36 protein-coding genes, 1 tRNA gene and 1 pseudogene are annotated in these 45,797 nt (G+C 62.4%); 16 read left to right on the forward strand and 22 right to left on the reverse strand.

What is annotated here, in order from left to right; all coding sequences use genetic code 11:
- Positions 1 to 451 (forward strand): NIL domain-containing protein (locus tag VA602_RS08695; protein ID WP_323453013.1); only part of this gene is annotated, 451 nt, incomplete at its 5' end.
- On the forward strand, positions 441 to 1,085 hold the full coding sequence (locus VA602_RS08700; protein ID WP_153772482.1) for a methionine ABC transporter permease: 645 nt from the start codon (positions 441 to 443) through the stop codon (positions 1,083 to 1,085). The genes VA602_RS08695 and VA602_RS08700, both read left to right, overlap by 11 nt.
- Positions 1,086 to 1,100: 15 nt before the next feature.
- Here VA602_RS08700 and dibA read toward each other — a convergent pair whose 3' ends face one another.
- A complete protein-coding gene (dibA, locus tag VA602_RS08705) occupies positions 1,101 to 2,996 on the reverse strand; it encodes a phosphodiesterase DibA (protein WP_323453014.1) in 1,896 nt (631 codons plus the stop codon).
- 252 nt (positions 2,997 to 3,248) lie between these two features.
- On the opposite strand from dibA, the gene desA reads away from it, so the two are divergent.
- Together desA and VA602_RS08715 are read left to right on the forward strand one after the other, a co-directional pair.
- Positions 3,249 to 4,433 carry a delta-9 fatty acid desaturase DesA gene (gene desA, locus VA602_RS08710; RefSeq protein WP_153772483.1) on the forward strand — a complete coding sequence of 395 codons (1,185 nt, stop codon included), beginning with the start codon at positions 3,249 to 3,251 and terminating at the stop codon, positions 4,431 to 4,433.
- Positions 4,434 to 4,573: 140 nt separating this feature from the next.
- Positions 4,574 to 5,563 carry a GGDEF domain-containing protein gene (locus VA602_RS08715; RefSeq protein ID WP_151925496.1) on the forward strand — a complete coding sequence of 330 codons (990 nt, stop codon included), beginning with the start codon at positions 4,574 to 4,576 and terminating at the stop codon, positions 5,561 to 5,563.
- 10 nt (positions 5,564 to 5,573) lie between these two features.
- Here VA602_RS08715 and VA602_RS08720 read toward each other — a convergent pair whose 3' ends face one another.
- Complete coding sequence (locus tag VA602_RS08720) at positions 5,574 to 6,899, reverse strand: response regulator (protein ID WP_323453015.1); 1,326 nt, start codon at positions 6,897 to 6,899, stop codon at positions 5,574 to 5,576.
- A 245-nt stretch (positions 6,900 to 7,144) separates the two neighbouring features.
- Here VA602_RS08720 and VA602_RS08725 point away from each other — a divergent pair, with 245 nt between their 5' ends.
- Entirely contained in the window at positions 7,145 to 11,896 is a 4,752-nt protein-coding gene (locus VA602_RS08725) for a dermonecrotic toxin domain-containing protein (RefSeq protein ID WP_323453016.1), read from the forward strand.
- 67 nt (positions 11,897 to 11,963) lie between these two features.
- On the opposite strand, the gene gabT is transcribed toward VA602_RS08725, so the two are convergent.
- From gabT to VA602_RS08745, 4 genes are all read right to left on the reverse strand, one after another.
- Positions 11,964 to 13,241: a 4-aminobutyrate--2-oxoglutarate transaminase gene (gene gabT / locus VA602_RS08730; RefSeq protein WP_063542182.1), complete on the reverse strand. Its 1,278-nt coding sequence runs from the start codon at positions 13,239 to 13,241 to the stop codon at positions 11,964 to 11,966.
- 179 nt (positions 13,242 to 13,420) lie between these two features.
- Positions 13,421 to 14,863 (reverse strand): NADP-dependent succinate-semialdehyde dehydrogenase, encoded by a 1,443-nt coding sequence (gene gabD / locus VA602_RS08735; protein ID WP_054891643.1) that lies wholly within the window; start codon positions 14,861 to 14,863, stop codon positions 13,421 to 13,423.
- A 331-nt stretch (positions 14,864 to 15,194) separates the two neighbouring features.
- Entirely contained in the window at positions 15,195 to 16,871 is a 1,677-nt protein-coding gene (locus tag VA602_RS08740; protein WP_323453017.1) for an aryl-sulfate sulfotransferase, read from the reverse strand.
- A 17-nt stretch (positions 16,872 to 16,888) separates the two neighbouring features.
- On the reverse strand, positions 16,889 to 19,228 hold the full coding sequence (locus tag VA602_RS08745; RefSeq protein ID WP_323453018.1) for a TonB-dependent receptor: 2,340 nt from the start codon (positions 19,226 to 19,228) through the stop codon (positions 16,889 to 16,891).
- Between the two features lie 192 nt (positions 19,229 to 19,420).
- Between VA602_RS08745 and VA602_RS08750 the strand changes: the two genes are divergently transcribed.
- Positions 19,421 to 20,335 carry a LysR family transcriptional regulator gene (locus tag VA602_RS08750; RefSeq protein ID WP_063542176.1) on the forward strand — a complete coding sequence of 305 codons (915 nt, stop codon included), beginning with the start codon at positions 19,421 to 19,423 and terminating at the stop codon, positions 20,333 to 20,335.
- 50 nt (positions 20,336 to 20,385) lie between these two features.
- Here VA602_RS08750 and VA602_RS08755 read toward each other — a convergent pair whose 3' ends face one another.
- Positions 20,386 to 21,291, reverse strand: a complete 906-nt coding sequence (locus tag VA602_RS08755) for a TauD/TfdA dioxygenase family protein (protein ID WP_323453019.1) — start codon at positions 21,289 to 21,291, stop codon at positions 20,386 to 20,388.
- A gap of 21 nt (positions 21,292 to 21,312) precedes the next feature.
- The gene (locus VA602_RS08760) at positions 21,313 to 22,353 is read right to left on the reverse strand and encodes an ABC transporter substrate-binding protein (protein WP_323453020.1); all 1,041 of its coding nucleotides are present in this window, start codon (positions 22,351 to 22,353) and stop codon (positions 21,313 to 21,315) included.
- Positions 22,354 to 22,651: 298 nt separating this feature from the next.
- Here VA602_RS08760 and VA602_RS08765 point away from each other — a divergent pair, with 298 nt between their 5' ends.
- Positions 22,652 to 24,232, forward strand: coding sequence for an ABC transporter permease (locus tag VA602_RS08765; RefSeq protein WP_323453021.1), 1,581 nt, complete (start codon positions 22,652 to 22,654; stop codon positions 24,230 to 24,232).
- Positions 24,229 to 25,092 carry an ABC transporter ATP-binding protein gene (locus tag VA602_RS08770; protein ID WP_323453022.1) on the forward strand — a complete coding sequence of 288 codons (864 nt, stop codon included), beginning with the start codon at positions 24,229 to 24,231 and terminating at the stop codon, positions 25,090 to 25,092. Before VA602_RS08765 ends, VA602_RS08770 begins: the two co-directional genes overlap by 4 nt.
- A gap of 88 nt (positions 25,093 to 25,180) precedes the next feature.
- Here VA602_RS08770 and VA602_RS08775 read toward each other — a convergent pair whose 3' ends face one another.
- The 8 genes from VA602_RS08775 to VA602_RS08810 form a co-directional block, all read right to left on the reverse strand.
- Positions 25,181 to 25,456, reverse strand: coding sequence for a DUF971 domain-containing protein (locus tag VA602_RS08775; RefSeq protein WP_112897109.1), 276 nt, complete (start codon positions 25,454 to 25,456; stop codon positions 25,181 to 25,183).
- A complete protein-coding gene (locus VA602_RS08780) occupies positions 25,456 to 26,421 on the reverse strand; it encodes a HEAT repeat domain-containing protein (protein ID WP_323453023.1) in 966 nt (321 codons plus the stop codon). Before VA602_RS08780 ends, VA602_RS08775 begins: the two co-directional genes overlap by 1 nt.
- Positions 26,418 to 27,275 carry an ABC transporter ATP-binding protein gene (locus tag VA602_RS08785; RefSeq protein WP_063542168.1) on the reverse strand — a complete coding sequence of 286 codons (858 nt, stop codon included), beginning with the start codon at positions 27,273 to 27,275 and terminating at the stop codon, positions 26,418 to 26,420. Before VA602_RS08785 ends, VA602_RS08780 begins: the two co-directional genes overlap by 4 nt.
- A complete protein-coding gene (locus tag VA602_RS08790) occupies positions 27,275 to 28,057 on the reverse strand; it encodes an ABC transporter permease (protein ID WP_065861707.1) in 783 nt (260 codons plus the stop codon). Before VA602_RS08790 ends, VA602_RS08785 begins: the two co-directional genes overlap by 1 nt.
- Before the next feature lie 24 nt (positions 28,058 to 28,081).
- Positions 28,082 to 29,488 carry an ABC transporter substrate-binding protein gene (locus tag VA602_RS08795; RefSeq protein WP_323453024.1) on the reverse strand — a complete coding sequence of 469 codons (1,407 nt, stop codon included), beginning with the start codon at positions 29,486 to 29,488 and terminating at the stop codon, positions 28,082 to 28,084.
- 120 nt (positions 29,489 to 29,608) lie between these two features.
- The gene (locus tag VA602_RS08800) at positions 29,609 to 29,854 is read right to left on the reverse strand and encodes a 4Fe-4S dicluster domain-containing protein (protein WP_008096634.1); all 246 of its coding nucleotides are present in this window, start codon (positions 29,852 to 29,854) and stop codon (positions 29,609 to 29,611) included.
- 147 nt (positions 29,855 to 30,001) lie between these two features.
- Positions 30,002 to 31,726: a fumarate reductase/succinate dehydrogenase flavoprotein subunit gene (locus VA602_RS08805; RefSeq protein WP_323453025.1), complete on the reverse strand. Its 1,725-nt coding sequence runs from the start codon at positions 31,724 to 31,726 to the stop codon at positions 30,002 to 30,004.
- Positions 31,723 to 32,472, reverse strand: a complete 750-nt coding sequence (locus tag VA602_RS08810) for a GntR family transcriptional regulator (RefSeq protein WP_054891630.1) — start codon at positions 32,470 to 32,472, stop codon at positions 31,723 to 31,725. Before VA602_RS08810 ends, VA602_RS08805 begins: the two co-directional genes overlap by 4 nt.
- Positions 32,473 to 33,178: 706 nt before the next feature.
- Between VA602_RS08810 and VA602_RS08815 the strand changes: the two genes are divergently transcribed.
- The 3 genes from VA602_RS08815 to VA602_RS08825 all read left to right on the forward strand — a co-directional run bounded on the left by VA602_RS08815 (position 33,179) and on the right by VA602_RS08825 (position 33,819).
- Positions 33,179 to 33,355: a hypothetical protein gene (locus tag VA602_RS08815; protein WP_407682503.1), complete on the forward strand. Its 177-nt coding sequence runs from the start codon at positions 33,179 to 33,181 to the stop codon at positions 33,353 to 33,355.
- A 10-nt stretch (positions 33,356 to 33,365) separates the two neighbouring features.
- Positions 33,366 to 33,611: a DUF3077 domain-containing protein gene (locus tag VA602_RS08820; RefSeq protein ID WP_153772492.1), complete on the forward strand. Its 246-nt coding sequence runs from the start codon at positions 33,366 to 33,368 to the stop codon at positions 33,609 to 33,611.
- A 131-nt stretch (positions 33,612 to 33,742) separates the two neighbouring features.
- Positions 33,743 to 33,819 (forward strand) — tRNA-Arg (locus VA602_RS08825).
- A 129-nt stretch (positions 33,820 to 33,948) separates the two neighbouring features.
- On the opposite strand, the gene VA602_RS26755 is transcribed toward VA602_RS08825, so the two are convergent.
- Entirely contained in the window at positions 33,949 to 34,296 is a 348-nt protein-coding gene (locus VA602_RS26755) for a DUF4224 domain-containing protein (RefSeq protein ID WP_407682504.1), read from the reverse strand.
- Positions 34,297 to 34,722: 426 nt separating this feature from the next.
- Here VA602_RS26755 and VA602_RS08830 point away from each other — a divergent pair, with 426 nt between their 5' ends.
- The 5 genes and pseudogenes from VA602_RS08830 to VA602_RS08850 all read left to right on the forward strand — a co-directional run bounded on the left by VA602_RS08830 (position 34,723) and on the right by VA602_RS08850 (position 42,073).
- Positions 34,723 to 35,442 carry a hypothetical protein gene (locus VA602_RS08830; RefSeq protein WP_323453026.1) on the forward strand — a complete coding sequence of 240 codons (720 nt, stop codon included), beginning with the start codon at positions 34,723 to 34,725 and terminating at the stop codon, positions 35,440 to 35,442.
- Between the two features lie 92 nt (positions 35,443 to 35,534).
- Positions 35,535 to 36,390, forward strand: a pseudogene (locus VA602_RS08835) (IS5 family transposase).
- 415 nt (positions 36,391 to 36,805) lie between these two features.
- Complete coding sequence (locus tag VA602_RS08840) at positions 36,806 to 39,457, forward strand: AAA family ATPase (protein WP_323453027.1); 2,652 nt, start codon at positions 36,806 to 36,808, stop codon at positions 39,455 to 39,457.
- A 291-nt stretch (positions 39,458 to 39,748) separates the two neighbouring features.
- On the forward strand, positions 39,749 to 41,479 hold the full coding sequence (locus tag VA602_RS08845) for a dipeptidase (RefSeq protein ID WP_323453028.1): 1,731 nt from the start codon (positions 39,749 to 39,751) through the stop codon (positions 41,477 to 41,479).
- A gap of 156 nt (positions 41,480 to 41,635) precedes the next feature.
- Positions 41,636 to 42,073 (forward strand): CBS domain-containing protein, encoded by a 438-nt coding sequence (locus VA602_RS08850; RefSeq protein ID WP_063542152.1) that lies wholly within the window; start codon positions 41,636 to 41,638, stop codon positions 42,071 to 42,073.
- Between the two features lie 8 nt (positions 42,074 to 42,081).
- Here VA602_RS08850 and VA602_RS08855 read toward each other — a convergent pair whose 3' ends face one another.
- The 5 genes from VA602_RS08855 to VA602_RS08875 form a co-directional block, all read right to left on the reverse strand.
- Positions 42,082 to 42,720, reverse strand: a complete 639-nt coding sequence (locus VA602_RS08855) for a hypothetical protein (protein ID WP_054891625.1) — start codon at positions 42,718 to 42,720, stop codon at positions 42,082 to 42,084.
- Between the two features lie 70 nt (positions 42,721 to 42,790).
- Positions 42,791 to 43,033, reverse strand: coding sequence for a DUF2789 domain-containing protein (locus tag VA602_RS08860; RefSeq protein ID WP_054891624.1), 243 nt, complete (start codon positions 43,031 to 43,033; stop codon positions 42,791 to 42,793).
- 134 nt (positions 43,034 to 43,167) lie between these two features.
- Positions 43,168 to 43,800 carry a LysE family transporter gene (locus VA602_RS08865; protein ID WP_054891623.1) on the reverse strand — a complete coding sequence of 211 codons (633 nt, stop codon included), beginning with the start codon at positions 43,798 to 43,800 and terminating at the stop codon, positions 43,168 to 43,170.
- A gap of 133 nt (positions 43,801 to 43,933) precedes the next feature.
- Positions 43,934 to 44,521 carry a mechanosensitive ion channel domain-containing protein gene (locus tag VA602_RS08870; protein WP_063542150.1) on the reverse strand — a complete coding sequence of 196 codons (588 nt, stop codon included), beginning with the start codon at positions 44,519 to 44,521 and terminating at the stop codon, positions 43,934 to 43,936.
- A partial coding sequence (locus VA602_RS08875; protein ID WP_323453029.1) for an ATP-binding cassette domain-containing protein occupies positions 44,521 to 45,797 on the reverse strand: 1,277 nt, incomplete at its 5' end. The genes VA602_RS08875 and VA602_RS08870, both read right to left, overlap by 1 nt.

A 45,797-nucleotide genomic window follows, 5' to 3' on the forward strand; every position in this document is an offset into this window, starting at 1 on the left:
CCTGACCATCGTGCTGATCACTCACGAGATGGCGGTGATCCGCGACATCTGCCAGCGCGTGGTGGTGCTCGAACGTGGCGAAGTAGTCGAGCAGGGCGAGGTCTGGCAGGTATTCGGCGCGCCGCGCCACGAAGTGACCCGCACCTTGCTCGCCCCCTTGCAGACCAAGCTGCCCGCAGCCTTGCAGGCCAGTTTGCGAGCTCAACCGGTCAGCCAGGACGCTGCCGTGGTGTTGCGCCTGCAACTGGTCGGCGAGCCGGAGCTGTCGGCATTGTTCATCGATCTCGGTGGGCGTGTGCGTCTGCTCCAGGGGGGTGTCGAGACCATTGGCGAGCACGCCTTGGGCCAACTCGTCCTGGCCGTGCGCGGCTCCGCGCTCGGGGCTCATCAACTGCTCGAACGCGCCCGGCGCTGGGCTGCCGATGTGGAGGTGCTGGGTTATGTGGACTGAACGCCTGCTGCAAGGCCTGATCGATACCCTGCTGATGGTGGGGGTGTCTTCGTTGATCGCGCTGCTGGTGGGGATTCCGATGGCGGTGCTGCTGGTCACCAGCGGCAAAGGGGGCATCTACGAAGCGCCGCTGCTCAACCGCGTGCTGGGCGCCTTCGTCAACCTGTTCCGCTCGATTCCCTTCCTGATCCTGATGGTGGCGTTGATCCCCTTTACCCGGCTGATCGTCGGAACCACCTATGGCGTCTGGGCGGCGGTGGTGCCATTGACCATCGCTGCCACGCCGTTCTTCGCCCGAATCGCCGAAGTCAGCCTGCGCGAGGTCGACCAAGGCCTGATCGAAGCGGCGCAGGCCATGGGCTGCCGACGCTGGCACATCATCTGGCATGTGCTGCTGCCTGAAGCGCTGCCAGGGATCGTCGGCGGTTTCACCATCACCCTGGTGACCATGATCAACTCCTCGGCCATGGCCGGCGCGATCGGTGCCGGCGGTCTGGGCGATATCGCCTACCGCTATGGGTACCAGCGCTTCGACAGCCAGATCATGCTGACGGTGATCGTCATGCTGGTGGCCTTGGTGGCGGTGATCCAGTTGGGCGGGGATCGGTTGGCCAAAGGCTTGAACAAGCGCTGAGCTGAAATCGAGTTCCTACGACCAGCGCAGGTTCTCGGCCGCCACGGGCCGTCCGAACCAGTAGCCCTGCCCCAGGTCGCACTGCTGCTCCAGCAGCAGTCGCGCCTGCTCGGCCTGCTCGATCCCCTCGGCATGCACCTGCATACCCATGCTGCGCGCCAGGGCGATGATCACCCGCACGATGGCGATGTCGTCTTCGTCATTGGGCAATCCGGCGACGAAGCCCTGGTCGATCTTCAGCTTCTGCACCGGCAGGCGCTTGAGCCGCAACAGTGACGAATAGCCGGTGCCGAAATCGTCGATCGCCAGGCGCAAGCCCAGTTCGCGCAGACGGTGTAACTGCTCCAGCGCCACCTCGGGGTCCTCCATCACCGCGCTCTCGGTCACTTCCAGCTCCAGCAGCGCCGGGTCCAGGCCGGTCTCGTCCAGCACCTCGGCCACTTGTCGATACAGGCCACGCTGGCCGAACAGGCGACTCGACAGGTTCACCGCGACGAAGTCCAGCACTCGCCCCTCGGCTTGCCACTGCACCATCTGCCGACAGGCGTGGCGCAGCACCCAGGCATCGATATCGACGATCAGCCCGGTGCGCTCGGCGATCGGGATGAACTCGCCCGGCGGCACCAGGCCGCGCTCGGGATGCTGCCAGCGCACCAGCGCCTCGACCCCGACCATGCTCCCGGTGAACAGGTCGTGCACCGGCTGGTAGAACACGCGCAGGTCTTCCTGGGCCAGGGCCCGGCGCAGTTCACCGGCGGTCTCGACGCGATGCTGGGCGTGGGCGGTAAGCTCTTCGGTGTACAGCGCATAGCAGGCGCGACCATTGCTCTTGGCCTTGAACAGCGCCGAGTCGGCATTGCGCAACAGTTGCTCGGCGCTCAGCGCGTCGCTGGGGAACAGGCTGATACCGATGCTCGCACCGATGAACAGGTGCTGCCCTTCGAACGCGAACGGCTGGCGAAGGCGTTCGAGGATGCCCTGTGCAGTGGTCGCCGCCTGGGCGACCTGCTGGCACCCCTCGAGCAGTACCGCGAACTCGTCGCCGCCCAGGCGCGCCAGGGTCACGCCGCTACCCAGCTGCTCCTGCAAACGCTCGCCCACCAGCTTGAGCAACTGGTCGCCAATGGTGTGCCCCAGGCTGTCGTTGATGCTCTGGAAGTGGTCGAGGTCGAGCAGCAGCAAGGCGCAGCCACGCTTGTTCGCCTGCGCCGCCGCCAACGCCTGCTCGGCACGGTCGCTGAACAGCAGGCGGTTGGGCAGGCCGGTCAAGGGGTCGTGATGGGCGAGGTAGGCCAGCTCTTGCTCGGAATGCTTGATCGCACTGATGTCGCTGAACACCGCAACGTAGTGGCTCAGCTCACCGCTGTCGTCGCGAATCGCGCAGATCGTCTGCCATTGCGGATAGATCTCGCCACTCTTGCGGCGATTCCAGATTTCCCCGCTCCACTCGCCTCTTTCGGCCAAGGTCGCGTAGATCTGCTGGTAGAAAGGCGCCCCATGGCGTCCCGACTTGAACTTGCTCGGGCGCTGGCCCAGCACTTCGTCCTGGTGATAACCGGTGATGCGCATGAAGGCGCGGTTCACATGCACGATCAGGCCGTTGCGATCGGTCACCAGCACGCCTTCCAAGGTGCTGTCGAAGACCGCTGCCGCCATGCGCAGGCGTTCGCGATCCTCGCTGCGCAGACGCGCACCCACGCCGATGAAGTTGAGCAGCCGGGCCCGTGACACGAAGATCAGCAAGGCGCTGAGCAGCACCCAGACCACCACGTTGATCTGCCGCCCGACGGTCAGCGCCAGGTCGTTGTCGGTCATGCCACGCAGCACCCACTCCGACAGCACCAGCCAGAGGAACGACAACACAACGTAGAGCGCAGCCATGCGCAAGGCGTCGCGAACAGAAACAGACATGTCGGGTGCATCAGTCCATGGGAAATGATGGCGCAGTATAAAGGTTGAAACATGCCGTGACTTTAAATCCCGGCTCATAAATAAGTCGCGGTTCCCGCCGCCTTTGCCCGTCCAGCCTGCCTTGGCGACACCCTCGCCGACGGCAAGGTGACCGGCGGTGACGATCACGGCGAAAGCACGACTGGTTTTATTTCCCCGTCAAGGGATAATGCGCCCGTTGTTTCCCCTGTTTTCCCGAGGGTCTTTCCAACTATGTGGTACAACGGTCTGCTCGACCTGTCGGCCTGGCAACTGGTCGCGGTCACCCTGCTGATGACCCACGTGACCATCGTCAGCGTCACGATCTACCTGCATCGCTACTCGGCGCACCGCTCCCTGGAGCTCAATGCCGGGCTCAAGCATTTCTTCCGCTTCTGGCTGTGGCTGACCACGGCGCAGAACACCCGTGAATGGACAGCGATCCATCGCAAGCACCACGCCAAGTGCGAAACCCCCGACGACCCGCACAGCCCGGTGTACAAGGGCCTGGGCACGGTCCTGCGCAAAGGTGCGGAGCTGTACCGGGAAGAGGCGCGCAACGAGGAAACCCTGCGCATCTACGGCAAGAACTGCCCGGATGACTGGATCGAACGCAACCTCTACTCGCGCTACAAAATGGGCGGCATCGCCCTGATGGCCGTGCTCGACCTGCTGCTGTTCGGCACCATCGGCATCACCATCTGGGCCATCCAGATGATGTGGATTCCGTTCTGGGCCGCCGGCGTGGTCAATGGCCTGGGCCATGCGGTCGGCTATCGCAACTTCGAGTGCCGCGACGCCGCCACCAACCTGGTGCCCTGGGGCATCATCATCGGCGGCGAAGAGCTGCACAACAACCACCACACCTACCCCAATTCGGCCAAGCTGTCGGTGCGCCGCTGGGAGTTCGACATGGGCTGGATGTGGATTCGCCTGCTGTGCCTGCTGCGCCTGGCCAAGGTGCAGCGCGTGGCGCCGATCGCCCACCGAGTCGAAGGCAAGGCCTCGTTGGACATGGACACCGCCATGGCAATCCTCAACAACCGCTTCCAGATCATGGCCCAGTACCGCAAGCTGGTGATCGGCCCGCTGGTCAAGCAGGAGCTGGAAAAGGTCGACACCTCGGTGCGCCACCACTTCCGCCGTGCCAAGCGCCTGCTGTCACGCGAGACCAGCCTGCTGCAGGATCGCCACCACGTACGCATCGAATCGATGCTGACGCACAGCCAGACGCTCAAGACCATCTACGAGAAGCGCCTGGCGCTGCAACAGATCTGGGCACGCACCAGCGCCAACGGCCACGACATGCTGGCGGCCATGAAAGACTGGGTGCACGAGGCCGAAGCCAGTGGTATCCAGTCGCTGCGCGACTTCGCCGCACAGCTCAAGACCTACTCCCTACGCCCTACCGGCGCCTGACTGCCGTTGATCGGCATGCCCCGCCCGAGGGCATGCCGACCGGAACTTCCCCCCCCTGCTCGACTCAAAATCGGCATATCGCCCGCGTGGCGGGCCGGGTCGTGGCCGCACGCACATTCGTCGAGATCCGATCCGTGCACATGGCCAAAGAACGTCACCCCTCGATCCAGACCGGTCCGCCCCGCCCCGAAGCTGCCCAGACCCTGCTCGCCCTGCTGCATGCCCAGGGTGAAGTGGCGCGCCTGAGCGAGCGCGAGCAGCTCTACAGCTCGCTGCTCGACAGCGTCAACGCCGTGCTCTGGGCCTTCGACTGGGAAACCCGCCAGGTGCTGTACGTCAGCCCCGCCTACGAGCGTATTTTTGGCCGCCCGGCCAGCCTGGTGATGGCCGACTACAACGAGTGGCGCGACGCAATCCACCCCGACGACCTCGACTACGCCGAGCGCAGCCTGGCCCAGGTACTGCTCCAGGGCACCGTCGAGGACCGCGAATACCGCATCATCAACGGCGCAGGCGAAGTGCGCTGGCTCAGCGACAAGTGCTACATCAACCAGCAGCGCGAAGGCGAGCGGGTGATCATCGTCGGCATTGCCGAGGACATCACCGAGAAGAAACAGCTCGAAGGCGAATTGCAGCGCCTTGCCACCACCGACGTCCTGACCCAGAGCAGCAATCGTCGGCACTTCTTCGAATGCGCCCAGCAAGCCTTCGACCGCGCCCGCGAAGACGGCACGCCAATGGCATTCCTGCTCCTGGACATCGACGACTTCAAGCACATCAACGACAGCTACGGGCATCCGGAAGGCGACCAGGTGCTACAGCGCATCGCCGACAGCGGCAAGGCAGTACTGCGCCGGGGCGATCTGTTCGGCCGTATTGGCGGCGAGGAATTCGCGGCGGTATTCCCAGGCTGCACGGCACAGGTCGCCGAGCAGATCGCCGAGCGCTTGCAGCGAGAAATCCAGCGCCTGAGCTTCACCTACGGCCAGCAGACCTACGGCGTGACCGTGAGCCAGGGGCTGACCGAGCTGAGCGATCAGGACACCGACCTGGACAACCTGTTCGGTCGCGCCGACGCGGCGATGTACCAGGCCAAGCGCCAGGGCAAGAACCAGATCGTGCGCGGATGAGCGGTAGCGCTCACGGTTTTTCCGTGGCGCTGTCTTCGTCGGTGTTCGGGGCCTGAGGCACCTCTTCCACAACCTCAGCTTCAACGCTCGCGGCTTCGACCTCAGGCGTCGTGATCACCACTGGCGGCGCGGGTGGCTCGCGCAGGCGATTGAGCTCAGGCAGGCCAAGCTTGAGCAGGCGTGCGGTCTTGCTGCTGGCGATCTTCTCGTTGCCCTGGGTTGGCAACGCCCGCGACAACTGGCCAGCCAGGTTCATCGCCAGAATCTCTCGCGAATACACGCCACCGCCCAGCTGGTAGATCGCAGCGATCAGCTCGCGGAGGTTCAGCGGCAGGCGCCAGCGGGTGCGCAGGGCCGAACCGAATGGCGCACCAAACTCATTGAGCGACAACTGCACCTGGTCTTCGTCCAGCTCGCCACCGGCCAGACGCCACTCCTGCAGGGTACGCAAAACGGCCAGGTCACCCAGGCAATGCAGCAGGCCCGCGCAGTAGCAGCGCTCCTGGTCCAGCTCGAGCATGCGTGCCAAGGTACGCGCGAATTCGGCGGTATGCAGCGAGATGTTCCAGAAGCGCGCGGCATGCTGCGCCAGCAGCGGATCGCTCAAGCGTGCGCTGCGCTTCAGCGTGAGGCCCAGGATCAGGTTCATGCTCTGGGTGCTGCCCAGCTTGTTCAGCGCCTGCAGCAGGGTCTGCACCGGCGCATCGCTATGCATGGCGGCACTGTTGGCCGCGGCGATGAGTACCCCGGTGATCTGCGGGTCATTGCGCACCTCCTCTTCCAGCACACGCAGGTTCAGGCCCTGCGGGTTGAGCGCGCGCTTGATCGCCACCTGTACATCGGCAAACAGCGGGCCGCCATCGGCAGTAGCGCGGCGCTGCTCGAGGTAGGCCGGCAAGCTGGCACCCGGCTGAAGGGGCGGCACGGGGCAGGCGATCTGCTCGCCGACTTCGAGCAACAGGTTTTCCAGGCGTTTGCGCAGGTTGTCCAGGTTCAGCGGTTTGCTCAGGTAGGCGGTGGGATGCAGCGGCAGCGCTTCTTTCACACTGGCGCTGTCAGTGCGTTCGCTCATGAGGATGAACGGCAGCCCAGGCTTGTCGCTCTTGGCGCGCACCTTGCGCAACAGGTCGAGGCCATCGACACCGGACAGCTCTCGGGCGGCGATGATCAGGTCGGGCTTGCTCGACAGCGCCGTCAGGGCCTGGGAACCATCGGCACAGACCTCCAGCCGGGCATCGCAGCGCACGCTGAGCAGCATCTCGCGAAGCATGTCGCGCACCCAGGGATCGCTCTCGGCGATCAGCACGCGGGGTGGGAGGGGGTCTGCAGCGCTCATGGGCAACTCCTGAATAATCCTGACACGCAGTCCATCGCGGCTTCCAAACACGTCCATCGGTTAACCATAGCGCCACCTGCCGCGAATTGGCACAAAAAAACCCGCGATGGCATGCAGTTCACAGTTTGTTCATCTTCGTCGCAGCATCCGAGCATGCATTAACTACCACCTCGCCCAGCGCCCGCCTGGCTCTAGTGATGCCCCCATCACAAAGCCGTACAACACGCACGGCCAGCGAGGAGCTCATGACGCTCAACCTTTCATCCACCACCCAACACGCCCTTTCGACCCTGCGCACCCGCATCGACCAACGCCTTGAGGAGCACCCCTCGCTTGAGCGCATGGGGCTGGTCAATCTGGACCAGGCACTGACAGACGCAGAAGCTGCGAGCATCGAGCTGACGATCAGGAGCACCCTGCACGCTTACTGGGAGTCGCTCGAAAAGCCCGCCATGACGAGGCGCCAGTGTCACATCGAAGATATCGAGGCCACGCTGCGCCAATTGCTCGATGTCCAGATCGCAGCCGGCAGGATCCACCCGACCTATGCCACCTGCCTGCCCGCTTCGCTCGATCAGAATGACCTGACCATCAGCACCCTGAGCCTCAAGCTCGAGGCAAGCCGCACAGCCACACTGCATGGCTGCCTGATGTTCAACCTGGACAGCGGCCCGACCCTCGTGTGGCTGGCAGGCCGGCAATGGGCCGCTTTCGCCACGCGCGACCTGGCAATCGCAGCGCTGACCGCGCTGGTGAACCAGCCGGTGGCCAGGGCCAGCATCACCGATACCCTGCCCCGCACGCAGCGCCTCGCGATGACCCAGCCATCGGCAGTGCAAACCTACGAACAGCGCCACTGGGTGATCAGGCCCGCACCGCGCAAGGCCTTTGCCGAGCTGCATCGACAACTGCGCAGCCTGCAACTGCACGATATCAAGCACGCCTTGCAGGCCGGGCTGGCGCCTGGTGAATCCCGTTCCGGGCGCGTCGAGGATGCCCTGCGCCTGCCGCTTGCCCTTGGGCCAGGCAGCGCGCTCGACGCCACCCTCGACGAAGCACTCAAGACACCGCCAAAAGCACCTGAATGGCTGCGATACGCGCCTGAGGACCAGGCCAGTCAATGCCTGAAGGCACTCCAGGAATACGACCACGCGCGTGCCGCCATGCTCAGTGCGCTGGGCGCCTGCGACAGTATAGAAAGCTTCGCCGCGACCCATCTGCGCAGCAGTATCGCCAACGACCTGGGCCTGGACCTGGACCCCGAGCAGATCATGCTGGTGACCAAGCGTACGCTGCCCGAAACCGCCGCCCCCTACGAGATCCGGCGCAGCCTTGTGCACCTGGCGTTGCAGGGCCTGCACGACGGCGACGACCAACCGGCCTCGGAATTCATTACCGCCACGCGCTTCGAGCAACAAGACCGGCCACTGCCTGAGGCGTACGCCACACTCACGCCCGCTTATGTCTGCAAGCTGATCGAAACACTGGCGCTGCACGGCAAGTTCGCCCCCGCTCAGAGAGCCGCACACAAGCAGGACAGCAGCCGGTCGCTGATGAACGCCGCCCTCTTGCAGCAGATCGCGGCCCAAGCCTGGTGCGCACGCCTGCAAGGCCAGATCACGCCCGATGACCAGCAGACGCTGGCAACCTTCGCCGCCGGAAGCGGCACGGGCTACGACAGGTTGTCCAGTGCCAACCTGCTCCTGGCGGACCAGTACCTGCTCAGCGATGCCCTGCTGGTGCGCCAGGAAGACGCCGAGGGAGGCCTGCAGCGTCTGCTGCTCTGCTGCCCGCAACATCCGCACAAGCCGGTGCTGGGTTTCGACAGCGAACGGCAGTTGCTCGTCGAGGTGGTGGGCTGGTTCGCAGAAGCGGACACCCAGGCCTACCTGCTGCAGAACGTGATAGCCCAGCAGCGCACCTCGTTCGCCGCCCTGATCAGTCAGATCGCCAACAAGCCATTCCCGCAGACACAGCAACAGCCCGCCAGCACCGAGGCGCAGGTCTGGGACACCTGGTACCTGGATATCCGCAGGCAGCGTCAGCAGATCCCTACCCCGGAAAAGCTCTACGAGCAGTTCATGACACTGGTGCGCTTCACGGGCCAGGAAGGGGTCAAAGCCCTGACCCAAAACCGCATCGAGGTTGCCGAGGCCAACACAGCCGCGCGCGCACCCGCCTGGTTGCAGGCGGCCAGTGCCTCCCAGCGTGGCCAGCTGACGCGCCTGGAAGACCAGATCCAGGCTGCAGAGCAGCAGTATGCCGAGGCCAAGCATGCGCAACTGCCGGATTTCGAGGCGTATGTCCACGCCCAGGCCCGTGACAAGCTCAAGCAGTTGCTCGGCAACCGTGACGACAGCATCGATCCGGACAGCGTGATCATCAAGTCACCCAGGGAGACCCTTACCTACACCCAATTGCTGCGCAACGGCTATGACGACAGCCTGGGCCTGTTCACGGCCACAGCCGATACCACGGCAACCCTCGAAGGCCCCGACGGGGTTGATCTTTCGGCGTTGACGCCGCAGTCGGTCACAGGCTCCGTACGCGGTCAGTGGGTATCCGACCGCTACGTCAGCCTGATCGAGGAGACCCTGCTCTCACCCATACACACCGGCTACGCCTGGCGTCGTCGGCAGAGCGTGTTGATCGTACAACTGCAGATGCAACTGGCGGCGCTGCGCAGCCTCCTGCAAGGGCATCTGGATGCCGACCAGTACGCCTGGCTGCTGGCGAGCATCCAGAGCATGCACCAGACTGCCGACACCCAGCGCAAGCGTCATGCGTTCTACCGATTGGTAGTGCGTATCGACAACGAGTTCCTGGCCGACGAGCCGATCGTCGGCAAGTTGTTCAACGCGCTGTACCGGATCATGGGCAAGACCCCGCCCTACCGCGAAGAAATCATCCACGGTTGCTACCTGCTCAAGTCGCCGACAGGGCACCCCTCGCAGACGTTGCTCTACACTCCCGCGGCTGCAGACGGCATCGACTTTCGGCCCTTCAGCAGCTTCGTCCAGTCGCTCAACACCCCAGGCATGATCGACTACTACAAGGACCGCAGTCGCAAGCAAGCCGGGCAACTGCTGGCCTTCCTGTTCAAGGACCTGCGCGAAGGCGGACCGAGCCCGGTGCCAAGCGTACCCGAAGCCCCCACGGACGACCTGCGCATCCTGTGCTACGACGATGGGCTGCGCCAACGCATCGTCGATGTGCGCGATGTCACCAAGGGTCGCGCCGATATGATCGCGAGCATCGTCTGGAACACGCTGGAAACGGTGGTCCAGATCGTGACGCTGCCCTTCCCGCCTGCTGCCTTCACAGTGGGCGCCGCACTTGCCCTGCGCGACTATATCGGCGCACTGAGCGCATTCATCAATCGCGATGCCGGCACCGCGAGCCTGTACCTGTTGTCTTCGCTGCTCAACGGCGCAGGCGCCTATGGTGACCTGGCGCACGGCATGAAAGGTTTTGGCAGCCTGCTGCGCAATGCCGAGCGGCTGCCCAGCCAACCACGGCGCTGGGCAGACACGAAAACGGCAGTGCTCGGCCTCACCGAGCGTGAGCTCAAGCCCGTCGAGCTGAAGGGCCAGTCGGTACTGCTCGCCCCCCCTTCTACCCAGGGGTTGGCGCGGATCGCCAGACGTAACGCGAGCGGTGAACTGATCGACACCGGACGTTACGCCAGGCACGACAAACTGGGTGACTGGATCCCGGTGGAGCACGCGGAAAACGCTGTAGTTCAGCCAGCCCCCGACAAGCACGCCGTCGCCATCTCGCTGGAGGGTGGCACACCGGCCAGTGGCACACACGCGCAAGGCATCACCCTGGTCAATGGCCGCCCCTACGTGCAGATCGACGACCAGGTGTTCCAGGTGCAATTCGATGCGCATACCGCGCAATGGTCGATCATCGACCCGGACAATCCCTTCGCCTTCTTCGGACGCCAGCCATTGGCGCGCCAGGCGGACGGTACCTGGAAGCGCGTCGACAGTGGTGGGTTGCGGGGAGGGAATCCTGGCGATAACAACCTGGTACCCCCGCCTGAAACCGTGACCCCACCTGTGGCGGGTGGCAACAACGTCGTGAGCCTGCCCAGCGCTCGCTCGAGCTTCTGGGATATCCACATGAAAGAGGACGCGGCACAAAGCGAACTGCTCTCGAACCAGGCCCAGGCCCGCCATCGCGCGCTGCTGGACGATACCGACATCGCCCGCCTGGAAGATGGCGAAGATGCGCCCATGGATGAGCATGACTTCGAGTACCTGCGAACCGATGAAGGCATCACCTACACCTACAAGGAAGACGAAGACTACGTAAACCGCCTCATCGGCAACTACACGGATGAAAGCTCGCAAATCAACAGCTACCTGCGCCGCGGGGTGCATGAGTTCCCGTTCTGCGACTCGGACACGTTCGTCGACAAGCTGGTGGACTCGCTGGAAACCCTGCCCAAGAGCAACACGGTCGCTCTCTACCGCGGAGGCAACGGATCGAGAAGCACCTCGGGCGAGCACTTTCGCAGCGGAAAACTGAAGAAAGGCGACGTACTGGTCAACTCGGACCTGACGTCCTTTACCGAAAATCCCTATGTAATACGCTCATTCGCCAGCGATGAACTCTCCTCGCCGGACATCGTGAAGGGCACATTCGACAACACATCGGTGGTTTTCGAGGTACCGGCGGGCCAATACGAGAGCGGGGTGCCCATAGCTCCCCTGTCATGGACAACAACAGAGGCGGAAACCCTGTTCCCGCCAGGGTGCCGTTTCGAGATCGAAGACATCGGCGAGGTGGTGGGTGACGACTTCCGCTTCGTCAATGTGAAGCTCAAGGAGATCCCGAGCACAGCGCCCGTGGTGCACCCGGTATACGATCTGCGCACCGGCAACCCGTTCAAGCGCGACGAGTACGCCGCCATGCTCAAGAACGACGACCTGGTCGAACGCTTCTTCCCTGCTGCCGACTGGACACCTCCCAGCCCTTCGAGCACCTGATCCTCAGGTTGAAAAAAAACGCCCAGGCAATGCCTGGGCGTTTTTTATCGGCTACGCGGATCGGCAATCAAGCCAATTCAGCGAAGCACTCTTCGATGATGGCCAGGCCTTTGTCCAGCAGGGCGTCTTCGGCGGTCAGCGGAACCAGGATCCGCAGAACGTTGCCGTAGGTGCCGCAGGACAGCAGGATCAGACCCTTGTCACGGGCCTTGGCGACCACTTGGGCCACGGCGGCAGCGTTCGGGGTGTGGGTGCCCTTCTCGAACACTTCCACGGCGATCATCGAGCCCAGACCACGGACGTCACCGATGATCGAGTGCTTCTTCTGGATTTCACGCAGGCCGGCGGTCAGGCGCTCGCCAACGGCCTTGCTGCGGTCCAGCAGCTTCTCTTCCTCGAACACCTGGATAACGGCCAGGGCCGCGGCGCAGGCGATCGGCGAACCGGCGTAGGTGCCGCCCAGGCCACCTGGAGCGATGGCGTCCATGTATTCGGCCTTGCCGCACACACCAGCCAGCGGGAAGCCGCCAGCGATGGACTTGGCGAAGGTGGTCAGGTCAGGCGCGACGCCCATCTGCTCCATGGCGAAGAAGGTGCCGGTACGGCCAGCGCCGGTCTGCACTTCGTCGGCGATCAGCAGGATGCCGTGCTGGTCGCACAGGGCGCGCAGGCGCTGCATCAGCTCTTTTGGCGCTGGCAGGAAGCCGCCTTCGCCTTGTACTGGCTCGAGGATGATCGCAGCGATGTCGCGCGGCTCGGCGTCGTTCTTGAAGATGCGCTCGACCGACGCGATGGCGTCATCGACGCTCACGCCGTGCAGCTCGCTCGGGAACAGGGCACGGAACACGCCGCCTGGCATCAGGCCCATGCCTGCGGAGTACGGCACGACCTTGCCGGTCAGGCCCAGGGTCATCATGGTGCGGCCGTGGTAGCCGCCGGTGAAGGCGATCACACCGGCACGGCCAGTGGCGGCACGGGCAATCTTCACGGCGTTTTCAACGGCTTCGGAGCCGGTGGAAACCAGCAGGGTCTTCTTGTCGAAGTTACCCGGAACCAGCTTGTTGATCTTCTCGCACAGCTCGACATAAGGCTCGTAGGCCAGCACCTGGAAGCAGGTGTGGCTGACCTTGGTCAGCTGCTCTTGAACGGCAGCGACCACTTTCGGGTGCAGGTGGCCGGTGTTCAGTACTGCGATGCCGCCAGCGAAGTCGATCAGTTCGCGGCCTTCAACGTCGATCACCGTGGAGTTCTTCGCCGACTCGACGAAGATCGGGTGGATCTGGCCGACGCCACGTGGGACGGCGGCGACACGGCGTTGCATCAAGGATTCGTTGGTCTTGCTCATAATGCCCTCATTCGCGCCGACTCTGACGGCGCTGTTATTCGGGGGTGGCTGGGTGTGCCTGCGAACAGTATTCGTTGATCGACTGTCACCGGCGCCCTGGCCACCAGGTACTGCATGTCAAAAAAACCAGCGAGACGTCGCTCTCGCGCCCCGCTGGCAGAGGTAAAGCCCTTAGCGCATCAGACGCTGATGCACAGGTATTTGATTTCGAGGTAGTCCTCGATGCCGTACTTGGAACCTTCGCGGCCCAGGCCCGAGGCCTTGATACCGCCGAACGGCGCGACTTCGTTGGAGATCAGGCCGGTGTTGATACCGACCATGCCGTATTCCAGGGCCTCGGCGACGCGGAACACGCGGCTCATGTCGCGGGCATAGAAGTACGAGGCCAGGCCGAACTCGGTGTCGTTGGACATGGCGATGACTTCGGCTTCATCCTTGAAGCGGAACAGCGGCGCCAGCGGGCCGAAGGTCTCTTCCTTGGCGACGGCGGCAGTCTTCGGTACGTCGACCAGGATGGTCGGCTCGAAGAAGTTGCCTTCGATCAGCTTGCCACCGGACAGCACCTTGGCGCCCTTGGAGACGGCGTCCTCGATGTGCTCCTGGACCTTGGCGACCGCCTTGTTGTCGATCAGCGGGCCAGTGGTGGTGCCTTCTTCCAGGCCGTTACCGATCTTCAGCTTGCCAACGGCAGCCTTGAGCTTCTCGGCGAACGCGTCGTAGACACCGTCCTGCACATAGATACGGTTGGCGCAGACGCAGGTCTGGCCGTTGTTGCGGTACTTGGAGATGATCGCGCCCTCGACCGCCTTGTCCAGGTCGGCGTCGTCGAACACGATGAACGGAGCGTTGCCGCCCAGCTCCAGGGAAACCTTCTTGATGTCCTTGGCGCACTCTTCCATCAGCTGGCGACCGATTTCGGTCGAGCCGGTGAAGGACAGCTTGCGTACCAGGGAGTTGCCAGTCAGCTCGCCGCCGACTTCGCCGGCGCTGCCGGTAACAACGCTCAGCACGCCAGCCGGGATACCGGCGCGGGTGGCCAGCTCGACCAGGGCCAGGGCGGAGTAAGGGGTCTGCGAAGCAGGCTTGAGCACCATGGTGCAGCCAGCAGCCAGGGCCGGGCCGGCTTTACGGGTGATCATCGCCGCCGGGAAGTTCCACGGGGTGATGGCCGCGGTGACACCGATCGGCTGCTTGATGACGATCAGGCGCTTGTCTGGCTGGTGACCCGGGATGGTGTCGCCGTAGACGCGCTTGGCTTCCTCGGCGAACCACTCGATGAACGAGGCGGCATAGGCGATTTCGCCCTTGGCTTCGGCCAGCGGCTTGCCCTGCTCGGTGGTCATCAGGCGAGCCAGGTCGTCCTGGTTCTCGATCATCAGCTCGAACCAGCGGCGCAGCTTGTTCGAACGCTCCTTGGCGGTCAGGGCACGCCAGGCCGGCAGGGCCTTGTCGGCGGCTTCGATGGCGCGGCGGGTTTCCGCAGCCCCCATCTTCGGCACGGTACCGATGACTTCGCCGGTGGCCGGGTTGGTCACCTTGATGGTCTGACCGCTGTCCGCATCCAGCCATTCACCGTTGATGAAGGCTTGCTGGCGGAACAACTGAGCGTCTTTGAGCTGCATGTCGGCTTCCCTTGACCGCGCCGCGCTGGCACGGAACGTCTTGTTGATTGTTGAAAGGCGCCCCTGGTGGGGCTGCCGTCAGGAATTCTGGCACCCAAACGAGCCAAGTGTTCAATATGGGCATCGAGCGTTTGAAATCTCAAACGAATGCTAAGCGGGTGCTGGGGTGTTGGACAATAGGCTGTTCGAAAAAAAGAACGAATGGTCTTTAGACAGCGCTGGCCCTATCGCGGGACAAGCCTACACCCACAGGTTGTGGGAGCGGGCTTGTCCCGCGATAGGGCCAGCAAAGATTAGACGATCGAGCTGACGAAAATGTGATGCCGCTCTATCAGAAGGCCTTGTCCAACTCGATCACCAGAGCCCGATACCCCACACTCCCCGGCTGACGGCTGTGCACCTTCAATTCCACCAGCACCTCCTGGGTCCCCCGGCGCACCTCATTGAGCACCGTAGTGGTGAGCTTCTCCGGCGTCAGGTAGCCCACCGAGGCGGAATAGATGAACTGGGTATCGGTCTCCGGACGGTAGGCCACCACCGAAGTGATCGGGCTATACCACTCGTCACCTCGCTCCTTGCCGTACTCCCACACCTGCTCGACCGTACCCTTCGCCTCATCGATGCGATACTCCACCGCGCGGCTGTAGTTGCCGCTGAGCTTGGTCGGGGCGAAATCGCGGCCCCAGCCGTTGTCGAACACGGTCAGCGTACCCTTGCCGGTGAGCCAGGCGGTGTGCTGCGTCCACGACCAGTCGAAGCCATCGCCGCCGACTGGCGTCAGCACCTTGGCCTTCAGCCGCGCGGGCCAGCCCTGGGGCGAGGCGAGGATCCACTTCACCTGCTTGTCACGCCCGATCTTCACCACCCCTTGGTGACGCGCTGAAACGATGATGCTGTCGTCATCGGCGTCGTAGTCGATGGCATTGACGTGCGCCCAGTTGCGCCCGGTGCCGACGCCGGGAGTATCGCCGAACGGCAGGTCGCCTTCGGCCAGCTCGTTGGCCAGGCGCTCGTCCTGCTTGTGCACGCCCGCCGGCAACTGGATCGCCGCCTTGCCGAGGGTTTCCAGCAGGTCGCCGCGGTAGGGGTCGAGGATCTGGTTGAGGTCCCAGAAGTCCAGGACATCCCCCGCCTCGTCAACCTCGATGATGTGGTCGCGGATCGAGCGCACGCGCTTGCCGTCCGGTCGCCGGTAGTCGCTGGTGCCCACCCGCAGCAGGTAGGTGCCCTGTGCCGTTTCGCGGATCTCGTGGGAGAAGTCGGCGAACTTGTCCGGCAGGTTGCGCTGCCAGATACGCCGCCCCAGCAGGTCGAACTTGGAGTAGGTCTGGCCCTGGCCCCAGATCAGCTTGCCGTCGCGGGTCTGCTGGAAGCCCATGGTCCCCCCCAGGCCATCGCGGCGGTTGGAGTCGTGGACCTGCTCGATATCCAGGTACCAGCGCACATCGCCATTGCTGTCGGCGATCCAGTTGTTGCCGACCTGATCCCACTCGGCAGCACCGCCCAGGCCGTTCCACTTGAAGGCACGGCCACCGGGGATCTCGCCCAGCAGGTGGTTGAACAGGTAGAGACGTTTCTCGAAGCCCGGCGCCACCTTGATCGGTTCGACCAGCGGCAGCGCCGCCGTCTGTTTCGCCACGACCGGCAGGCGCACGGCCGGGGCGTAGATTTCATAACGCTCACGCACGCGCTCGCCGTCGAGCTTGTAGCTGACCTCGACCTGGTTGACGTGGTCCGGGTAGAGCCCGAACACCGGGATACCGCCGTAAGTCCACAGCGAGCGGTCGGAAACGTCATAGGCGATGTCCACACCCCGCTCGCCACGGCCCAGCACACGCACATGGGCATTACCGATGGTGCGCCCACCGTCGCGGATGATCGCGGTCAGCGGCGCCAGGCGGTAAGGGTTGACGACGATGTCCCCGAGCAGCGCTTGGTCGTCGGTGGGCACTTTGGCGGTGATGCAGGCGCCCTCGGGCAGTGCGGGGGTTTCGGTCTTGGCGTTCATGGCAAAGCTCCTTGTCCTCAGAAGTCGTAGCGGGCGGTGGCGCCCACGGTGCGCGGCGTACCGAGCACGCCGGCATAGCCGCCGTTGGCGGAGTTCCACAGGCTGGTGAAATAGGTCTTGTCGCCGGCGTTCTTCACCCACAGCGACAGGTCGAGCACACCGTCACCCTGGTCCAGGCGCACGCCGGTGGAGAGGTTGACGATGGCGTAGCTGGGGATCTGGCCGTAGTCCGAGTCGTCGATGGTGCCCACTGCGCGAGAGCGGAAGGCGTAGCTGGCGGTGACATAGGGCTCGATGCGCTCGGCCAGTTGCCACTTGTACTGGGCGTTGAGATTGGCGATGTACTTGGAAGCACCGACCACCTGGTGGCCGGACAGGTCGCAAGTCGCGGCGGCGTTGACCAGACTGACCTCCGGCGGGCACGGGGCGTCCTTGTACTCGGTGTAGCGCACGTCGTTCCACGAGCCGTTGAAGTTCAAGGTCAGGCCGCGCAATGGCACGGCCGTGGCCTCGAATTCGAAACCACGCGAGCGCACGCTGCCGGCATTGGCCAGGTACTGCACGCGATTGACCTGGTCGTAGACGTTGGCCTGGTAGCCATGTACTTGCGCCCAGAACAGGTTGGCATTGAGTTGCAGGCGGTTGTCGAGCAGCGTGCTCTTGACCCCGAGCTCGGCGTTGTTGATCCGCTCGGTGCCGACCTGCAGCGAGTCGGTGCCCAGGCGCGGGGCGGCGCCGACGGTCAGGTTCACGCCACCCGACTTCTCGCCGTGCGAAAGGCTGGCGTAGCCAAGCACCTCGTCGCTGAAGCGGTAGCTCAGGCTCAGCAGCCCCGAGGGCGCGAAGCTGTACTGGCTGAGGTCGCCCGAATCGTAAGCGCCCACGCGGCCCTGGCGTGCCGTGGCTGCTGCACCGGTGACTGCGGCACCGCCAAAGGGATCGTCGCGGGTCACCCAGGCATTCTTCTCTTCATAGGTGCCACGCACGCCTGCGGTGAAGTCCAGGCGCTCGGTCAGGTGCCAGGTGCCCTGGGCGAACAACGCGTAGCTGTCGGTATCGATATGGCCGTTGCCCAGGGTGGTGACGTTGGCCAAGGCTCCGGCGGGGGTGGCGTTCCAGATGTCGGCCTGGGGGCCGTAATAGGTGAACGACTTGTTGTCCAGGTCCTGCTTGAAGTAGTAGGCCCCCAGCACGTAGTCGAAGAAGCCGCCGGTGGGCGAGGCCAGGCGCAGTTCCTGCGAGTACTGCTTGTCGCGCACCGACACGCCCGCGTTGTAGGCGGCGGGCACGTTGAGGCCGTCGTCGTTGCGTGGCGTGAAATCCCACCAGCGGTAGGCGGTGATCGAGGTCAGGGTGAAGTCGTTGGGCAGCGTCCAGTTGGCCTCCACCGAAGTGCCGCCCTGGAACACCTTGACCATCTGGTCGGCATCGAAGTTGACCTTGCGCTTCTTGCCCGACACCAAAGTGGCGCCAGCCTGGCTGGCCAGGCTTTCGTAGCGGTTGACGCCGTTGATGGTCGGGCCGGTGCTGTAGAGGCTGAGGATGCCGTTGTTGGAGTCCTCTTCGTTGTACTCGCCGATCCAGCGCAGGTTGAAGGTATCGCTGGGCTTGAACAGCAACTGGGTGCGAAAACCCTGGCGCTTGCCACCGTTGAGATCGTCGCCGTTGTAGAGGTTCTTCACATAGCCGTCGTCCTCGGTGCGGTAAGCGCTGATGCGCCCGGCGAGGGTGTCGGTGATCGGGCCGGAGAAACTGCCTTGCGTTTGCCAGTAGCCGTCCTCGCCCAGCGACGATTGCACGCTGCCCTCGCGCTGGAAGGTTGGCTTGCGTGTGGTGATGTTGAGTACCCCGGCCGTGGTGTTCTTGCCGAACAGCGTGCCCTGCGGGCCACGCAGCACTTCGAGCTGCTCGACGTCGAGCAGGTCGAACACGGCCATGCCGGGGCGCCCAAGATAGACGTTGTCCAGATACACCCCGACGCTGCCTTCGAGGCCATCGCTGGCCGGGTTGTTGCCCAGGCCGCGGATCGAGATGCTCGACTGGCGCGCATGGACGTAGGCGACATTGGTGCTGGGCACCAGCTGCTGCAGGTCCTGCACTCGGTAGATACGCTGGGTTTCCAGGGTTTCGCTGCCCAGCACGCTGATGGGCGTGGGCACGCTCTGCGAGGTTTCCTCGCGGCGCCGGGCATTGACCGTGACGGTGCCAAGCTTGGCGTCCTGTTCGACGGTGGGCGCAGCGTCGGCAGGCGCCGGCTCGGCGAGGACATGACCGGCGGTCGCCAACAGCACACCAGCGGCCAGGGGTTGCAGGGTGAACAGCGACGCACGCGTCGGCCAACGGAAAACTCGCGACATGCAGATGCTCCTTGAGGCATGGGCCCTGGCGAGCATTTCCGTTGACGGAACCGAATCGCAGTCAGAGGGGCTTATATTCTTTTAAGAGATATAAATATTTGCATTTCATATTTTGTGGAATAAGTAACTGCATTTATAAGGTTCACAACCCTTGTCAGCAATTGCATTTCACCGAAAGTTTTCATGTAGAAAATGCATATCGATCTCCGTCAGCTTCGCCACTTCATCGCCCTGGTCGAGCACCGCAGCTTCGTCGCCGCCGCCGCGGCCGTGAACCTGTCGCAATCGGCCTTCAGCCGCAGCATCCAGACGCTGGAGCACAACGTCGGCTGTCGCCTGGTCGACCGCGCCAGCAAGGAGCTGGCACCGACCCGCCAGGGCCAGTTGGTACTGGAGCATTCGCGGCGCCTGGTGCATGGCGCGCACAACCTGGTCAACGAGATCAACCAGTTCAATGGCGCGACGACCGGCATGGTGCGCTTCGGTTCGGGACCGGCGCCTGCCGGTGGGCTGGTGCCACGCGCGGTGGCACGCTTCGTGACCGAGTTTCCGGCCGCGCGCACCTGCTTCCAGGTGGATAACTGGCAGGCGTTGAACCGCAGACTGATGGCCGAGGAGATCGAGTTCTTCGTCGCTGACACCCGTCAGTTCGAAGCCGACCCGGACTACCGGGTGCACAAACTCACGCCGCAGCGCTGGTACTTCTGTTGCCGCGCCGGGCATCCGCTGACCGAGCGCAACGAGGTACGCGCGCGCGACCTGTTCGACTACCCCATGGCCACCACCTTGCGCCCGCCGAACATCCGCAAGGTGCTCAGCGAAATGAGCGGCCGCCAGGACTTCCTGCCCAACGTGGAGTGCGAGCATGGCTATGCGCTGCTCAACGTGGTGATGCAATCGGACACCATCGGCATCGCCTGCCGGGGCAACTTGCGGCCTTATCAGGACGAAGAGCGGCTGGTAGCGCTGGAGCTGGTGGACCTGACGGCGGAACAGGAAGAGGCTTGCCATACCCGCTACGGCATCGTCAGCCGGGTGGGCTATGGGTTGTCCCCATTGGCGCAGGGGTTGGTGCGGCAGTTGATTGCTTGTGATGGGGAAGGTTAGGGATCGGTCGTGGACTTGCCCGCAAACAAGCCCACACACCCGCTACAGGATCACCCCTTGCGCGTAGTCCGGCTCAACTGCCCATCCACCCCCACCGGCACTTCACCGGCCAAGGTCACCCGCCGCACGACCCGCGGCTGGGTGCCGTAGTCGTCCACCGCATAGTGCTGCGTCGCCCGGTTGTCCCAGATCGCCACGTCCCCCGCCTGCCAGCGCCAGCGCACGGTGTTCTCGAGGCGCGTCACATGCCCCTGCAGCAAGCTGAACAGGTGGTTCGAATCCGCCTGTGAATACCCCTTGATGCGCTTGACGAAGTGCCCCAACTGCAACACCCGTTCACCGCTGATCGGGTGCACGCGCACCAGCGGATGCTCGGTCTCGTACACGGTCGAGGTGAACACCTTGCGGTAGCGCTCCAGCCGCTCGGGGTCCACATCCGGCTTGGCGCCGGCATAGTCGTACTCGTTGCTGTGCACGGCCCAGAGCTTGTCGGCCAGCTCGCGCAGTGGTTCAGGCAGCTCTTGATAGGCGCTCGCGGTGTTGGCCCAGACCGTGTCGCCACCGGAGGCTGGCGCCACCACGCTGCGCAGGATCGACGCCTTGGGGTAGGCGTCGACGAAGGTCACGTCGGTGTGCCAGGAGTTGGCGCGCTGGCCCTCGGCACCGTCGAGCTGCAACAGGTAGCGGGTGCCATCGACCACCGGCACGGTGGGGTGGGCGATTGGCTCGCCGAGCCGCTTGGCGAAGGCTTCCTGGCCCTGGTCGTCGAGGTGGGTCTGGTTACGGAAGAAGATCACCTTGTACCGCACCAGCGCCGCCTGGAGGGCGTCGACGGTGGCAGTGTCCAGATCAGCGGACAGCTTCAGGTTGCGGATTTCGGCACCGATGCGGCCGGCGACCGGATGGATATCGAGTTCCAGGGCTTGTGGCGCGGCGGCCAATGCGGCGTTGCTCATGTCGTGCTCCTTACGATGGATTCAGCGGGCGGCCTGGACGGCCTGTTCCTGTTGCAGGGCGGTATCGATGAAACGGGGGTCGATCCAGTCGGATACCTGGAAGCTGCGGCGAATCAGGCGCTCCTTGGCGGCCAGGTCGACGCCCTGCTGCAGCAGGCCGACGAATTCGCCATCCAGGCGCGGATCGAAATAGTGGGCGAGATTTTCCTGGGCCAGGTCATCGCTGAGCACGCTGCGCGGCCAGTTGGCGGTGCTCGACACCAGATCCAGGTACGCCTCGCGGTTGCGCTCGTCACGCAGCCAGTTCACCGCCTGCTGCTGGGTGCTGACCAGGCGCTGGACCAGGTCCGGGTGCTGGCGGATGAACTCGCCCGTGCCTACCAGTACCGACTGGGTACTGCCAGCGCCTTTGAGGTCGCGCGAGTTGACCGGCAGCTCGACCAGCCCGCGGTCACGCAGCGACAGCAGGTTCGACAGGCCCCAGGTGGCGTCGATCTGCTTGGCGGCGAGCGCCGCGTTGGACGCGTTGAAGTCCAGGTTGATGACTTTCAGGTCGCGCTCCGAGAGGCCCTGGCTGGCCAGGGCGCTGGCAAACGACAGCTGGTTGGCGGTGCCACGGAACACTGCCACGCGCTTGCCCTTCAGATCCTCCAGACTGTGGATGCCGGAGCCCGGCACCACCCCCAGGTAGCTCTTCACCCCACGCACCCCGGCCGCCAGCACATGGGTGTCCAGGCCGCTGGACTTGCCGATGATCGCGGCCAGGTCGCCCAGGTAGGCGAAGTCTGCCTGGCCGTTGGCCAGAGCTTCGTTGACTGCAGGCCCGGCACCCTTGAAGAAGCGCCAGTCGATGCGGATGCCATCCTGGGCGAAGGCTTTTTCCAGCAGTTGCTGATCACGCAGCACATCGACCACGCCCCCGGCGCTGGGTTTGCTGCCAGCGCTCAGGTCAGGCACGGCGATACGGATGACCTCGGGCTTGGCGCTGTCAGCGGCCTGAGCGGCCAGCGGCAGGACGCTGCACAGCGCGGCGAGCAATAGGTGGCGGAACGGGGTTTTCATGGCATGGCTCCTTGGCAGGCTGCCGCCGGCGATGACCGGCGCGTTGGCCAAACGCTAGGCCGCCCCGCTTAGAATCGGCAAAGACCGAAAACTCATGCTCAAGTAACCGAAAGCTATAAATGAGCAAAGACGCGGCTCTGCGCCCGGCTTGCGCAGGACGCATCGCAAATATGAGCAAAACGCAATGTCCGGGGGCTTCCCGATGCACAGGATGCATGCTCTTATTTCTTTGATATTGGCATTGAATGTTTTTTATTCCTTTAGCGCATAAGCTTGAAACGCTTCAAGAGAGGGATCGATGAGCGAGAGCACGACAGCGTTGAGCCAGGGCGGTTGGCGGGTATCCTTCGCGAGGCGCGGCTGGGCAGACAAGGCGATCCCCTGGGTGATCCCGGTCGCCGTGGCGCTTTTGTGGTGGGTGGCCAGCCAGCGGCACTGGATGAGCGAGCAGATCCTGCCGGCTCCGTCATTGGTCTGGCAGACGGCTCTGGAGTACGGCTCGGGCGAGCTCTGGGGCCACCTGTGGATAAGCCTGCAGCGCCTGCTCTGGGGTCTGCTCGCCGGGATCGTCAGCGGCCTGTTGCTCGGCACCTGGCTGGGCAGCTCTCGCCGCGCCCAAACCCTGGTGCTACCCACCTTCATCGCCCTCGCGCAGATCCCGACACTGGCCTGGATCCCGCTGTTCATGCTTTTCTTCGGCATCGGCGAATGGCTCAAGCTGGTGGTGCTGGTCAAGGCCGTGGTGGTACCGGTCACCCTGCACACACTGGTCGGTATACGCGACGCCCAGCCCCGGCTGCGCGAGGCCGCCGCCGTGCTGCGCCTGCCGCCACACCTGTTGTTCCTGCGCCTGTTGCTACCCGCCGCCCTGCCCGCGTTCCTGGCCGGCGTGCGCCTGGGCCTGGCAACCGGCTGGACCTCATTGCTGGCAGTGGAACTGCTGGCCTCCAGTGAAGGCATCGGTTACCTGATGGTCTGGGGCCGGCAGTTGTTCATGCTCGACCTGGTGTTTCTCTGCATCCTGCTGATCGGTGTGGTCGGGGCCGGCATGGAACACGGCTTCTCGCGCCTGGAGCGCCGATTGCTGTACTGGCCGCAATCGGCGACCGGCGAACAACGCTTGCGTGATACCTCGCGCGCCTGGCAGGGATGGCTGCTGCCGCTGGCGTTGCTGGCGTTGTGGCAGGCCAGCAACAGTTTCGGTTGGGTCGACGGCAATATCCTCACCTCACCGCTCGAGGTGCTGCGCAGCCTGATTGGCGGCCTGTTCGATGGCTCGCTCCCCGACGCCATGGCGCGCAGCCTGCAGCGCACCCTGCTCGGCCTGCTGCTCGGCGGTGGCGCAGGCTTTGCCGTGGGCCTGGTGCTGGGATTGTCGCGCACCGGCGAGCGCCTGTTCGGGCCAAGCCTGTCGGCGCTGCGCCAGGTCGCGCTGTTCGCCTGGGTGCCGCTGCTGACCGCCTGGTTCGGCCTGGGTGAAGGGTCGAAGCTGGTGTTCGTCGGGCTGGCAGCGTTCTTCCCGTTGCTGATCGCCACCCAGCGTGGCATAGCCAGCCTGTCGCCGCAGCTTGGGGAAGCGGCACGCACACTGCGCCTGGACCTGCCCCATCGCCTGCGCCTGCTGGTGTTGCCCGGCGCCGCCCCGGCTATTTTCGCCGGCCTGCGCCTGTCGTTGATCTACGCCTGGCTGGGCACCATCGGCGCGGAATACTTCATGCCTTCGGACGGCGGTATCGCCAGCCTGATGCTGGGCGCTCAACAGCTGTTTCGCATGGACCAGGTGATGGCCGCGATGGTGCTGATCGGCCTGGTCGGTGCCCTGCTCGGCAACCTCGGACAACGCCTCGAATCGCGCGCCACGCGCTGGAGAACCGCATGAACGCCTTCAACACCTCGGCCCTGCACGCCGCCAATCAACCCGACGCCACCCCGCCGCTGGTCAGCTTCGAAAACGTCGGTAAGACCTTCAGCGTCGACGGCCAACCGTTCGAGGCCATTCGCGGCTTCGACCTGTCGATCAACGAAGGTGAATTCATCGCCATCGTGGGCGCCTCGGGCTGCGGCAAGTCCACCCTGTTGCGCCTGCTGGTGGGGCTGGACACCGACTTCAACGGCAGCATCCGCATCGACGGCCAGCCGGTGACCGGCATCGGCGGCGAACGCGGCATCGTGTTCCAGGAGCATCGCCTGTTCCCTTGGCTGACGGTCGAGCAGAACATCGCCCTGGGCCTGGTCAACGACCCGCTCACCCAGGGCGAGCGAGCGCGCAAGGTGCATGAGTTCGTGCAACTGGTGGGGCTGACGGGGTTCGAGTCGGCCTATCCGCACCAGCTTTCCGGAGGCATGGCACAGCGCGTGGCGATCGCCCGCTTGCTGGTGGCAAGCCCGCGCATCCTGCTGCTGGACGAGCCCTTCGGCGCACTGGATGCCTTGACCCGGCAGCAGTTGCAGGACGAATTGCTGGCGATTCGCGAACGGTCGGGGGTGACTATCTTGCTGGTCACCCATGATGCCGAAGAAGCCACGTATCTGGCAGACCGAGTGGTGGTGCTGGAGCCACGCCCAGGGCGGATCAAGGCGGTGGTCGAGATCGAGCTGCCGCATCCGCGCTTGCGCACGGGCGTGGCCTTGCACGGCCTGCGCGAAAAGGTGCTGCAGCAGATCACCGGAGCGGGTGACCACCTGAGGCCCGCGCCGAGCCGGGTGGAGGGGTTGCGGCCGGAGCTGATTGCGCTGTGAGTGCTTCGCGGGTAAGCCTGCTCCTGGAGGCTTGGGTTCGCGTGCAACTTCTGTGGGTGCAGGCTTGCCCGCGAAGGAGCCTGCCCGGTCACTGCAGCTCGCGCAAATACGCCCAGGGATAGATCCCTCGATCATGCCCATCGCTGAACATCAGTTGCAGGCCATATCCCTGCAGCTCGATGCGCTCTATCCGCACACCTTCCACCACCAGGCTGATACCCCCGCGCAATCGCGCCGCACGGCACTGCGAGCAAGGGCAGGCACCGCGCAGGCGAGCATGGCTGATCACCTGGCGCACCTCGCCCCATTGCAGCGCCAGCTCGCCCTCGCTGCGCTGGTTCGACACGCCACTGGGCACATCCATCACGCCACACCCTGCAACTGCGCCAGGGCGATACGTATTGCCTTGCGCACTTCGGGGTCGCTGTCGTCTTCGCCCCCCCGCAGCACCGCCAAAGCCCGCGCATCGCCCAGCTCGCCCAGGGCCAGGGCTGCCTCCTTGCGCAGGTTGGCGATGCCATGGCCGAGCAGCACGGCCAAGCCGTCCAGCGCTGGGCGGTGGCGCAGGCGGCCAAGCGCTCGGGCGGCCCGCAGACGCACTTGCCAATAGCTGTCATTCAACGCGGCAATCAGTGCATTGCCCGCCTCCGCCTCGCCCACCTTGCCCAAGGTCGTGGCGGCTTCTTCGCGCACCTGCCAGGCGGGGTCGCCCAGCGCGGCAATCAACGCCGGCAATACACTGCCGTCGCGGGCTAGGCCCAGTGCGCCGATGGCCGCACGGCGCACGTCGGTATCCACCTCTTCACCAGCCAGCCGCGCCAAGGCCGGCAAGGCCGGCTCATGCTTGAGCCAGCCAAGAATCCCCACCGCCTCACGGCGCACCGCTGCCTCGCCATCGCCCAGCGCCAGCAACGCAGGTGCGGCGGCTTCTTCCAGGCGCAACTCGCGCAGGGCGCGCAGGGCACTGGCACGCACGAAAGGCTCGGCGTGATTGACCCACGGCAAGATCAACAGCCCTGCCTCCCAGCTCTTAAGCTCACTCAGGCTCTGCGCCGCCGCCAGGCGCACGGGTTCGGCGGCATCGGCCAACGCCGCACACAGGGCCTGCACCACTTCGGGTTCCTCCCAGGCCTCCAGCAGGCGCGCGGCCTCGGCGCGCACTTCGGCGTGGGTGTCGACCAGCAGCGCATCGGTCAGCCAAGGCAGGCTTTCGGGGTCTTCGAGATCGGCCAGCTCGATCAGCGCGATGCGCCGTACACCAGCGTCGCCATCGCCCAAGCGTGGCAGCAGGTCGAGGATATCGGGGTTGTCGGTGATTCGATCAGTCATAGGGCGATCCGTAGCGCAGGAGGGTCGGTGTCGGGCAGGCCCAACGGTGTCAGGCGCGGCAGTTCGCGGCCTTCTTCATGGCGCAGCAGCGCCAGGCAGTGACGCTTGAGGTGGGTGAACGCCGGGCTGGTCAGCAGGCTCGCGCGACGCGGGCGGGCGAAGTCCAGCCGCAGGTCTTCGATGAAGCGCCCGGGGCGCGGGCTCATCACCAGGATGCGGTCGGCCAGGAACAGCGCTTCGTCGATATCGTGGGTAACGAACACCACGGTGGTGCGGATGCGCGTCCAGATATCCAGCAGCAACTCCTGCATGCGCGAGCGGGTCTGTGCGTCGAGGGCACCGAAGGGTTCGTCCATCAACAGCAGGCGCGGATGATTGATCAGCACCCGGGCGATCTCGGCCCGTTGCTGCATGCCGCCAGACAACTGGCTGGGCCAACGCTCGGCGAAGTCGGCAAGCCCCACGAGTTGAAGCATTTCATGGGCGCGGCGCTGGCGTTCGGGCTTGGCCACCCCCTGCATCTTCAGGCCGAAAGCGACGTTGTCGAGCACGCTGCGCCAGGGCAGCAGGGTATGGTGCTGGAACACCATGCCGCGCTCGGGCGACGGGCCGTCGATGGGCTGGCCATCGACGTGCAACTGGCCGCCGGCCGGCATCAGGTGGCCGGCCAGGGCACCGAGCAGGGTGGACTTGCCACACCCGGAGGGGCCAAGGATGCACACGAATTCGCCCGGGGCGATGGCAAAGTCCAGCGCCTGCACGGCCTCGAACGCCTCGCGGCCCTGCCCCAGACGTATCGACACGCCCTGCGCCTCGATACGCCCCGGCGTTGGCGCCTGTTGATAACGGCCCATCACGAACTCCTCCGCGCGCGGTACCAGGGCGTGGCCAGCGCACCGAGGCGCTTGACCAGGGCACTACTGCCCATGCCCAACAGGCCGATCAGCAACATCCCGACGATGATGTCCGGGTAGTTCTGCAAGGTGTAGGACTCCCAGGTGTAGTAACCAATGCCGAACTGCCCGGAGATCATCTCGGCGGTCACCAGGCAGAACCACGAGGTGCCCATGCCGATGGCCAGGCCCGTGACGATGCTTGGCAATGCACCAGGCAGCACCACTTCCCGCAGGATCGCCCAGCGCCCTGCCCCCAGGCTGCGCGCCGAGGCGACCAGCCGTGGGTCGACCGCCTCGACGCCATGCACGGTGTTGAGCAGGATCGGGAACAACGCGCCGGTGAAGGTGATGAACACCATCGACAGCTCCGAGGACGGAAACATCAGGATCGCCAGGGGAATCCACGCCACCGCCGGGATCGGCCGCAGCACTTCCAGCGGCGGTAGCAGGGTGTCTTCGGCCCATTTCGAGCGACCGATCAACAGCCCCAACACCACCCCCAGCACTGCTGCGGCCAGATAGCCAGCGAATACCCGCGACAGGCTGCTACCCAGGTGCGCCAGCAGCGCATTGGAGGCCAGCAGCTGCCAGGCCGCATCGAGCACCGCGCCGGGCGTCGGCACATAGGTGAAGGTGAACAGGCCGAAGTTCAGCTTGTGGCTGGCCGCCACCTGCCAGAACAGCAGGCAGGCCAGCAACGAAGCCAGGCGCAACGGCCAGCGCGCGAGGGAACGGCTCATGTGGATTCTCCCGGCTCCATTCACTCAGCGCTGAGCGATGAGCTTGCGGTTGGCGTCACCGAAGTCCAGCGCTTCGCCGCCGTGGGCCTTGGCGTACTGCTCGGCCTGGTCCTTGAGCAGGAAGGCTGACAGCTCGCCCTTGGCGTTGCGCACGAACCACGCCTGGTTGGCCAGCAGCTTGATGCCACTGTCGGCGGCCTGAGCGTAGATCGCGCGGATATCCTTGCCCTCCTGCTCGAGCTGGGCGAGGGCGGTAAGGGCGGCTTCCGGCGAGGCGTAATGACGGACCTTGTCCTCGCCGCGCACCCAGATCTGCGCCAGGCGGCTGAAGTCGGTGATCGGCTTGCCGCTCGCTGCATCGTTGGCCTTGAGCGGCAGCGGGGCGTAGTTCTTGAGCGCCTTGTCGTAGTCCAGGCCGGCCTGCTTGAAGGCGGCGCGGATGTACTGGTCGTCGATGAAGCGGTCGGTGTCCAGGCCGCGATCGGTCTTTTTCAGCAGCTTGAGGGTGTCGATCGAGGTGGCGACGGCCTGGCGATACTCGGGCTTCCAGGTCAGATCGCGGGTCTGCAGGCCGAGGGGGCCGTGGAACAGGTAATTGACCTCGGCCTCGATGCCGGTGACCTTCTCGATCAGCTCGCTGTATTTTTCAGGTTCGGCCGCGATCAGGCGATCGGCTTCAAGGCTGGCGCGCAGGTAGGCGGTGACCACCTCCGGGTATTTCTTCGCATAATCCGCATCGACCAGCGCACCGTGGAAGGTCGGCGCGTTGGCCTGGGAGCCGTCGTAGATCTTGCGAGCGAAGCCGCGGTTGGGGAACAGCTCGGCGAAGGGCACGAAATCGGCGTGGGCCTCGATGCGGTTGCTGCGCAAGGCAGAACCTGCAATTTCCGGGGCCTGGGCAATGATCCGCACATCCTTCTGCGGGTCCCAGCCCTGGGCGGCGATGGCGCGCAGCAGCATGCCGTGGGCGGTGGAGGCGAAGGGCACGGAGATGGTCTGGCCCTTGAGTTCGGCCAGCGACTGCACGCTGGAGGCGGCGGGCACCACGATGCCGTTGCCGCTGCCATGCACGCTGCCCGACAGCACGCTGATGAACAGGCTGCGCTTGCCGGCATCGAGGTGGGCGACACCGTTGAACGAGCCGGGGAAGTCGGCCATGGCGCCGAAGTCGAGCTTGCCGGCGACCATTTCGTTGGTCAGCGGCGCGCCGCTGGTGAAGTTCTTCCACTCGACCTGGTAGGTCGCGTCCTTGTACTTGCCGTCGTGGGGCAGGTACTTCTCCAACAGGCCCAGCTCACGGATCAGCAGGCCGCCTGTGGCGCAGTTGATGGTGGTGTCCTGGGTGCCGATGGCCACACGGATGGTTTCGGCGCTGGCGTTCAGGCCAGTGATCGCCAGCGCGAGGCCGGCCACGGTTGCTGCAAGGCGCATGGGTGTTTCCCCTCGAATCGTCTAGGTATTGGAATCGTCTCCGCCACCAGGCTTGGGTGGTGGGAAACGAGGGGCTTGCGGTGTGGGCGTCCGGTGGTTCGCCGGATGGCGGGGGTGTTTTCAGCGCAGCAGGTAGGGGATATCCACCTTCACGGCGCCGGTCGGGCAGTCTTTTTCGCAGGGCATGCAGTACCAGCACTCGTCGAAGGCCATGTAGGCCTTCTGCGTGGCTGGGTTGATGGCCAAGAGGTCCATCGGGCACACCTCGACGCAGACGGTGCAGCCTTTTTCGGCGATGCACTTGTCTTCGTCGATGGTGACCGGGGCGCTGCTGCGAAAGAAGATTTCCTGGGGTTGGTAGGCCATTTCACGGGGTCCTTGGGGCCTTGAGCCCTCTATCTCTGTAACGGTGCTGTGGGAGCGGGCCTGACCGCGAAGAAGCCACTGCGGTGTATGGCCAGGGCTTCGCCCTGGTTCGCGGGCAAGCCCGCTCCTACAGGGTGTTGCGGCGCTCTAAGCGGCATCGGCTTTTACCCGCAGTCGGTCGTAGGCGCTCTGTTCGTCGGCATCCAGGGCAATCAGGTACGGCTCAACCGGCTTCTTGAAGCTGGTCATCTCGCCGTCCTCACCCTTCTTCAGATGGCAGTGGCAGAACCACTCGGCATCGTTGCGCTCGGGGAAATCGACCCGGTGGTGGTACAGCCCCCAGCGGCTCTCCTGGCGGAACAACGAGGCCCGCGCCGCCATCTCGGCGCAGTCGCGGATCACGCTCACTTCCATGGCTCGCATCAGTTCATGGGGGTTGCTGGCCTTCATCTGCTCGAGGTCGCTCTCGATCTCGGCGAAACGGCTCAGGCCGATCTCCATTTTCTTGGTCACTTTCGGCGGCTGCAGGTAGTCGTTGACCATGCGCCGCAGTTTGTACTCGACCTGCGCCGGCGGCAGGCCGTGCTCGCGCTGCAGCGGCGCGAACACCCGCGCCTGCTCGCGCTCGACCTGGGCCACATCGACCTCGGCCAGCTCGCGCCCGGCCACGTAACGCGCGGCATTGATCCCGGCGAACCAGCCGTAGGTGAAGGCACCGAGCATGTAGTTGTGCGGCACCGCAGCCATGTCACCGGCGGCATACAGGCCCTTGACGCTGGTCTCGGCCTTCTCGTTGACCCACACCCCCGAGGCCGAATGCCCGGAGCAGAAACCAATTTCGGAGATGTGCATCTCGACCATGTGCTGGCGGTAGTCGGTGCCGCGCCCGGCGTGGAACTGGCCACGGCTGGGGCGCTCGTTGCTGTGCAGGATCTCTTCGATGTTCTGGATGGTTTCCTCGGCCAGGTGATCGAGCTTGAGGAATACCGGGCCGTTGCCGCCTTCGAGCTCCTGGTGGAACTCCCACATCATCTGCCCGCTCCAGTAGTCGCATTCGATGAAGCGCTCGCCCTTGCTGTTGGCGGTGTAGCCGCCCAGGGGGCCGGTGACGTAGGCGCAGGCCGGGCCGTTGTAGTCCTTGATCAGCGGGTTGATCTGGAAGCACTCGAGATTCGCCAGCTCAGCACCGGCGTGATAGGCCATGGCATAGCCGTCGCCGGCGTTGGTCGGGTTCTCGTAGGTGCCCATCAGGTAGCCCGACGAGGGCAGCCCGAGGCGCCCGGCCGCGCCGCAGGCGAGGATCACCGCCTTGGCACGGACCACGCGGAATTCACCGCTGCGGCAATCGAAGCCCAGCACCCCGGCCGCAGCACCTTCAGCGTCAAGCAGCACGCGGGTGCAGACCATGCGGTTGCTGATCTCCACGCGGGCGCGCTTGAGCTGGCGGTACAGCACCTTCTTGATGTCGTGGCCCTCGGGCATCGGCAGCACGTAGGCGCCCATGTGGTGGACCTTCTTCACCGCGTAGTCGCCGGTCTCGTCCTTCTCGAACTTCACGCCCCAGCGGTCGAGCTGCTCGATGGTCTCGAAGCTCTTGGTGGCGTAGGCGTGCACCGTGGCCTGGTTGACGATGCCATCGTTGGCGACGGTGATTTCCTTGGTGTACTGCTCAGGGGTGGCGTGGCCGGGAATGATCGCGTTGTTCAGCCCATCCATGCCCATGCTGATGGCGCCACTGCGCTTGACGTTGGCCTTGTCGAGCAACAGCACGCGCAAGCGCTTGTCGTGCTCCTTGGCCTTGATCGCCGCCATCGGCCCGGCGGTGCCGCCGCCGATGACGATGATGTCGTAGTCCTGGGTCTGGATGCTCATGCCTTGCCCCCTTTCTGGCGGTCGATGCGCAGGCGGTACTGGAAGGCATCGCCGCGGTAATAGAGGTGTTCGAAGTCCAGCGGCGTGCCATCGGCGGCGTGGGTCAGGCGCTCGATGCGCATGATCGGCGAGCCCTCTTCCACTTCCAGCGCCTGGGTCAGGTCGCTGTCGGCGAGTACCGCGTCGATGGCAAGGTCGGCATGGCCCAGGGCGATTCCACAGTCGTTTTCCAGCAGCAGGAAGATGTCGCGGGTGACCAGGTCGGCCTTTTCCAGCTTCTCGCCGACATGCTTGGGCAGCCAGGTCAGCTCCAGCGAGATCGGCTCGCGGTTGATCAGCCGCACCCGGCGAATCTCGGTCACCAGGCTGCCCTCCTCGACCTGCAAGCGCGCCGCCACCAGCGCAGTGGCCGGCACATGGCGAAAGCTGCGCAGTCGGTTGAGCACTTCGTAGCCCATCTGCGTCATCGACTCGGCCAGGCCCTGCAGGGTGCTGACGTTCTGGAACGCCTTGGGCTTGGCGACGAAGGTGCCCTTGCCATGGATCTTGAAGATCAGCCCCTCTTTCTGCAGATCACCCAGCGCCTGGCGCACGGTGATACGACTGACCCCGAACGCCTTGCCCAGCTCGCTTTCCGACGGCATGCGACTGTGCGGCGGGTAGGTGCCATCGAGGATGCGCTCGCGCAGCAGTTCCTTGAGCTGGGTGTAGAGCGGTACCGGGGACAGGGGGAGCAGTTCGGCCATGGGGTCTCTTCGCTAGTCGGTCGACTTGTTATAACAAGTTGTGACCAGAGGATAGGGGTATAAGCGGGATCTGGGGAAATATCGATATGGCATATGGATAGTTTGGATCGTGATGTGCTGGAAAGACTCACGAAACTTTCCACCCCAGAAACGAAAAAACCGGCTCGAGGCCGGTTTTTTCACCTCAACGGCCAGCGAACTTAATCGCTGCGTACGAGGCTGAGTAGTACTGCGATAATCGGTCATCCGAGAAGGAATTTCGAGCTTTCTTTTGCATTTTTCGACAATGAAGCCTGGCCCTGGGCAAGTCCTACATCAGATTTTCCCCATTGCGCGTAGTCCATTTCCCAAAGACACTTTTGCCGCACTCAAGCCATTGCGAGAGGCGTGCAGCGCCCTCTAGGCTCGCCCGGTCGTTGCCAAATCAACGATCGGGTTTAGCCACTCGGATCAAAGACGGTCGCACCTCGCCTCCACTATTCCAGAGCATTGCTCTGGTGCTTCATGGCGGCTGTGCGTGGGGCACCTTCGGGTGCGCCGGGTGCCGTCTTCCCGGTTGGCTAACCCGCGTACAGCTGCCACCTATTCGTTTAGCCACGGATCTGCGGCAGCTCTAACAAGACGGAGCTGTAGCCATGAAAAACGCGTCCCCGACCCACCCCGCCTCACCCTCATCACCAATCCCGCCTTCTCCATCCAAACCGACATGATCGCCCCCGACGCCCTGGCCCACGCCAGCGCACTGCTGCTCGGCGTTGCCGAAACCATCGACGAGCATTGCCGCGCCTGCGCCGGAGCGCCCGGCCTGAACATGCTGGCCAACGCTGCCCAAAGCGCCGAAACCGCGCGGGCACTGGTTGAACATGCCTTGAACCGGATCTGAGGGAATGTCCATGGACGATCAATCGAATCACTACACCACTGCCGGCATCGCCACATTCCTGGACATGTTCAGGGTGCAGCCCGGCGTACCGCTGGAACGGGTGCTGGAGGAAGTCTCGGTCGTGCTCGGCTGCATCCGTGACCTGAGCGACCAGGAAGACGCGCGCCCTGCCGCTGTAACGGCACTGCACTACCTCAGCGCCCTGGCCAAGGGGTTGATGAATGATCTGGAGATTGCGCGCAACAGCGTGCATTGAGCCATTCAGTACTCTGATTACCTCTTCGCGGGCTTGCCCGCGAAGCAGGCAGCGCCGGTCCCCCGGGAAAAACAGCCACAGATCAAGGCGATGGACGCCACCGGCGCAGATGGGTATCATTGCGCCGCGTTGCACTCGTAGCTCAGCTGGATAGAGTACTGCCCTCCGAAGGCAGGGGTCGTGGGTTCGAATCCCGCCGAGTGCGCCATGAATTCCGCCACTTCCGTGGTTTCACGCTGACAGCAGGCCTGACCATGACAGCAGCGTGACAGCAAAAAGCCCCGACATTCGGGGCTTTTTTGTGCCTGACGCGCCAGGTTTTGAGATACGCGGAAACCTAGCGCGACGGAGGTACCCTCACATCTGAGGATACCCACCCTAAAACAGGCAATTTGAGCGGAAAAGGGTCGCATGCGGCGGTCCTACCTGATTTTGCTGATATCAAGACTCCACTCCGGCGTGGCGGGTTCTTCATCATCCTGGAGCGCATACCCCTCAACTGCAGAAACAGTAACGCAGGCCAGCCGCTGACCTTTATCGAATGGCGAATGCTATTTCGCGTCAGGTTATCTATCTGGGCTTTCTTCGTTTTCGCCCCTGTGAGCTCGCAAACCTGATCGTGCGTCAGAAACTCAATCGGCATGGTTATTCCTCGAATTGAAAGCTGTGATGGGGACCGGCCCATTAACCCCAAATCTTGAAGGTTTATCGAGGAGAGCTGTAGTCACAACAGCGCAACGTGGCATATTGGCATTAGCAGTCGGCACGGCTGTTTTCGGCTCAACTCGGTCAAGGGGAAAGGATATGCCTCAGTACGTTGTGTCTTACGATCTGCACCAAGCTGGCAGGGATTACGAGAGGATAAGGAAGGGGCTAGCCTCCCTGGGAGAGGCAGCAAAAATTCTGGAATCGGTTTGGCTGGTGGACAGCGCTCGAACGGCGGCAGAGCTTCGAGATCACCTGAAAGGCTATTGTGATGGCAATGACGGCATCTTAGTAATTGAAATGGCTAGTAACTGGGCAACCGTCCGAGTCTCCGATGAAGGGCTTGGATTCCTTCAGAAACACCGCCCCTGAGAGCTTTTCATCGGACTTATCACAGGAAAGTCTCATGTCTGATCAAACACTATGGCTAACCACCGCGCCCGCCCTAGGAAACATGCTCGCGGCAGTTGTGACCGCGATTGCCACGATTTTCCTCTGGCGCGTTACCAAGCTGCTCGCCAAGGAGACTACCAGGATGGTCGAGGCCGCAGACCAGCCTCATGTGGTCGCGATCCTAAGCCGCAACCGCTGGTCGGTTAAGCATTTCGACCTCGTTGTGGAGAACACCGGAAACGCGACAGCCTACGATATAAAGATTAGCTTCAATCCACCGCTTGAGAATGGCGAGGCTCGAAGACAGGGCGCGAAAATTCCGTTTGAGCAGGTGAGCGTGCTGAAACCGGGACAAGAGCTACGCAGCTACCTGGCAGACATAACCCTACTAGAAGGGAAGTCGTTCGAAGTCACTATCTCGTGGCGTCACGGCAGCAAAGAAAGGCCCCGGGAGACCAATTCCTACACCTTGAACATGGCGGATTACAAGGGTGTGAGCGAGCTCGGACAAGATCCAGTAGTCGATATGGCGCGGAGCCTTGAAAGAATGGAAAAGAACCTGAGCTCTATGGTGCGTTCCAAGCACCTGAAAGTAGACGTTTACACCTCTGACGATCGCGCACAGGAACGTCAAAAGGCTATGCAGGCCCTGAATCGAATTGAGGACAAAAGGACACGCGCAAATACGGCGCAGGAGTTAACCGAAAACACGACTCCAGGCATTAGCTCCTAGGCTCTGTACGAAATCCCAAGAAACCTAATCGTCGCTCCTCCAGCGCTGAGATTTTGTAGAGTCACGCGCCATTAACGGAAAGGACCTCTGTGATGGCAAGGCGCTACGAACTCACGGACGAGGCCTGGGATGTGGTCTCCGATCTCTTAATCGAACTCCATGGCCGAGGCCGGCCCCGACTGAGCGACCGACTGATTCTCGATGGCGTGCTGTGGATGCTCTACTCAGGTGCTGCATGGCGAGATATGCCTGAGCGCTTCGGCCCATGGTCAACATGTGTATCAACGGTTTCGGGGCTGGCGAAACCAAGAGACTTTCGAGCAGATGCTAAAACGCCTGCACCTGAGATTGAATGAGCAGGGCTTGATCGATCTGCAAACCTGAACGATCGACTCAACCGCAGTACGCGCAACCCGAGCCTCATCTGGCGCCGGGAAAAAGGGGCCTGGCGAGCCTGCCGATCACGCTCTAGGCCACAGTCGTGGCGGCCTGACAACCAAAATCCACATGCTCTGCGATGCCAATGGGATGCCGTTGCGCTTTCTCCTCTCTGGCGGTCAAGCCAGTGACATCAGCTACGCACAACCACTGTTGAACGAGGTCAGCATTCCATCGAGCCAACGCGGCCGCCCGCGCAAGCGCTGCAAATGGCTGCTCGCCGACAAGGGCTACGATGCCGAAGCGCTACGCCGCTACTGCGACCAATATCGAATGCAACCCGTCATCCCGCTGCGCTCGATGAAGCGTAAGCCCAGGCCTGGCTTACCAAGTCTGTTTGACCGGCCCAAATACCGACAGCGCAACATCATCGAGCGCATATTTGGCTGGCTGCAAGAGAACCGCCGGATCGTGACCCGCTTCGACAAGCTCGCGAAAAGTTATGCCGCAATGGTCTCACTAGCTTGCTCCATGCGGTGTTTGCGACATCTCTTTTCGTACAGAGCCTAATAGCATGGCAAGAGGCCCCCAAAAGCTGGAAAGAGCATGAGTGAACACCGATTTCCACCCGGCATCGAGTAGAACGCGTTCGCCTAAGTTCGCTTCATCCTGGCGCGCGCACTCATCCCCCCGCCACGCCCCCGGTCTAAATGTGTCGCTTTTTCTGCCCCCCCCCCTGCACCTATAGGACTCGAACGCCCTACTGGCTTGAGGATCTCTTTTTTGAGGAGCTGCTTGCCTGCAAACGCCTGCAGCCCGTACCTCATTACGCCCAGAAAGACCCGGTCGGTAACAATGGCTTCCACCACCTACTCCTGAGCATATTTGCAAGCGTTCTTAGCTAGGCTTGAGCGGGCTCGTGCCATCTAGACGGCAGACCTCGCTACGCGTAAAACGTACCAAAAAGCCACTACAGGGAATGTGTATGAACTCGTATCAAGCGATTGTTGAATGGGCGGCAAAAGACCTGCCCGAATGGGAAGCGGACCTTGTTCGGCGCCTTTTGCAAGACCCCTCTTTAAGTCCGGAACAGCTCACTCAGATAGCGACAAATGCACTTTGCGCTTTCGGGCTTAACGACGAAAGCGAAGTAAAGGAATGCTCTCCGCCTGCGTATCAATTAGACGGATTAGAAACCGAAAAAACTGATGACCCCATTAAACTTTGCAGCATAGACCTTGTAGAAAACATTAATGCCATTCACCAAGAAGCAAAGTTACCCTTTGGGCACTCTGGCATCACGTTAATATATGGAGAAAATGGCTCAGGCAAATCAGGATACAGCCGAATATTAAAAAACGCCTGTTTTGCAAAACATATAGAGCCAAACCTTCTAAGCAACATTTACAAACCAAAAACAAACAAGCAGTCAGCCCGTATAACCTTTTTGAAAAACGGCAACAGAGAAAGTTGGATCTGGACCCCTGGCAGGAATCACACCGACCTATCTTCAATCAATGTGTTTGACACAGATTGTGGAAAGACGCTACTTGATAGCAATAACCGTGTAACTTACAAGCCCAGAGGGGCGGATATTTTTGACTACATATCGCAAACAATAGAAAGTGTCAAAAACAAATTTCAACTAAAATTACGAGAAGTAAAAAAACCGATTATCAGTGGACTGGAAGACAACATAGAAATACAAAGCTGGCTAAATCGTCTCTCAGAGAAAACTAATAGCGTCGACCTAAAAAAAAGCCTCACATGGAGCGAGCAAGACGCAGCTGATTTAGCGACCCTGACAAAAACCATTGCCGACTACGAAAATGGTACCACTATAAAAACCATAGAAAAATTAACAAAAATATCAGCAGAACGCCTACCTCGAGCAATTCTAAAGATAACCGCAGCTGTCAAAATATTAACCGAGTCGAAGCCTGAAGAAATTACAAGTTTAGAGGCAGCTGAAATAGCTGCTAAAAAAGCTTATGACCTTTCCCTGGTTACGCTAGAAAAAACCGATCCATTAGACGGGGTTCACTCCGAGCCTTGGAAAATACTTTTCAAGGCAGCTCGAGAGTTCTCCACTTCTCACGCGTATATCAGTAGTGAATTTCCTAACACTAGCGAGGATTCGTTATGTGTTCTTTGCATGCAGCCACTAGACGACCACGCAAAAGATCGTCTCGAACGCTTCGAACAATTTATGCAAGATCAAAGCAAACTAACTTACGACCAAGCCTGCGTCACTCTAAAAAGCAAGAGACAAGAAATCCTCGATCTAGTGTTGCCCGAGCCAGAAACGTACGAGCCATTGTGCAATGATCTGTTGGAGGCGCTAGGTTCAGACTTTGGACTGGCTGATGTTTTTAGATCCCTGAAGACCAGGCAAGATTTTTTTAAGTCCAGCCAAAACTCAGATGCGCCGTACAGCAGAACTTCTATCTCCGGCGAGCCTATAGAGAAAAACATTTCCGAAAAAATTCAAATCAAACTGAAAGAACTTCAAGAAAACATTGCCCCTGAAAAGCATGCACTAGATAAAGAAAATTTAAAAAAGAAGATCAATAAAAAACTGGTATCTGATGCATCCGAAAAAATCATCACCTACATAGACAACCTAAAACATAACAAAAACGTGGAAGCAGCTGTCAACTCCCTCAAACAGACAAAAACTCGATTTTCCGGAAAAGCCAAATCAATAATCTCTCAGCTGGTCACACCAGAATTTATTATAAACTTCGAAAAAGAACTAAGCGCACTCGGGATTAAGCTTGACGTTGAAATATCCCCCATCGTTAAAGACAGTGATACCTCCCACAGCTTCTCTATAGGCGCTCAAAAACCGGGGAAAGTTCTCAGCGAGGGGGAGCAAAAAGTTGTTTCCTTGGCTGCTTACCTAGCGGAAATAAAAACATTCGCAAATAGTTCCCCCATAGTTTTTGATGACCCTGTTAGCTCCCTTGATCACGTCTATCGAGAAAAAATTGCTTCGCGCTTATGCCAGGAAGCGCTATCTAGACAATTGATAATTTTTACTCACGACCTAGCACTGATCATGGAAATCGATGGTAAGTGTAACGAAATGGCATTGGACCAGAACATACGCCCTGCCGTGTCGTCATTTACGGTCAGAAGAAATGGCAAGGACTCTGGCTTTTGCCATGTAGAAGCACCTTGGCGAGGAATGAGCACCGGTAATAGAGCGCAACAATTGGAGCAAGAGTTAAATTCCTTCAAAGGTTTGTATGAAACAGACATCTCTACATATAACCAGAGATCGGCAATGCTCTATTGCCTACTCCGAGAAGCTTGGGAGGCTTCAATTGAGCAGGATCTGTTCTTTGACATCGTAAGTCGTGGAAGGAATAGTGTACAAACAACGAGAATAGGCCAAATCACAATAGAGCCTACTGATGCTACACGGATAACTATCAATATGTCCCTATCTAGTAGCTGGATGTACGGTCACGATAAATCGAGAGCTCTCTCAGAGAATAGGCCAGCACCAGCGGAAATAAAGGCTCACATTGATGCATTGAGAACATTTGCCAGCGACATTGCAACTCGGAGGAAAGCTGCCGAGAAAGCCTTCAAAGCCCAGGCCCAAGCTCCGACCACCACTTTTGGATAACGTATGAGCAAACCACCGATGCAGCTCATCCTGCATCGGTGTATCCCTTTGTGCATCCCGGAATCCACTAAGAATACAAAAAATATTTAAAATCATGTAGTTACAAATTCGGTTCGAATCCCGCCGAGTGCGCCATCTCCGAAAGCCCCGGGAAATCTCCCGGGGCTTTTTCGTTTGTGCGCCATGTCGCGTCCCGCCCCTCCCCCGACACCGTCCATTGGTGTTAGCGTGGGCATGTTTCCTACCAATGGACATCCCTTTTAAACCCTTCGCGAAGGAATGCGCTTACCCATGCCCTTGCCCAAGCTTTCTGCCGTCTCCGTGATGCTCGCCAGCCTTGCGCTGTTCACCATCCCAGCCCACGCCAACCTCAGCCCGCAACAGTCTGCCGCCATCCTCAAGGCCTACGATGGAAGCGACCCGGCCGACTTCAAGCAATTCATCGACAAGCTGGCCAACAGCGAACTGGCCAAGGCCGACAAGCTCGACGAAACCCTCAAGGCCTATCTGGCAGGCAAACCGCTCGGCGCCGAGCAGCAGAACGAAATCAACCGCCTGCTGGGCCTGTACACCCGCATCAAGTACGGCAAGGCCGCCACCGAGACCCTGCGCGAGCTGGTAGAGATCCCGACCTTCCAGGTCGAGGGTCTGCCACAGCACGAGAACCCTGAATTCCACAAGATCGCCGACAAGATCAAGGCACTGGCCGAAAGCTTCGGCCTTGAGTTCCGCAACATCGACAACCGCGTCTACGAGATCACCCTCGGAGAAGGCAAAGAAGTGATTGGCATCCATGCTCACGCCGACGTGGTGCCGGTCAATCCGGACAACTGGAAGCTGGAAGACGGCACGCGCCTCGATCCGTTCAAGGTCACCCTGGTGGGTGATCGCATGTACGGCCGTGGCACCGAGGATGACAAGAACGGCATCGTCGTCGCGCTCTACGCACTGAAGGTCGCCAAGGACGAGAAGCTGCCACTGGCGCGTCAGTTCAAGCTGTTGGTGGATACCACCGAAGAAACCTCCGGCGACGCCATTCCCTACTACTTCGCCCGCAACGCCACGCCGGACTACAACCTGGCGCTGGACGGCGGCTACCCGGTGGTGATCGCCGAGAAAGGCTATGGCACCGTCATGGCCAGCTTCAGCAAGCGCGCGGGTGAAGGCAAGGGCGCCGAGGTGATCAACCTCACTGGCGGCCTGGCCACCAACCAGATCCCCACCACCTCGGTGGCGACGCTGATCGGTGACCATCCGGCCGATCTGGCCCGGCGTCTGAAAAAGGCTGGCAACGAGTACCGCAAGGCCAACGGCAAGGACTTCAAGATCGACACCGTGGTCTCCGGCAAGCAGGTGATCCTGACCGTGACCGGCGTCTCCGCGCACTCCTCCTCGCCACAGTCAGGGGTCAACCCGGTGGCACGCATGCTCGACTTCCTCAACGGCCTGGGCGATCGCGTGCCGCTCAAGCACAACCACATCACCGATGCCGCACGCTACGCCGCCGATAACTGGGGGCTGGACTACCTGGGTAACAAACTGGGGGTCGGCTTCAAGGACGATTTCATGGGGCCGCTGACCGCCTCGCTGACCTACGTCGGCCTGGACCAAAAAGCCCTGAAGCTGGCGGTGAACCTGCGCATCCCGAAAGGCAAGCCGATCGACACGATCAAGGACGAATTGGCTGACAAGCTCGGTGATTGGGCGCGTACCAGCCACACCTCGGTGGCCTTCGAGTACACCCTGGACGAGCCGATGTACCGCAACCCCGAAGGCGAGTGGGTCAAGGCGCTGCTGGATGTGGCCACCGAGAACCTCGGCCTGCCCCATGAGTTCGGCACCTCTGCTGGCGCCACCTCGGTGCACGACTTGCCCAACGGCGTACAGTTCGGCCTGTCGATGCCCGGCGTGAAGTACACCGGCCACAACGACAACGAGTTCAAGACTGTGGAGCAGTTCATGCTCGACCTGCAGGTGATCAGCGAGATGGTCGCGCGGATCGGGCAGATGCCCAAGCTCTGAGCGAATCCCGGCGAGGGCCGCCCGTCGGCCCTCGTGCGCTGCGACCAATGACGTTTTTCAATCGCCTCGATGCCGTTTCCTGCATTGCCGTGCAGAGCGCGGTCCCGGATGCTTTATTTAATCCAGGACAGCGCTTTTTCCAACCACGAGGCCCCCATGAAGAACGTCGAACAGATTCTCAAGACCAAGTCCCAGCACCAGACCGTCTACACCATAGGGCCTGACGACTCGGTGCTCGAGGCGCTGAAGCTGCTGGCAGAAAAGAACATCGGCGCACTGCCCGTGGTGGAGAACAAACAAGTGGTGGGCATCGTCAGCGAACGCGACTATGCGCGCAAGCTGGTGCTCAAGGGCCGCTCGTCGGCAGCCACGCCCGTACGCGAGATCATGAGTTCGCCGGTGGTCACCGTCGATCCCAAGCAGAACCTCGAGTACTGCATGAACCTGATGACCAACCGTCACCTGCGCCACCTGCCGGTGGTCGATAATGGCCAACTGCTGGGCCTGCTGTCGATCGGCGACCTGGTCAAGGAAACCATTGCAGAACAGGCCAACCTGATCCTGCAACTGGAACAGTACATCCGCGGCGAATAGCCGCCGGTTCAGTGGTAGGCGCGCTCCAGCTCGTCCAGCTGATGGTCGAAGCTGCGCAGACGCGCCGACCAGGTGTACACCAACACCTCCAGGTCACGATTGAGCACCGCGGTATTACCACCGTCACGCCCCTGCGGGTCGCACAGGTCGAGCTGATAGCGCTCGCGCGCCATGGCCGTGGCCACGCTCGACAGGTCGCGGGCATTGGCCAGCCAGTGGTGATGGTGATCGTGCACCTCCCGGTCCAGCGCTCGACATTGGCGCTTGAGCGCATCCAGGCACTGATCCAGCGGCGTGCCCTTGAGCTCGCCCATGACCTCTTCGAAGGTGCGTCCGGAATGCCAGTAGCTGCCCCAGAAATAGCGGTCGAACACCGTTTCGACCCGACGCAGGGCGACCTTGGTGTTCCAGATGGCCACCAGCGTTCGGCCCTGGGCCACTTCACGCTTGTTCAGGTGCAACTGCTGCCAGGCGATCCACGCCAGGCCGCAGAGCGCCACCGCCGCGGTGACCGCAGCGGCGGCATACAGAAACTGCACCGCCTGGTTCATCTGATGGGTGTGCCGGATACCGTAGAAGTAGCCAGCCGTCAGGGTGCCCAGGATCATCACGGTGCACCAGAAGCCTGGTGCGTAGGGATCTTTCATCGCGCTATCCCCTTTTTGTTTTCCTGAGCATAGCAACGCTGAAATCAACCATCAGGTGCCGCTCGGCGCTTTATTGCTTGCGTGGGTGCAGCGCCTCGTTCAGTTGATCGATCATGACTATCCAATCGGAATCGGCGATGTAGTTTTCCTTGAGGAACGCGCGCTGGGAATCGTTCCAGAACGGCGCATCCACCAGTTTCACGCCATCGTCCAGCGGCGAGTGGGTAGTGATGAAACGGTCGATCTCGACCGGGTCGTCATCAAGGCCCAGTTGCTTGAAGATTTCAGAGAACGGATGAATCGGTGCGTCCATGGTGCATGCCTCCGGCTTGGCCTGGTTTGAATTGCCTACCACTAGACAGCGTAGACCCCACCCTGACTCGATCGAATGCGCTGCACCATGAAAAAAGGGGCCGCTGTGGGCCCCTTCATGGCATGACCGGACGATCAGATCGGCGCGCGACGCAAGGTGGCGAGGAAGGTCGCCGCACCGATGAACAGCCCCGCGAAGGTACGGTTCAGGCGCTTCTGCTGTTTCGGCGTGCGCAACAGGCGCAGCACCCGCGAGGCCAAGCCGGTATAACCCGCCATCACCAGCATGTCGACGCTGATCATGGTCGCGGTGATCGCCAGGTATTGCGCCAGCAGTGGCTGGTGCGGGTCGATGAACTGCGGCAACACCGCGAGCATGAACACCAGCGCCTTGGGGTTGCTGACGTTGACCAGAAAGCCCCGGAACACCAGGCTCAATGGCTTGCCGATGGGACGCACGGCAGACTCTTCGCTCATGTCCATCGGCAGTGCACGCCATTGCCGGTACGCCAGGTACACGAGGTAGGCGACACCGAACCACTTGATGATCTGGAAGGCAGTAGCCGATGCGGCGAGGATCGCGCCGACACCGGCGGCGATGATGGCGATCTGAACGATCAGGCCCAGTTGCAGGCCCAGGGCGTTCCAGTAGCCACGCCAGAAACCGTATTGCAGGCCGCTGGACATCGAGGCGATGGCCCCGGCCCCCGGCGACAGGCTGATGACCCAGCACGCGGCAAAGAAGGCCAACCAGGTTTCCATCGACATCACACACCTCGCTCGAACGAATGTTGCAAAACGTTAAGCTAAGGTTTTGGTGAAAAAATAACCAGTGGAATTTGTGGCGAGGCCTTGGTTTTTTCTGTGCTTTGGCCGGCCCCGCGACAGGGTCGGCAGAGGTTCAATCGGTCTCGGCCGATGTACCGTTGTTGGCGCCCTGCACCTCAGTCCCCCGCCAGCGCCGCACCGACTTCTGGAAGAACTGACTGTTGGGCACCTGCACCAGCGCCCCACCCGCCTCCGGCGTTTCCATCAGCGTGGTGTACAGCAGGTTGATGGCGATCACCCGTCCCTTCACCCCCGGCTTGTCGAGGGTATCGACCAGCTCGACCACGTCGCCAATGCGAAACGGCCCGACGGTGAATATCAGCACCGCGCACAGCAGGTTCGACAGCACGCTCCAGATCGCGAAGAACGCCACCGCCGCGACCGCGACGAAGCCCGACAGCGCCGTCCACAACACCGTGGCCGACACCCCCATGCGCTCCAGCACGAACAGCAGCGCACTGCCCATGATCAGCCAGCGTAGACCGCCGCGCACCGGCACCAGCAGCTCCGGCGGCAGCGGGTAGCGCTGGCCAAGACGGCTCAAGGTGCGGGCGACAACGCGCTGCAGCACGAAGGCCAGCGCCAGGATCAGCAGGATCTGCAAGCCCAGCCAGAACGCATCCATCCACTGCCCCGGCAACAGCGAGCGCAGCGCCTCCATCAGGACAGCGCCTCCAGCTCGGCCTGCATGCTTTCCAGCGTTTCCAGCGCCTCCATCCAGGCCTCTTCAAGCTCGCCTTCGCGCTGCTTGAGCTTGGTCTGGCGGGCCAACAGGTCGCGCAGCTCATCCTTGCGGGCGGCGTCGTAAAGGCCGCTGTCGCCCAGCGCGGTCTCGATCTCGGCCAGTTGCGCGTGCACCTGGGCCAGTTCGGTCTCCAGCTTGTCGGCGGCCTTCTTGTGCGGTGCCAGTTGCTGACGCAGGGCGGCGGCGGCCTGGCGCTGGGCCTTCTTGTCGGTCTTGTCCGGGTTGACCGGCGTGTTGCTGACCGGGGCGGTGCGCTGGCGGTAGTCGATCAGCCAGCGGCTGTAGTCGTCCAGGTCGCCATCGAAGGTGTCGACCTTGCCATCGGCCACCAGCAGGAAGTCGTTGGTGGTGCTCTTGAGCAGGTGACGGTCGTGGGACACGACCACCACGGCACCGGCGAACTCCTGCAACGCCATGGTCAGGGCCAGGCGCATCTCCAGATCGAGGTGGTTGGTCGGTTCGTCGAGCAGCAGCAGGTTCGGCCGCTCCCAGGCGATCAGTGCCAGGGCCAGGCGGGCTTTCTCGCCACCGGAGAAGTTGACCACCGGCTCGTCGATGCGATCGCCACGGAAGTCGAAGCCGCCGAGGAAGTCGCGCAGAGTCTGCTCGCGCTCTGCCGGGGCGAGGCGCTGCAGATGCAGCAGCGGGCTGGCCTTGTCGTCCAGCGAGTCGAGCTGATGCTGGGCGAAGTAGCCGACAGCGAGGTTCTCGCCACGCGCCAGGCGCCCGGACAGCGGTTCGAGTTCGCCGGCCAGGTTCTTGATCAAGGTGGACTTGCCGGCACCGTTCGGGCCAAGCAGGCCGATGCGCGCACCGGGGGTGAGTTGCAGCTTGACCTTCTCGAGAATGGTCTTGTCGCCATAACCCAGGCGTCCCTCGGCGAGGTCGAGCAGGGGGCTGGAGATCTTGTGGGCTTCGCGGAAGACGAAGTCGAACGGCGAGTCGACATGCGCCGCCGACAGCTCCTCCATGCGTTCCAGGGCCTTGATCCGGCTCTGCGCCTGGCGGGCCTTGGTGGCCTGGGCCTTGAAGCGGGCGATGTACTTTTCCATGTGCGCGCGCTGCGCCTGCTGCTTTTCGTAAGCCTGTTGCTGCTGCGCCAGACGCTCGGCGCGGGTGCGCTCGAAGGCGCTGTAGCCGCCCTTGTAGAGATTGAGCTTGCGCTGTTCGACATGCAGCACATGGTCGACCA

The sequence above is a fragment of the Pseudomonas machongensis genome, assembly GCF_034961125.1.
In the GTDB taxonomy this organism is placed as follows: domain Bacteria; phylum Pseudomonadota; class Gammaproteobacteria; order Pseudomonadales; family Pseudomonadaceae; genus Aquipseudomonas; species Aquipseudomonas machongensis.

Excerpts from the sequence above, each read along its gene's own strand:
- VA602_RS08700 (WP_153772482.1), top strand. The coding sequence starts at position 441 with ATGTGGACTGAACGCCTGCTGCAAGGCCTGATCGATACCCTGCTGATG.
- dibA (WP_323453014.1), bottom strand. The coding sequence starts at position 2,996 with ATGTCTGTTTCTGTTCGCGACGCCTTGCGCATGGCTGCGCTCTACGTT.
- desA (WP_153772483.1), top strand. The coding sequence starts at position 3,249 with ATGTGGTACAACGGTCTGCTCGACCTGTCGGCCTGGCAACTGGTCGCG.
- VA602_RS08715 (WP_151925496.1), top strand. The coding sequence starts at position 4,574 with ATGGCCAAAGAACGTCACCCCTCGATCCAGACCGGTCCGCCCCGCCCC.
- VA602_RS08720 (WP_323453015.1), bottom strand. The coding sequence starts at position 6,899 with ATGAGCGCTGCAGACCCCCTCCCACCCCGCGTGCTGATCGCCGAGAGC.
- VA602_RS08725 (WP_323453016.1), top strand. The coding sequence starts at position 7,145 with ATGACGCTCAACCTTTCATCCACCACCCAACACGCCCTTTCGACCCTG.
- gabT (WP_063542182.1), bottom strand. The coding sequence starts at position 13,241 with ATGAGCAAGACCAACGAATCCTTGATGCAACGCCGTGTCGCCGCCGTC.
- gabD (WP_054891643.1), bottom strand. The coding sequence starts at position 14,863 with ATGCAGCTCAAAGACGCTCAGTTGTTCCGCCAGCAAGCCTTCATCAAC.
- VA602_RS08740 (WP_323453017.1), bottom strand. The coding sequence starts at position 16,871 with ATGAACGCCAAGACCGAAACCCCCGCACTGCCCGAGGGCGCCTGCATC.
- VA602_RS08745 (WP_323453018.1), bottom strand. The coding sequence starts at position 19,228 with ATGTCGCGAGTTTTCCGTTGGCCGACGCGTGCGTCGCTGTTCACCCTG.
- VA602_RS08750 (WP_063542176.1), top strand. The coding sequence starts at position 19,421 with ATGCATATCGATCTCCGTCAGCTTCGCCACTTCATCGCCCTGGTCGAG.
- VA602_RS08755 (WP_323453019.1), bottom strand. The coding sequence starts at position 21,291 with ATGAGCAACGCCGCATTGGCCGCCGCGCCACAAGCCCTGGAACTCGAT.
- VA602_RS08760 (WP_323453020.1), bottom strand. The coding sequence starts at position 22,353 with ATGAAAACCCCGTTCCGCCACCTATTGCTCGCCGCGCTGTGCAGCGTC.
- VA602_RS08765 (WP_323453021.1), top strand. The coding sequence starts at position 22,652 with ATGAGCGAGAGCACGACAGCGTTGAGCCAGGGCGGTTGGCGGGTATCC.
- VA602_RS08770 (WP_323453022.1), top strand. The coding sequence starts at position 24,229 with ATGAACGCCTTCAACACCTCGGCCCTGCACGCCGCCAATCAACCCGAC.
- VA602_RS08775 (WP_112897109.1), bottom strand. The coding sequence starts at position 25,456 with ATGGATGTGCCCAGTGGCGTGTCGAACCAGCGCAGCGAGGGCGAGCTG.
- VA602_RS08780 (WP_323453023.1), bottom strand. The coding sequence starts at position 26,421 with ATGACTGATCGAATCACCGACAACCCCGATATCCTCGACCTGCTGCCA.
- VA602_RS08785 (WP_063542168.1), bottom strand. The coding sequence starts at position 27,275 with ATGGGCCGTTATCAACAGGCGCCAACGCCGGGGCGTATCGAGGCGCAG.
- VA602_RS08790 (WP_065861707.1), bottom strand. The coding sequence starts at position 28,057 with ATGAGCCGTTCCCTCGCGCGCTGGCCGTTGCGCCTGGCTTCGTTGCTG.
- VA602_RS08795 (WP_323453024.1), bottom strand. The coding sequence starts at position 29,488 with ATGCGCCTTGCAGCAACCGTGGCCGGCCTCGCGCTGGCGATCACTGGC.
- VA602_RS08800 (WP_008096634.1), bottom strand. The coding sequence starts at position 29,854 with ATGGCCTACCAACCCCAGGAAATCTTCTTTCGCAGCAGCGCCCCGGTC.
- VA602_RS08805 (WP_323453025.1), bottom strand. The coding sequence starts at position 31,726 with ATGAGCATCCAGACCCAGGACTACGACATCATCGTCATCGGCGGCGGC.
- VA602_RS08810 (WP_054891630.1), bottom strand. The coding sequence starts at position 32,472 with ATGGCCGAACTGCTCCCCCTGTCCCCGGTACCGCTCTACACCCAGCTC.
- VA602_RS08815 (WP_407682503.1), top strand. The coding sequence starts at position 33,179 with ATGATCGCCCCCGACGCCCTGGCCCACGCCAGCGCACTGCTGCTCGGC.
- VA602_RS08820 (WP_153772492.1), top strand. The coding sequence starts at position 33,366 with ATGGACGATCAATCGAATCACTACACCACTGCCGGCATCGCCACATTC.
- VA602_RS26755 (WP_407682504.1), bottom strand. The coding sequence starts at position 34,296 with ATGGGCCGGTCCCCATCACAGCTTTCAATTCGAGGAATAACCATGCCG.
- VA602_RS08830 (WP_323453026.1), top strand. The coding sequence starts at position 34,723 with ATGTCTGATCAAACACTATGGCTAACCACCGCGCCCGCCCTAGGAAAC.
- VA602_RS08840 (WP_323453027.1), top strand. The coding sequence starts at position 36,806 with ATGAACTCGTATCAAGCGATTGTTGAATGGGCGGCAAAAGACCTGCCC.
- VA602_RS08845 (WP_323453028.1), top strand. The coding sequence starts at position 39,749 with ATGCCCTTGCCCAAGCTTTCTGCCGTCTCCGTGATGCTCGCCAGCCTT.
- VA602_RS08850 (WP_063542152.1), top strand. The coding sequence starts at position 41,636 with ATGAAGAACGTCGAACAGATTCTCAAGACCAAGTCCCAGCACCAGACC.
- VA602_RS08855 (WP_054891625.1), bottom strand. The coding sequence starts at position 42,720 with ATGAAAGATCCCTACGCACCAGGCTTCTGGTGCACCGTGATGATCCTG.
- VA602_RS08860 (WP_054891624.1), bottom strand. The coding sequence starts at position 43,033 with ATGGACGCACCGATTCATCCGTTCTCTGAAATCTTCAAGCAACTGGGC.
- VA602_RS08865 (WP_054891623.1), bottom strand. The coding sequence starts at position 43,800 with ATGTCGATGGAAACCTGGTTGGCCTTCTTTGCCGCGTGCTGGGTCATC.
- VA602_RS08870 (WP_063542150.1), bottom strand. The coding sequence starts at position 44,521 with ATGGAGGCGCTGCGCTCGCTGTTGCCGGGGCAGTGGATGGATGCGTTC.